Here is a 57,671-nt window from a genome sequence, read left to right as displayed (position 1 = left end):
CGACGTCGTCGTAGGCGACGCGGTGGTCGAAAATGTCGACGGTCTGTCGGACCACAACCTCGTCCACGCCGCAGTCACTGTCTGACCGCGACATCGACCGTGCGCCCGAGGCTCATGACGACTACCGATCCGCCGACTCCAGGCTGTCGGTCAACCACTCGGCGTTCGACGAGGCGTATGGCCACGCTGGCGGCACCGTCAACCAGTTGCTCGCTCGACCCGAGCTCCCGCGACGGCGCGCCCGCATTGCGTTGGAGTTGATCACTGATGATCATGGAAGCAAGCATGGTGAGCTGTAGTCGCGGCCGCGTCGGTGAGCACCGGGACGAGCGGCCCGAGATCGCGATCCGCCGGAACTCCACTGTCGTATGGAGGTAGGGATGACCACGAAGACGCTGGCCGAGATGGTGCCCGGCGACCTGCCCGCCGGTATCGCCGCGCTGCCGCAGGACGTGCAGGCCGAACTGGTGGCGGTGGTGGACCAGGCTCGGCGCAAACAGGGCGAGGATCTCGGCGCCGCGGCGATGTCACTACTGGATTTCATGCCGCGTTTGCTGCGCGCGGCGGTCAAGAAGGCGGCCGGACTGTGAGCGGCACCGATACGACGGTGAACGTCCAGCTGATCAAACTGGCCCGGGTACTCGGTGTCCCCGTCGATCAGCTCACCCCCCTCGCCGACGTGTCCGATTCGGATCTGCGCGACTTCCGATTCCAGCTCGCCGACCTGTTCTTCGAGGGCCAGTCCGAGGGCCTGCGCCGGGTCGTCGCCGCGAGCAAGGTGATCCCCAACCCGATCATCGCGAAACTGGTGACCCGCAACCACAACGCGCTGTTCGCGGCGAAGACATCGGAGGTGCTCGACGTGTCGCACGCCGTGGACGTCGCCAAACGCCTGCCCGCCGATTTCCTGGCCGACGTCGCGGCGCACCTCGACGCTCGCCGATCAGCACCCATGATCGCCGGGCTGGCTGCGGCGACGGTGGTCGCCGTCGCCGAAGTGCTTGCCGCCCGACAGGATTGGATCACTCTGGGCGATCTGGTTGCCACCATCTCCGACGACGCCGCGCGGGCGACCGAAGCGGCTCTCGACGGTGTCGCACTGGTCCGTTCGGCCTACTGGGTCGACGACGCTCGGCACCTGGAACGCTTCGTCGGCCTGGCCTCCGCCGCGAAGCTCACCGAAATGCTCCGTGCCGCCGCCGAACACGACCTGTGGTCGGAGTACCGCCCGACCCTCGACGCGCTGTCGGAATCCGCCGTCGCTGCGGTGCGCACCGCAGCGGCACAACTGCCGTCGGACCTGCGTGACCGGGCGCTGGCCGAGATCGCTGATCGGCGTGCCGTTCCGTAGGCAGCTGCCATCCGGTGACGACCGGTGCCCGTTTCAGCTCGATGATGCCAGTCGATGAGGATTCCGTCCGGCTGCGGGCCTCCCGCTGCGTGGTGGCACGGCTCGACGCGCTCGAGGCAGCGGCCGAAAGCCTTGGCGTTTCATTGCGACAAAAGTCGCTACAATAGCCGTAACCGGACCTGGGCCGTAAATATGTGCTTCCATCGGCGGTTTCGCCGCTGTGCAACCGCATCCAGGTACATCACCCTGAGCGAGGCCAGGGTTATGCGAGGTTCGTGCCCCGGCTCGGCATCATCGCGGACGCGATCACCATGACCAGGGCCATCACCGCGACCGTCACGAACACCAGGTGTACCGCCGCGGACAGCGTGGCGGGGGCGGGGTGGTCGGTATCGCCGACGCGGGCGTTCACGATCGCGCCGAACACCGCGACGCCCACCGCACTCCCGATGGATCGCGCGAACATATTCGTCGAGGTGACGACGCCGCGTTCGGTCCACTCCGCGCTGGTCTGCGCGGCGATCAGGGTGGGGGTGGCGACCAGGCCCATCCCGATGCCGATGACGAAACACGACGCCGCTACCTGGATCAGGGTGGAGTCCTCGTCGATCAGCAGCGTCGACACGGCGCCGAGGGTGGCCAGTGCGCTGCCGATCAATGCGGTGGAGCGGAAGCCGATGCGCAGATACACCTTGCCGGCTTGGGATGCCGCCAGTGGCCAGCCGAGGGTCAGCGCGCCGACCGTCAGACCGGCGACGAGGGCGCCGGTGCCGAGCACGCCCTGGGTGAAAGTCGGCACGTAGGAGGTCAATCCGAGCAGGATGGCGCCGACCAGCATGGACACCAGGCTGCTCGCGACGATTACCCGTCGGGTGAATACCCACAGCGGCAGGATCGGGTTCTCGGCACGCCGCTCGACAAGGACGAACAGCGCCAGCACCAACGCGCCGCCTGCGAAGATGGCGATGCTGATCGGTGCCGACCACGCCCACGCCTGACCGCCCTCGAGGAGTCCGAGGATGAGTGCCCCCGCGCCGACGGTGAGCAGAGCGGCTCCGAGATAGTCGACGCGCTGTTCGCGGCGTGGTGTGCTCTCGGTGAAGCTGCGCAACAGCATCCACGCGGCCAGCGCCGACAGCGGCAGGTTGACCAGGAATATCCAGCGCCAGTCGACGTACTCGGCGAACACCCCGCCGAGCAGCGGGCCCAGGACCGATGACATCGCCCACACACTGGCCAGATAGCCCTGCACCTTGGCCCGCTCGGAGAGCGTGTACAGATCGCCGGCGATGGTCATGGTCATGGGTTGGATGGCGCCCGCACCGATGCCCTGCACGGCACGGAAGACGATCAGACCGAGCATGCTCGTCGCGAGTCCGCACAGCAGCGAGCCGAGTGCGAACACCGCGATCCCGAACAGGATCACCGGTTTCCGCCCGACGGTGTCAGCTAGTTTTCCGTATACGGGGACCGTAACCGCTTGCGCGAGTAGGTAAATCGAGAACAGCCAGGGGAACTGGGTGAAGCCGCCGAGATTGCTCGTGATGGTGAGCACCGCGGTGGCGATGATCGTCGAATCCAGTGCGACCAGTGCTGTCGCCAGCATCAGCGCACCGAGAATCGGGCCCCGCTCGGATCTGAAGCCGACAGATGACTCCACTGTCTCGGTTGCCACCGGGCGGCCCTCTCGTTCGTTCGACTAACCATCTCGGTCGAACGTATCGTGGCCTCAGCTATTCCCGCACGGAAATATTTCCCGCTGTGGCGAACTTGGCAGCGATCTCCTGTGCGGTCACCTTTGCCAGTTCGACGAAGAACGGCACCCGCTCGGGAATCATCAGGGTGGTCGGGCCGCGCAGGCCGAGCGCGAAGCGGCAGCGGCCCGCCGGATCGAGGATCGGCAGTCCGATGGTGCGGAAGCCGGGATCGAGTTCCTCGTCGTTGTAGGCGTGGCCGCGCTCGCGGGTCGCGGTCAGTTCCCTGCGTAGTTCGGCGGGCCCGGAGACCGAGCGCTCGGTGCCCTCTTCGTAGGGGAGCGTGCGCAATTCGTCATCGGTGGTCGCCGACCACGCGAGCAGCGCCTTCCCGAGCGCGCTCGCATGCAGGGGTAGTCGCACGCCCTGCAGCTTGTGTCCGTCGGTCTCGCGCCATCGGCTGGTGCCGAGCAGCACAGCGTGGATGCCGTGCCGGGTCGCCACCGACGCGCTGGCTCCTGTCGTACCGGCCAGCTGCTCCAAGAATGGCTCGGCCAGGTAGATCCGGTGCTGCCGGTAGGCGATCTGGCCATATTCGGCGAGCGCGCCGCCCATTCGGTATCGGCTCGATTCGCTGTCCTTCTCCAGGAAACCCGCCTGCACAAGGGCGGCGAGCAGGCGGTGGGTGGTGCTCACGGCAAGTCCCTGCTGGCGCGCGACCTCCGAGACGCCGCGCTCCTCGCCGCCGCGGAAACAGTCCAGTACCGACAGGGCGCGGGCAACGGTCTGCACTCCGGAGGCTTCCACGCTGCGACGGTAACACAGCGGGGGGAGCTGGCAGCTACTCGTCTTTCCGTTATTCGGAAAGCGCTGTGTCAGTCGACCGAACCCGGCATTCATCGGATCTGTGCATCTCGGCATAGAACGCGTCGAATGGAGGCATTTGGGCTCTGTGGCGACGCCGATATACATCGGAAACGATATGTCAAGCTTTCCAATCCTCGGAAGGCATTACCTCGTGGGTGCCGTCCGGTGTCCTTACTCTGCGAGGACATTGATCGACAATCCCGGAACAGGAGTCTCCACGATGTCCCGCAGGCGGCAAGCTCTCATGCGCATCGCGTTCGCGATCGTCCCCGTCGTCGCACTCGTCGCCGCGTGTGGTTCCAGCTCCGGTGGCGACGGTGGCGGCTCCGCGCAGTCCCTCGTGCTCAAGGTCGTCGACCCCGGCAACTCCGGGCCGATCGCGGTCGGTAAGCGAGACGGCACCTTCGACGCGGCCCTCGCGCCGTTGGGCGCGAAGATCGAGTGGGTCAACACCACGCCGGGCTTCAGCTCCATGCTGAAGCTGTTCAACACCAAGGAACTCGACGTGTCCGGCGCGGCCTTCAGCCCGGTGGTCGGCGCGCTGTCCAAGGACGTCGGCGTGCGGATCGTCGCGGTGCAGGACCCAGCGGGCAAGGACCAGAGCGGCATCATCGCTGCGCCGGACTCCGGCGTGCGCTCGGTCGCCGACCTGGTCGGCAAGCGCGTCGCGGTGAATCCGGCCGCGAAGGGCGAATACATCCTGCTCAAAGCGCTGGCACAGGCGGGTATCCCGGCTGACAAGGTGACCAGGGTTCCTTTGCAGCAGAAGGACGCCGCATCGGCGTTCGCCACCGGAAAGGTCGATGCCTGGGCGTCGTTTCTGGTGCCCTATCAGGAGGGCAAGGCCAACGGCGGCATCGAGATCGCGACCGAGCAGAGCATCGGTTCCAAGGACAACTCGGTGGTGGTGTTCCGCACCGAGGTACTCGATAAGCATCCTGACGTCGCCGCCAAGTACCTCGAAGTGCTGCAAGGGCTCACGGCACGGCAGCGGGCGAATCCCACCGAGTTCGAGAACGTCTTCGAGAAGTCCGGCCCGCGGGCGCTGTCGGGTCAGCGGCTTGCGGACGCCGTGCGCGTCGGCGGCGAGGCCACGGTGCCACGGTTGCCGTCGTCCTCGGATGCGACGGACCTGTCCGACGTGGTCGACCTCTTCTTCGGCAACGGGGTGATCACCCGCAAGATCACCGCCGCCGACATCTTCTACGACCTGCGCTCGAAGCTCACCCAGGAGCAGCTTGCGGCTGTCAAGGCGGGCAACTGATATGACAGTGATCACCGCGGCCGACCCGGTTCTCGCCGCGCCGCGCAGCCGGGTCGAACGGCGCAGGCCCGCATGGCTTTCCATCCCGTTGCGCTTCCTGCTGCCCACACTGATCATCGCGGTGTGGTGGATCGGCTCGGCCACCGGCGCGGTCTCCGAGCAGGTGCTCGCCGGACCGCCCAGGGTGTGGACGGCGTTCACGGAACTGCTCGACAGCGGTCAGCTGGTGGATTTCGCGCTCGCCTCGTTCGTCCGTGCCGCGCTCGGTGTCGCGATCGGCGTGACGGCCGGGCTGGTGCTCGGCCTGCTGGCCGGGTTGTCCGGTCTCGGTGAGGAACTGGTCGATTCGACGATGCAGATCGTGCGTGCGGTGCCGTTCCTTGCGCTGGTGCCGCTGTTCATCGCCTGGTTCGGCATCGACGAGCTGTACAAGGTGCTGCTCATCGCCGTCGCCACCGTCGCGCCCATGTACGCCTACACCTACCTCGGGGTCCGCAATGTCGATCGCAAGATGGTCGAGGCGGCACGCGGTTTCGGGTTGCGCGGGCCGCGGCTCGTGCTCGAGGTGATCCTGCCGTCCGCACTGCCCGGGATTCTGATGGCGCTGCGCGTGTGCCTGTCCATCAGCATCACCGGCCTCATCGCAGCCGAGCAGGTCGGCACCAGAGAAGGAGTCGGGTACTTGGTGACCCTCGCTCAGGAGTACAACCGCACGGATTACATGGTCCTGTGCGTCGTGCTGTATGCGCTGCTCGGCCTGGTGTTCGACGGATTGGTGCGGATCATCGAGAAGTTCGCGATGCCATGGCGCAAGCAAGTGGCGATCCGATGACCGCGGCAACGCTGACCACATCGGCCCGGGACACTGCGGAGCCGATCGCGGTGTCGATCAAGGGCCTGCGAAAGTCATTCGGCGGCAAAACCGTTCTCGACGGTGTCGACCTCACCATTCGCCGCGGTGAGTTCGTGGTGCTGCTCGGTCCGAGCGGCACCGGGAAGACCACCCTGCTGCGGCTGCTCACCGGACTGGAGACACCGGATGCGGGCGATGTACTCGTCCCGGGCAGGCGCACCACCGTCTATCAGGAGCCGCGGCTGATTCCGTCCAAGCGGGTGCTGGCCAATGTGATTGTCGGCCAGCGGCGTTCGAGCCGGAATCGAGAGGCGGGTGTGCGGGCGCTTGCCGAGGTGAATCTCGAGGACAAGGCGCGCCAGTGGCCCGCAACCCTTTCCGGCGGTGAAGCGCAGCGGGCGGCGCTGGCCCGCGCGCTCGTTCGTGAGCCCGAATTGCTGCTGCTGGACGAGCCGTTCGCGGCATTGGACGCGCTCACCCGACTCCAGATGCAGGATCTCGTCGGCGATCTGGTCGCCAGGCACCGTCCGGCGGTTCTGATGGTGACCCATGACGTCGATGAAGCCATTCGGCTGGCCGATCGCGTCCTGATCCTCGACCGCGGCCGCTTTGCGACCGACGCGCACCTCGACCTCGCACGCCCGCGCGATCGCGCCGACCCCGAAATCCTGCGCTACCACACCGAATTCCTCGCTCAGCTCGGCGTCGCCCCGGGGACGACCTCGCCGGACCGCCTGTGATCCGCGACCCCGCGTGACCTGAGCCGCTCGGCCGCCCGTATCCCCCTGCCACGGGACGGTGATGTCCGAGTGCCCGAACCACCCTCGACCGACAACACCTTCGCATCTTCAGGAGTGCTCGATGACCGAAACCCTTTGGTACACCCGCTGCCCCGTACCGACCGCCAGCGGACTCGCGCACAGCCTCGGCTGGCTCGGCGACACCGCCGCCGAGGCCGGGCTGGAATTCGGCGTGCTGCAGGACGCGGGCCCGGAACTGGCGGCGCAGCACTTCTTGCACAACCTGTCGAGCCTGGTCCGCGAGGGCGGCAACGTGCCCGCCATCGCGGCCCGCGCGCAGGGTTCGCCGACCAGGCTGATCGGCCTGACGTGGATCGACGAGGCGCAGGCAATCCTGGTCGGACCGGATTCCCCGGTGTCGACACCCGCCGAGCTGGCGGGTCTGCGCGTGGGCGTTCCGGCGTGGGCGCAGGATCAAGCGCGCAGCTTTCCCCGCGCAATGGCGCTGCACGGCTTCGCGAACGCACTGCGCCTCGGTGGCCGCACCCTCGCCGACGTCACCGCCGTCGAGGTGGGCGTCGAACGGAATCCGCAGGTGCGCACCGCAGCCCGGTCCGAGAATCGCACCACGACCTGGGGCGTCGAGGAACTGCTGCGCGGCCAGGTGGACGCGATCTACGTCAAGGGCGCGCGGGCGCAGGAGGTAGCCAAGGAGCACGGTCTGCGAATCGCGGTCGACCTGGACGCCACCGAGAGCAAGCGGCTGCGCGTGAACAACGGCACCCCGCGCCCGATCACCGTGCACGCCGAGCTGCTGGAGTCGCGTCCCGAGGTGGTCATCGGCTTTCTCGCACAGAGCCTGCGCGCCGCGGACTGGGCAGCGGGCAACCTCGACGGTGTCCGCGAGGTGCTGCAGCGCGAAACCCTGTCCGGTCCCGAAGGAGTCGTCGCCGCCTACGGCGCGGACTTCCACAAGGATTTGCACCCGTCGCTGTCCGACGAGCGGGTAGAACTGATCGGCGTCCAGCAGCAGTTCCTGTACACCCACGGCTTCCTGGCCGCCGAGTTCGATCTCGAATCCTGGGTAGCGCGTGAGCCGTTGGAGCGCGCGCGTGAGCTGGTCGAGTCCGGGAAGGTGCCGGCATGACGGAGTTCCTGTGGCGGCTACCGGCTCGTGGTGACGGCCGACGCGCCGAACCTGGATTGCGCAATCGGGGTGGCTTCGGCGGCCGGTCGGCGGTCACCGCAGCCACCGACGTGCGACCGGGCCGGTTCGGCCCCTTCGACGACCTACACCAAGTCGTGCACGCGGCCGAACTGTCCGGGCTCGATGGGGTGCTCGCACCCTACGATGCCCTCGGCGAGGAATCATGGATCGTGGCAGGCGGTGCGCTGCGCGCAACCAGGCACGCGCGGGTCGTCGTGGAATTCCATCCCGCCTTCGGCACTCCGGTGTACGCGGCGAAGATGTCGACCACCCTGCAGCGCCTGTCGCGCGGCAGGCTGGCGTGGCGCATCGCGGTGGAGACCGATCAGGCCGATGCGCGGGCCCGCGGCGACCGGGTCGTCGGCGACGACCGCTATGTGCGGGCCGCGGAATTCCTGACCGTCGCGCGCGGGGTCTGGAACGAAACCCCGGTTCCGGGAGCGGGATTCGCGGGCACCGGGTTCGACTTCGCGGGTGATCACTACGACGTGATCGACGGCGGTTTCCGCGGCATCCTGTCGGGGCTGCCGTTTCCCGCTGTGTACCTGTCCGGCACCTCGGCGCAGGCTGTCGAGCTTTCGGCTCGGCACGGCGATGTGCACGTGTTCACCGAGACACCCGACGGCATCGCCGCGACGGTGGCCCTGCTAGACGACAGCGCGGCCGCCGCGGGCCGGACGGTCCGCGCCGGCCTCGAACTGCCGATCATCGCCAGGGAAACCGAACAGGAGGCGTGGGCGCGGGCGCACCGGCAGTGGGCCGAGGTGCGCGAGACACCCCCCGCTGCCGCCCTCGATCTCGGCGACGGGCGCTGGGCGGGCTTCGCCGAACTCGGCTACCCGCAGCCGATCGGCCTCGTCGGCAGCTATGAGCAAGTGGCGCAACGCCTCTCGGACTACATCGGCGCCGGAATCGAGACCTTCGTGTTGTCGGGTCACCCCCACATCGAGGAAGTGCACCGCACCGGCGAGCACCTGCTTCATCTCGTCGACCCGGCCGGGCGCACGCTGGCCGCCCAGGAGGCAACGGCATGACCATCGACGTGTATTGGCGCATCGGCATGGAGGGCGACCACGCTTCGCTACGCACTCCGCGCCGCTACAACCGCGGCCACGCCAACGGCTACGGTCCTGGCAATATCGCGCCCGCAATCCGCGACGGTGAACTCGACGGCTACGGCTATATCGACCATATGGCGGCTGTCGCCAAGGCTTCCGAGTCGGCCGGCTTCCTCGGCGGGCTGCTGCCGTCGTTCCCCGTCACCGACGACCCGTGGGCAGTGTCGGCGGCGCTGGCACGAGAGACCACCACCTACCGGTTCATGGTCGCCTTCCAGCCGGGCTTCCTGCACCCATTGCAGGCGGCGCGGATGTCGGCGAGTCTGCAGCGCGCCACCGGAGGCAGGCTGGTCTACAACATCATCAGCGGTGGCGGCGGCCCCGCCCAATTGTGGTGGGGCGACAAGGTTTCCCATGATGACAGATACGCTCGAACCAGCGAGTTCCTCGATGTGCTACGCGGCGTATGGGACGGTGGCCCCTACGACCACGAAGGCCGTTTCTTCACCACCGAGGGCGCCGCATTGCCGCCCGGGCTGGCCGGTCAACCGTTTCCCGAGGTGTATTTCTCCGGCTCGTCTGGTGCCGCCGTGCAGGCCGCGGGCCGCCACGCCGACTACTACCTGTCCTGGCTCGAGCCGTACGCCGACCTGCGCGCGAAGTTCGATGGAGTCCGCGCGCACGCCGAAACCATCGGCCGCACACCGAAGTTCGCGGTCCGTATCGATATTGTCGCGCGGCACACCGAGGAAGCGGCATGGGCGGAGATCGAGAAGGGCTGGGCCTTCGTCGACCGCGATGCCGCCAACCGTGCCGCGCAGGGCGATTCCGTCGGCGCGGCTCGCATCACCGGCTGGGTGCCCGAAACCATCACCGGCTTCCGTGATCTCGAGGTGCAGCCGAACGTGTGGTGCGGCTTCAGCCTCATCCGCGGCGGTCCCGCCTTCGGCCTGGTCGGCAGCTACGAACAGATCGCACAGCGCCTCGACGAGCTGATCGATCTCGGTGTCGACGCCTTCATCCTCGCGGGCAACCCGCATCTCGAGGAGGCCTACCGAGTCGGCGAGGAAGTGCTGCCGCTGCTCGGCCGGTCCCGAATCACCGCACCCGATCCCGCACCATCGCTTTCCCTCGCCCGATAGCACAGGAGAATCCATGACCACCACCGAGTCCCGGCTCTCCGGGGCCGTCACATCCTTCGCCGCCGCCGCGACAAGGGACGCCGAAAAGGCCTTCCGTGTTTTCCGCGAATCCGGCACCGTGACCGGCAATGGCACCGTCAATTTCGTCGAACGCGTGCCTGGTGAAGAGATCGCCGTCGCGCTCAATGAACCCGGTCCGTGGGCCGACGACCGCGTCATCGCGCCGGTCGTCGCGACCTTCGACGGTGAGGTGCTGTCGGGCACCGGATCCGCGGGATTCGTGACCGGCTACGCCAAGGTGTTCCGGGCGCATCCGGAGATCACTTCTGTCGTGCACGTCCACACCCCATGGCTCGGCGGCTGGGCCCAGACCCACCGCACCCTGCCGATCCGCTACGCGGCTTCGCAGCGGCTGACGCTGTCGCGGGAGATTCCACCGCATATCGATCGCACCATCACCGCAGGCGATTTCATCTTGCAGCACCTTGTCGAGGACCCGGATCTCGTCGCCATCTTCGAGGCCAACGGCGGCGCCAACGTGATCGGCCGGGCCGGTCTGCTCGAGCTGGCGAAGTTCGTGGTTCTGCTCGAGGAGGGCGCTCAGTATCAGGCGATCGCCGAAACCCTCGGCGGCTCTGTCGAATTCGATCCGTCCAACCTCGCAGTGCAATGGAGCCGCAGCGGCCTGGCCGATGAGGCCCGCCGCCGCGGACTGATCTGACCATCCCAGTACCGATCTCAGGAGCATTCATGTCCGTCCGTGTCGGCTATTTCCCGCACAACAATTCGCTGTTCGTGCTGCGTCATCGCGGCATCCTGGAACGTCGGCTGCCCGACGTGGAATGGGTCGACCTGCGCTCCCTGCCACCATCGGAGCGTGTCGACCCGAAGACCGGTCTGCCGTCGCTGCATTCGGATTGGCTGTTCACCGACGGCGGCTACGATTTCATCGGCACCGGCTTCACCCCGCCGGTCACCGGCCTGGCCAACGGCCGCGATCTCGTCTATGTCGGCATCTCCGGCCCCCGGGTGGAGAACGGCAGACTGGTGACCGAGGCGAACAGCGATATCCGGACCGTGGCCGACCTGAAGGGCAAACGCGTCGGCATCGCGCACGGCTCTTGGCAGACCACCTTGCTGCTGTTCGCGCTGGAGAAGGCGGGGCTGGGCTGGTCGGACATCGAGCCGATCGACACCGACGTACGCGACGGCGGTGCCGCGCTGCTCAACGGCGATCTCGACGCGTGGGTCGGCGCATACCCGGGGTTGACCACCGTGGAAGCCGCTACCGAACTGCGCACGCTGATCGACACCGAGTCAGTGTTCAGCCACCCGTCACTGTGGTTCACCCGCCGCGATTTCGCCGTGGACAACCGCGCCGCGCTCGAAGTGATCATCGCGGCCCTGCAGGAGTCCGACGCCTGGATCGCGGCGAACCCACGCGAAGCCGCCGCGTACTTCGTCGACGACATCCTCACGCGTGGCGGCACCGCGGACCTCGACGCCTGGGAGGCTGCCCTGCGCGGCAGGCCGTTCGGCGTCAACGCCGTCAGCGAGGAATTCCTCGACGAACAGCAACACGCGGCAGACCTCTTGGCGGCTAATGGATTGCTGCCACGGGCCGTCCAGGTTCGCGCGGCAGTGTTGCCGTGGATCGGCGCGGCAGTCGAGGCGACGAAGACAGGTGCACCCGCCTGAATCCGCGAGCCGCCGCGTGCGCGCGAGTAAGCGTCACGCGGCGGCTCACACTCAGCCACCCGCACTGAGGTCAGGAATCCATCGCCCGGCAATTATGGCCGCCGTTTGTCGGGCAGGGCAGCACTACGCCGTACCGAACGCCCCGCGTGTTCCCGATCCGAGGTCAGCGAGATTTCGAGTAGTCGGTACTCGTGTTCGCTCCGCGTGCGCGCAATAGCTTGGGGATGGCTGATCGGTAGCTCCCTCCGATCCGCGGATGTGGCGAGGAGGCTGCCATGGACCCCGAGGAACTGTTGGCGCAAGTCGCGACTCTGCTGTGGGGGCTGGCGGAGGGGGCGGTGACCCCACTCGCCAGTGCTCTCGACTTGCCGGTGCTCGCCGGGGAGACCGACCCCGCGCTGAGTGGCAAGCTACTCGAGCCGCTGGCGAACCTGCCCGATCAGCACAGCCTGTTAAAGCTGGTGCACGACCTGGTCGGCAATATCAGCGACGCCGGATCACCGCTGCGGGCTCATGGCTGGAAGCGGTCTGACGGGACTCGCGGGCTCGCCTTCGTGCTCACCAAGAACGGCTCTCGTGGAGTGCTCGCGGTATCCCCTGGCCCGGTCATCGATCTGGTCGTCACCCCCAACGCGGTACTCGACCATTCGGTGATCGGTGCGGAGTGGGATCTGACCGTGTCGATCCGGACCGACAACGCGTGGACCGCGACGTTCACCCCCGGCGCCGCCGCGGCGGCGCCCGCGGGCACCGTCTCCCTCACCGTCGGCAAGAGAGCACTTGCTGTGGGAGCGGGTGGACTCGGGATCTCGACGCAGCGCGTCGCGGCAACCCTGGTCGCGTCCCCGGCCACCGCGGCGCACGTCGACATCCATGTCGAAAAGTTCACGGCCAGACTGCTGCCCGCCATCCTGGCCGGGTTGCTGGGCGGCAGCGGCGCGGAGACCTCACCGACCGATCTCACCCTCGCGATGAGCCGGACCGAAGGTCTGCGGTTCGCGGAGGGCCGCGTGCGCGTCGAGCGCAGGATCAACCTTCAGCTGCCCGGCATCTCGGTGCGCAGTTTCGCGGTCGCACTCGCCATGGTTGACGGCAAGTTCGTGCTGCAGCCGAGTGTGTCGGTGTTGGCGAAACCGCCCGCGCTGCCGATGAGCGCGAGCCTCGACGAGGTGGGCATCGGCATTCCGATCCTGCTGCCCGACCGGATCGGCATCGGCACCGACATCGTGGCCGACCTCCCGTCGGGCATGGGCATCGACCTGCTGCTCGGACCGGTATCCGGCGGCGGCTTCTTCAAGAGGCGCGGCGCGAACGCTTACGCGGGTGGACTCGATATCAATCTCGGCGTGCTGCATGTGACCGCGTTCGGACTGCTGCAACTACCGGGAAACAACAACAATCCGCCGCTGTCGCTGCTCGTCCTGCTGGGAGCCGAATTCCCTTATCCCGGTATCCAGTTGGGTTTCGGCTTCGCGATCGACGCGGTCGGGGGACTGGTCGGCATCAACAGGCGTGCCGACGCCGATCATCTGCGCGCACTGGTCAGCGAGGGCAATGCGGATCGGATCCTGTTCCCCGGCAATGCGATTGCCCGAGCGGATGAGATCGTCGGCGCGCTGGAATCCTGCTTCCCGGTTGCCCCCGGGCGATTCGTCGTCGGCCCGATGGTCCGGATCAACTGGGGCGGCCGCATGGTCAGTGTCGCCGTCGCGGTGATTCTCGAACTGCCGGACCCGGTTCGGGTGCTGTTGCTCGGCCGGGCGCTGATCGCGCTGCCGGATCCTGCGGTGCCGCTGATCCGTTTGCAGGCCAGCGTGTACGGCAAGATCGACCCTGGGGTGCCGGTGGTCGAGTTCCTGGTCTCGCTCGCTGGGTCCTGGATCGTCGGGATTCCGGTGACCGGCGAAATCTACCTGCTCTTTCGCGGCGGCGACAACGCGGTATTCGTGTTGTCCGCGGGCGGATTTCACCCCAAGTACACGCGCCCGCCCGGCGTTCCGCAGCTGGCTCGGCTCGCGATGGACATCGGCGGCGGCGTCCTCGGCCTGCGCGCGGAGTCCTACTTGGCCCTGACGTCCAACTCGCTGCAATTCGGCGCGAAACTCCAGCTCGACGCGACGGTCGCCGAGTGTGGGCTCGAGGGTTGGCTCGGACTCGACGCGCTGTTCGTCTGGGAGCCGACCCTGGCGTTCCAAGCGCACGTTTACGCGGGTGTCGCGGTTCTCGCCTTCGGCGAGCGGCTGGCAGGCATCGGATTGGACTTCACGCTGGAGGGTCCCGCGCCGTGGCATGCCTACGGCAAGGGCAGCATCGAGGTGTTGTTCTGGGAGGTCTCCCTGGACTTCGATGTCCGGTGGGGCGATCCGGCGCCGCTCGCGCAATCGACCGAGGATATCTTCGACCATGTCGCCAAGGCGGTCCGGCAACGGGACGCGTGGGCGGTGGAGCGTCCGGGCGCGCAACGCGCGGGCATCAAGTTCACCGAGACGGCCAAGAGGGAGCTCGCGCAAGGCATTGTCGCGCAGCCCGATGCGTCGTTGCGGGTCAGTCAGTCGGTCGTGCCGCTCGACATTGCGATCAATAGATTCCACCGACTCGGTGTGCCCGAACAGACCTGGCGGATCACCTCGGCCCATCTCGATGCCGGGCTAGAGCTGCCACGGACCATTCCCGTTCCTGAGCAATTCGTGCCCGGCGAGTACTTCGCGATGAACGACGACGAACAACTCGGCCGTGGCGCGTTCGAGAAGCGGACCGGCGGATTCGCGCTGTCGAACACCGCTGTCAAGCCCGGACCGGCGCATGTGATGGACGACAGGTACGAGACCGGCTACAAGGTGGAACCCGGTTGGTTCCCCGCCCCGCCCGCCCCACGAATCATCCTGCGCCTGCGCGGCAGCTTCACCGCGGAGACCTTCGCGCGCATGATCACCGCCGCCGAACGGGTGGATCGGTGGCGGCTTGCGCAGCGCCCGTTCGAGAATCTGGTTCCCAAGGTGGTGATGAACCGATGAGTCGTCGTTGGTTCGTATCGTCGGTCGAGATCGGCGCGGCGGCTGTCGCACGGTCGACGAAGAATGCGCGGCCCAGCTTCACTCCGACCGTCGACGTCGGCCGGTCGATCAAGGATCAGCCGCCGGAACAGCCGCGGACGCTGCCGGGCCCCGACCTGCAATTGCTCGGCCCCGGTGACACTGTGGGTTTCGAGCCGTCGATGGTGGTCCGACGTGAGCCGCCGCCCGGTGCGCCCGACGGCGCCGCCGACTATCTCGCGCTGATCGAATTCGCCGACGCGACGCTGCCATGGCTGTTCAGCATTCCGGGACCGGTCAAAAGGCCCTGGCTGGCGCTGCTCGTGCTGGCCGCCGAGGAAGGACGGCCGCAGCAGGGCAGCCCGCTGTGGTTCGTGAACGCGCCCGCGACCGCACTGCCCGATCTCGCCGATGCCGCGTCCTGGGTGCATGTCGAGGCGCGCGTCGAAGGCGACGGACCGCCCAACGACGCCGTCGACCGGGACTATCGAACCGGGCTCGACACCGTCATCTCCCGGCTGATCTGCCCGCGGCGGCTCGAGGCAGGCAAGAATTGGATCGCGTGCGTGGTGCCGACCACGAAAGCCGGTGTCGCCGCGGGGTTGAACAAGCCGATTCCCGCCGATGGTGGGGCAGCTGCTTGGTCGCCGGGGCAGCAGGGCGGGGTCTTGCTTCCGGTCTATGACTGGTGGGAATTCGGCACGGGGGAGGAGGGCACCTTCGAGGACTTGGCCAGAAGGATCGAGCCGGTCGCCGCGGAGACATTGCCCGGCTTCGGGTCCCGCCCGATCGGTGTGCACCAGCCGTGGCCGCACGAGCAGCCACCGGCGGGCGCACCCGCGGAGGTAACCGTGAAGGTGCAAGGCGCGCTGCGTCTTCCGGGTTCGGAGACTCACGACGAGCAGTGGTCCGATCCCGCGAGTAGGGAGCTCTACCGCAAACTCATCAGGGAAAGGGTCGATGCGCCCGCCGGCCGGAGAGTCCAGGTCGGAGTGCCCCCCGACCGTGACGACAAGGCTGTCGCGCCACCTCTGTACGGCAGCCACCACACCGGGGATCAGACATTGCCTCTCACCGGTTGGGTAAGCACGCTGAACACTCAAGTGCAGTTCCGGGTCGCGGCCGCGCTCGGTGCGCGCTACGTCCAGTTGGAACAGGAATTCCTGATGGCACGGGCCTGGGAACAGGTCGGCGCTATCAACGAGGCGAATCGGCTGCTCGCGGCTACCGAGTTGGCCGAGCAGACCGGTACGGGCGCGCAAGACAAACACCTCGCGACGATGGCGCCCGCGCCGTTGACCGGACTTGCCGACATGCTGCGCACAAAAGTCCATGTGGCCGATCAGGGTTCGCTCGAGCAGGTGCTCGCCGATTCAGCGGTTCCCGACGGCTCCGGATCCACCGCGTTCGTCCGGCTCACCCGCCCGCACGGCGCGTTGGCACGCCGGTGCGCACGTGCCGCGGGGTCCTCCGCAGCGGAAATGCCGGCGGGCTCGGTCCTCACCACCGCGGCGGGCGGCACCGAGGTGGTTCCCGCCAAACCGGCGCTGTGGTTCGCCGCCATCTCCGATGCGGTCGGGCCGATGGCGGCGACGAGCGTCGCGCGCGACCCGTCCTCGTTGTTCGCCGCACAGACCTTGGTCGGCCTGGTAGGCGCCCAACGGGAATCGTTCACCGCGCGTGCGGCATTCGGCGGTGCGGACGCCGCGCGGCAACTCGCCGAGGTCGGTGCCTCGATGTCGGAGACGATGGCGGGCGGCGCACTACCGGTGCCGCGCCCGATGCAGTTGCGCGGGCTGCGCCGATCGGTGCTCGCCGAGAGCCTGGCGACGCAGACGCCGACCGAATTCCGGGTGAGTATGGGTATCGAGGCGATCGCGAGCAGTGTGCGGACGGTCATCCGGCCGCTGCCGCTGCAACTCGAGCGGATGAAGGAGATCATCCCGACGGCGTCGGTCGCGGTCCGCGCGGACACCGATCGGAGACCGCTGCGCCAGATCATGGCGCACCCTGAATTCGGATTCCCCATTGCCGCGGAGATTCTCGCTCGCTGGCCCGAGTGGGCGGTCCCGGGTATCACTACCTTCCCCGACAACAGCGCGACCCTGCTGGAAGTCAATTCGGGGTTCGTCGAAGCATTGCTCGTCGGCCTGAACCAGGAGTTCAACCGCGAGCTGCGCTGGCGCGAATTCCCGACCGACGAAGCGGGCACACCGTTTTCCCGCTTCTGGCCCCCCGGCGGCGTGCAACCCCAGTACGGGGAAATCGCGCTGTGGGCCCCCGACGTTCCGCTCGGCGAACACAGCGCCGAAGGTGCGAAGGATCTGCTCGTGCTCCTGGTGCGTGGCGAAGTGCTGTGGCGCTACCCCGGCACGCTGGTGCTTGCCGCGAAATCGGTGGACAAGAAGGTCGAAAGCGATCAGGTGCGATGGCAGGAGCCGAAGTTCGTGCTGCCGGTGGACGAGCGGACGAACCTGTATTGCTTCGACCTCGACGAGCCGACCGTTCGCACCCAGAACTGGATGTTCGTGGTGCGCGAACCGATGCGCGGCGCGCAATTCGGATTCGATCAGTCCTCGACCAACCCCTACGAGCACTGGTACGACCTCGGCTGGCCGGGGGTGCCGCTCACCAATGGCTTTGTGCAGCGGCTCGGCGGCGGGGCGCCACCAACCCCGCAGCTCCCGGATCCCGCGACCTGGCAGAGCGCGGACCCCGCCGACTTCGCCCGGATCATCTTCCAACGGCCGTTCCAGATGGCCTTCTCGCCGAACACAATGCTCGGCCCGGCGTGACACGACAGGAGTAGCCATGGCCAGGACTCACACGGTGGTCGGAGGCGACACACTGTTCCGGTTGGCACAGCAGTTCTACGGCAACGGGGAGCTGTTCCCGGTGATCGCGGCAGCGAACGGAATCATCGATCCGAATCGCATCTCCGTCGGCCGGACGCTGATCATTCCCGATATCGTCAAGACCCACACCGCCGTAGCGGGAGACACGTTGTTCGGGCTGGCGAAACGCTTCTACGGCGATGGTGAGCTGTTTCCGATCATCGCCGCGGCCAACCGGGTCATGGACCCCAACCGCATCGCGGCCGGGCAGGTGATCGTCATCCCCGAACTCACCGGACAGCGCCGCCCACCGATAATTCCCGCCAATCCCAGAACCCATGTCGTGGTGGCGGGTGACGCGCTGTTCGGTTTGGCGCAGCGTTTCTACGGCAAGGGTGAGCTGTTCCCGGTCATTGCCGCTGCCAATGGAATTGCCGATCCCGATCGGATCCCGGTGGGGCGGCGGCTGATCATTCCGCCGATCACGAGGACCTACATTGTCACCCAAGGTGACACGCTGTTCGGTTTGGCGCAGCGTTTCTACGGCAAGGGTGAGCTTTTTCCGATCATCGCGGTCGCCAACGCCATCCCGGACCCCGATCTGATCTTCGTCGGCCAACTGCTGATCATCCCCGACATAGGCACCGGCCCGACCGCTACCGGTGCCAGCCCGTTCATGCTGCGCCGCACTCTGGATATGGTCCGGCTCGAGCACGACAACAAGCTAGCGCTGGCCGATGACAAGGAGTTCGAGCTCGGCCGGGTGCGGGCGTGGGTTGCGAGCAATCCGCCCCGTGAGGAAGTGCCGCACGGCAATACGCCGCAGACTGTTCTCGCGCCGGTGGAGGCTGCGCAGGCAGCCAGGCGTGCGGAACTGGACCAGCTGCGAGCCCGGCTGGACGAGGCCACCGAAAACCTTGCCGCAGTGCTCGATTCGGGTGCACCGCTGTTCGGTGCGCACAGTGCCGAGCCGATCGCGTTGCTTCCCGTGCGGATCGAGACCAAATGGACCGCCGACAAACGCGGCATCAAGGTGCGCGTCTACCCCGACGACATCCACATCGATGGCTTCGACCCCGCACTCACCCCCGGTGAATTCGCCGCGGCGCGCAAGTACTGGCAGGATCCGGGTGACGAAGCCTGGCACACCCTGCTCCAGACCCTCAGCCCGAATCGCGCCGCCTGGGCGACCAGGGTGTCACGTCCCGGTATGCCCGACCCCGCACTGCGTGATCCACGTAAGCGACGTGCCCCCGAAGTGACCACCATGCCCGCGCAGTGGCGCTTCCTGGGCCTGGTCGGCGGCCTGGTGGTGGTCGACAAAGTCGGCGAAGACATCCCCGACCCCTTGCCGCTGGGTTTCCTCACCGCCGACGAAGCCGCACCCGATCGCCGGCATGCCGCCTGGGCCATCGATTTCGACGACGCAGTGCTCGAAGGCATGGCCACCGTGCTGAGGTTGCCCGCCGAGGTGGACCACCTCGACGAACTGTTCGTCATCGGCGTGAGCCAACGCGCGCCCGCCGAGGCCGCTGACCGGTTGCGCACGACATTGCACGGTCACGCGTACACCGGCGGCCTCGCCTTCCTCGCGCCGGGCACACCGACCAACAACACGCCGCAGAGCCGATCCTCGTGGTCGTCACGCCCCGATGGCACACCGCCGGGACCGACGCCCCCACGCGACCCCGACATCGCTGCGCGCACACACCGGGTAGTGGCGAACGACACGTTGTTCAAGCTGGCAAAACGCTTCTACGGCGACGGTGAATTGTTCCCGATCATCGCCGCTGCCAACAAGATCCCCGATCCCGATGTCATCGAGAAGGGCCAGCTGCTGGTGATTCCCGCCAAACCCGGTGAACCCGAACCGAATCCGACCGATGCCGACCGGGTGGCCCGTGCGCTCGGACTCACCGACGCGGGATTCCTCACCGAATGCCAGGGCGCCGAGCATGCCGGTGACGCCGCAGCAGAGACTTTGGCGATCCTGGCCTGGTGGGGTCTCGCGTTCAAGATGGTCGAAGATCAAGGGCTGTTCAGCACGCCGGAAGAGGTGTCGCGACTCGGACTCTGGCTGACCATCAGGGATCACATGGCCGAATTCGTCCGCAGCCGTGGACCTTTGCCGACTTTCCGGGTCGGAAGGCAGCCCTACGGTGTGCTTCCGGTGTCGACGGTCGACGAATGGACGACCGACCGGCCCGACGACGCGGCCTCGCTGATGCTGCCCTGGCTGTTGCGGCTACGGCATCACTGGCGTGCCGCGCTGGTCTCCGGCTGGATACCGCGAGTGACCGACGGCCTGCCCGCCGACCAGGTCGCGGCCGACATCCTGTGCCGTCTCCCGGTGTCGAACGATCTCGTGATCCGCCGCGTACTGTCCCCGAACGGTGGCCGGGAGAAGTTCGACAAACTGAGTCTGCGTTCCCCCGGGCCCGCCGTGGCTGTCGGCGGCATTCTTTCCGGACTGCGCTGGGCGCAGCCCACCGAGGACGTCAGCAATCTGGCATGGGTGTCCGATTCGAAGCCGCCGGATTACGCCAAGGTCGCCGAGCGCCTCGCCCCCAACGCGGCGAAATACCCCCAGCTGTTCGCGAACAGCCGAGACCAACTGCACGACGCTATCGACGTCCTGATCGACCGAATGACCCACGAGCAGTACCTCGAGCGGTGGCCGATGAGCATCGACGGCGTCTCTCCCGATCGGCGTGCGACGATCTTCGGCACGGTCGGGTTCGCCGATGATTCCGGATCGCCGACCGACTTCCTGCCCTGGCTGGTGAGCAGCGGCAACGACGCCCCCTTCGGCCAGGAGGGACCCGATCTCGCGAAGTCGGCACTGTCGATACCTTCGACGGTGGACCGGCTGTTGTCGCAGCTGATCATGGCCCCCCTCACCCCGAAGGCCGAACTCGACGCGATCCGCGAGTTCGGACGCCAGGGCCTGCCTGCCGCAGGCAAACTGCTCGCGGGTTTGGAGGCGCTGTCCCGGGTTGCGCCGCAGGACTTTCTGCCGCTGTTGTTCGAATTGTTCGACGTCACCGCACACCGTCTCGACGCCTGGGTGACCTCGCTGGCTACGCAGCGGCTCAGCCGAACACGTGCCGAGGGGGTGTCCGGGATACGTCTCGGCGGATACGGCTGGGTCGAGAATCTGCGTCCGGGCACGGTGCAGGAGTCCGACGGTTATATCCATGCGCCGTCGCTGCATCACGCGGCGACCGCTGCGGTCCTGCGCTCGGGATTCAAGTCCCACAAGGATGATTCCACGCTCGCGGTCGACCTGTCTTCACGACGGGCGCGCGTTGCCCGTTGGCTGCTCGGCGGTGTGCGGCGCGGCCAGACTCTCGGCGCCCTGCTCGGGTACCGATTCGAGCGGGCGCTGCATGACGCGAACCTCGATTCCCAGAAAGCGCGCTACCGCACGGTGTTTCCGATACCGGTGGTGCCGGAACCCGCGGATGGAAACCCGCAGCCCGATCTGTGGAAGCGCAGTTCCGAGGCCATCGCCGCGGCGAATGTTGTCGACGGTATGCAGTTGGCCCGTGCGCACGCCAGAGGTGCCGTGCCCGCGCTACTGGCCGAGCACGGATTCCTGTTCGAGCATGGGGAGAAGATCACACCCATCCTCGACGATCTCGTCGACGCTCTCGATGCTGTCGGTGACCTGCTGCTCGCCGAGAGCGTGCATCAGCTCGTCGGCGGCAACCCCATGCGCGCCGGGCTCGCCGCCGACACCCTCGGGCGCGGCGAGGACGTGCCCGATCGATTCGACGTGCTGCGCACCCCCCATCGTGGACGCGCGGTGACCCATCGGCTCGTCACGGTGCTGCCGCCCGATCCGCCGCGCGAGCCCGGCTGGGGCACGGACGCTTTCGCCGAGCTGGAGCCACGGGTCGAGGCGTGGGTGGCGGGCCTGCTCGGGCCGGCCGCCGGGTGGAAGCTGTCCGGAAAACTGACCCTGGGAGAGCAGTCGCAGCCGTTCACGGCCACCGCCGACACCCTCGGGCTCAGCGCACTGGGATTCGTGCTCGATGTCGCCGTCAGCGGGCAGCGCCGGATCACCGCGCGGCTTGCCCAGCAGCACGGAATCCCCGGCGCGGTCACCGAATTCGACGGCGCTTTCGCCGAGGCGCGTGCCGTCACCGAGCGGATCAACCGGTTGCTCGGCGGTGCGTCCGCCCTGCTGCCGAGGCATATCGTCGGTGAGCAGGCGAAAGTCAGGGAACCGGATCTGGCGGAGGTACGCGATCGGGTCGCCCGTTTCCTCACCGCCGTCGACACCGTCGAGCAGCGCAGTGCACTCGGCATCGAGGCGCGACTGCCGCAGCGACTCGTCGCATTGTCCAGGGACGCAACCACTCCCGGCTGGCTCACCGCGGTGACCCTCGCGCTCGCCGACTTCCTCGGCACCAACATTCCGCTCACCGCCGAGCTCTCCGGGCTGGCACTGCCCCAGTCCGCGGCAACGGGATCGGCGGTGGCGGACTGGGTTCTGCGGTTCGCCGCGATTCGCCCGACCACCCGCACCTGGCACGAGACCCTGCTACTGGCCGGTGTGCGGGCTGGGCGGCCATGCCCGCTTGCCGCGTCCCAGCTGCCCGGCGACGGCGCCTGGATCGGCGGCACGTTCGACCCGTTGCACCGCCCGACCGCCCGGCAGCACCTGGTCCGGCACACCCCCTTCGATCTGCCTGCCGGGCAGCCGCTGACCGGCATGGTGTTCGACGAATGGGTGGAGGTGCTGCCCGGCTCGGACGCGCTGGCGGCCACCAAGGTCGGCCCCGACGCGGTGCCGGTGGAATCGGAATTGACCGGAGTGTCGTTCCACTTCGACCGGCCGGATGCCAAAGCGCCACAGGCGATCTTGCTGGCGGTACCACCCGACCCGAAACGCGGCTGGACGGCCGACGGTCTGGCTCTCGTCGTTCGCGACACGCTCGAGCTGGCCAAGCTGCGCGCGGTCGACATCGGCGATCTGCCGTTGCTCGACGACATTCTGCCCGCCGTGCGCGTCGACGGACTCGGGCAACTGCACGGATCGATGATCAGCGAATTCTGGCGCACCCTGGCTGAGGAGTGAACGATGCCGCGAAAAATGGTCGATATCCTCGGGAACCCGAAGTTCCGTCTCGACGATCGCTACCGGTTGGAACCGTTGCCGCGCAGCAATGAGGTCGCCTCCGGCCTCACCGCCCGCGTGCACGATCCCGCCTGGGCATTGACGAGGCAATGGCAGTTCGGCGAATTCGCCGGACAGGACGCCGGATCCCCGGTGCTGGTGGAACTGTCCGGGCACAGCACCGTCATCTCCGCGTGGCGGCCCGCGGGCCGTACCGGGGAGCTGGCGGCCGACCACTCCTGGGTGCCCTATGAGCCGAAATCGGGGCCCCTTGACGGGATGGTCGAATCCGAGGACAGCGCGGCCCCGGACGAGCTGGCCAGAATCGAAGGCGGCGCACATTTCCTGCGGATGCTCGATGAGAAGGGTCTACGGGCACGCACGCCGGATGTGCTCGCCGCCTACGGTTTCCAACAGCCGATGCCGACCGGCCCGTCGAACCTGGTGACGCTACTCGCGCCGAAAGTGCCCGACGCCGGACGGCTGGTCGCCGATTTCAGCGACGGCGCGCCGGTCGTCGCGGGGCTCGGTTCCGTTCCCGCGGACTGGCTGACCTGGTGGCGCGGCCTGTTCCCCGCTGAAGCGCCGGACACCTTCGACCCGCACCGTTTCGAACATCGCGTCGATATGTCGTGCGGCGACAAGGTCTTTCACTCCGAGGAGTACCTCGGGGACGGTCTGGACTGGTTCACCGTCGACCTCGATCCGACCGCGACACCCGCGCCGACGACACCGGCCGCAGTGCACATGTTCAGCCGGGAGGCGATCCCGTCGACCGTCCGATACGGCGGCATTCCCGCGGACCGGTTCTGGGAGATGGAAGACGCGCAGATCGATCTCGGCTCGACCGACGTCGACAAGCTCGACACCGGCAGGCTGCTGCTGATCGCGTTCGCGGAGGTGTACGGCAACGACCGGTTCCTGCTTCCGCTGGAGGTGCCCGCGGGCTCGCTCACGGTGCTGGACAAGCTCGTCGTCTCCGATTCGTTCGGCGGCAAACACGAAATCACCCGTGCCGGAAGCGATGAGGAGGGCTGGAATCTCTTCACGGTCACCGGTACCGACAATGGTCTGCTCGTCATGCCGTCCGAACGCGGTGCTGTCGGCGAGCCGTTGGAGACCGTCGCGCTGTTGCGCGACGAACTCGCCAACCTCGGGTGGGCGGTGGAGAAGTCCTTCACCGACCCGCGGGGCGACCGGGTCGACCGACGTGAACGGTGGCTGCGGATCGCGCCGGAGAGCCCGCCGCCGCGCGACATCGGTTCCTACACGGTGCAAACCATCGTCCCGGACTATTGGCTGCCGCTGGTGCCGCACGCCGTGAGCCTCGACCAGATCCGCTTCGCGCTGGTGCCACTACAGCAGCCGGGGTTCACGTCCGAGCCGCACGGCAGGCTGCTGCACACCGATGACTGGGTGCACGAAGAGGAGGTCCCGCGCGACGGCGCACTGGTGACCCGCCGCCCGGTACTGGCTCGCTGGTTCGACGGTTCCTGGCACTCCTGGGTCCGCAGGCAGAAGAACCCCGGTAGCGGTGAAGGCTCCAGCGGGCTGCACTTCGATATCGTCCAGCCGTCGGAGCCGTGGCCGTGAGCCGGCCAACGCTCACAACATTTCCGGGCATCCTCTCGGATTGCTGTTCTTCGGGTCGCTGATATCGATCGCGGCGCCAATTCTCCTTCGTGCCAGTGGCCTTCATTCGACCTCAGGCGTTCGCCGCTATCGCGGTCGGGTTGACCGAGCGCGCCTTCGGCGAGGTCCGCGCCTGCTGCCGACCCGCATCGTCCGCCGATGTTCCAGCCCGAATCGGCGGACCCGGCTACCCAGCACGCGGTGGGGCCCGCAAGACCCGCGGAGGGCGTCCTCCTGTGGTCGGTGCCGAGCTCGACCAGGATTCGGGCCGCAGCGGCGCAGATGGTTGATGCGCGGATAGTTGACACGAGGAACGATGTGAGGTAATTATTTGTTTCGACAATATTCCTCATGTCAACTAAGTGGAGATCTGATGTACGCGATTACTCAAGACCGGTTCGGTGGGCCCGAGGTGCTGTATCGCACCGAGGTCGAGCTGCCGCAGCCCGGTTCCGGCGAGGTGCTGGTCCGGGTGCGGGCGGCGGGGGTGAACCCGGTGGACTCGGCCGTTCGTGCCGGGCATTTCCCGTTGTTTCCCGCACCGCCGTTCGCGCTGGGCTGGGATGTCGCCGGTGTTGTGGAGGCGGTGGGTCCGGGGGTGACGCGGTTCGAGGTTGGCGCGGAGGTTTTCGGGATGCCGCTGTTCCCGAAGGCGGCGGGTGGGTACGCGGAGTACCTGGTCGCGCCCGCTGCCGAGCTGGCGGCCAAGCCCGCGACTCTGTCGATGTCGGAGGCGGGCGCGTTGCCGCTGTCCGGGCTGACCGCGTGGCAGGGTTTGGTCGGGCTTGCCCGGATCGGGGCCGGGCAGCGGGTGCTGATCCATGCCGCGGCCGGTGGGGTCGGGCATCTGGCGGTACAGGTTGCCAAGGCGCGCGGCGCGCACGTCGTCGGCACCGCGCGGGCCGAGAATCACGCCTTTCTGACCGGGCTGGGCGCCGACGAGCTGATCGATTACACCGCAATCGATTTCACCGCCGCGATCGATCCGGTGGATGCGGTGTTCGACCTGGTCGGCGGCGAGTATGCCCCGCGCTCGCTGGGCGTGTTGAAGCCGGGAGGTGCGCTGGTCACCACGGTCGGTCACAATCCTGGGCTGACGTCGGCCGAAGCCGAGCAGCACGGTGTCCGCTTCGAGACCGTGTTCGTCCATCCGTCGGCAGCGGATCTGGCCGGCCTCGCCGGTCTCGCCGAGGCCGGTGCGCTGCGCGTCCACGTCGAGCGGGAGTTCGACCTGGCCGATGCCGCCGCGGCGCACGCGTCGGCCGGAAGTGCGAAGGGCAAAACCGTGCTCGTCCCGTGAGGGTCAGCCGTTCATGTCGACGTCGTCGAAGAGGTCGAGCATGTGGTCGAGAACCCTGAGGCAGGAGGAGATTTCGGCGTCGGTGAGGTTGCCGCCGGTCCGGCGTAGGAGGGCGTGTTCGCGCATGGTTGCGGCAGTGATGGCCGAGGCGCCCGCCGGGGTCAGGGCTATCAACGAGGAGCGCTGATGCAAGGGGTTCGACTGGAATTCGACCAGGTCGGCGGCCGCCGCGTCGTTGACCATGCGCTGGACGAACTGGCGGCTCAGGGACTGGGCGCGGCCCATATCCGGGACGGTCATCGGGCCGTGCTCGCGGAGCAGGTCGAGGATGGCGCGGATGCCGACCGAAAGCCCCTGGGGCGCTGCATCTTGCTCGATCTTCCGGTAGACCCTGCGGTGCAATGTGCCGACGCGGGTGAAGACCTCCATCAGTCGGGAGGCTAGTTCGTCTGGTGGCAGCGGCGGTTCGGTCACCCGGCCATTGTGACACCTTGGTTGTCAAAGTGCGATCAATATGACACCTTGGTTGTCATGATTGAACTCTCACGTACGTTCGACAGCGGCGACGGACTCCTCGCCTACCGTGACGCCGGTGCGGGCCGACCACTGGTGCTGTTGCACGCGAGTTTCGTCGACTCCATGATGTTCAACGCCCAACTGCCGGTCCTCGCTCGGCGCTACCGCGTGATCGCCCCGGACGCTCGCGGGCACGGTGAATCCGCCAACGCGACACGACCTTTCCGGCAGACCGACGATCTGGCTGCGTTGCTGCGGCACCTCGATCTCGGGCCCGCAGTCCTGATCGGCGTTTCGATGGGAGCCATGATCGCGGTCGACACCGCACTGGAACACCCCGATCTGGTGCGCGCCCTGGTCGTGAGCGGTCGTGCCATAGGCGAACCGGAGTATCGCGACCCGTGGTCGAAAGAGCTCGACGCCACCCAGGCCCGTGCCATGGCGCACGGCGACATCGACACGTGGATGACGGCGTTTGTGCAGTGGGCGGCGGGCCCGCGCCGTTCGCTCGACGAGGTCGACGCCACGATGGTGTCGCGAATTCGCGAGATGGCGGCTCGGACGCTCGCCAAACACACTGCGTCCGAACCGGATCATCACATCCCGGTCGCCGCTGTGGCGGCTCGCGCGGCGGCGATCGAGGTACCCGTACTCGCCGCCGACGGCGCGTTCGATTCCCCCGATCTGACGGCGACAGTGGACCGCCTCCTCGCCGCCGTCCCCGGCAGCCGAAGGGAAATCATCACCGGCGCAGGTCATTTCCCCAACATGGAGCAGCCGGATGCCTACAACCGGATCATCGAGGATTTCGTCGGTGGCTTGCGGTAGCTCCGGTGGCATCGAGTCCACTCTGTTCGACGGACGTAGGCCGACTGCGTCTGTCCGGGTCGCGGGAAGCCGGACATCCGGCGCGCGGTGCGGAGCGCGGCAACGTGCCCGGTTCGCAGGCGTCGGATCTCGGCGGTGAGATATGCGACGAGGCAAGGGAATTCATCATTTCGCTGCAAGCAAGCGCCTGCGAAACGGGCTTGTCGCGGGATATTGTGGATGACATGGGTACTTCGGAGACAGACCCGCATCCGCCAGTGGCTGTGTTCCGGGGAGTGCGGGACGGGGCAGCCGCCCCGCACCTGAACGGTCGCGTTCGGGCCGAAGCGCAACGGACCGCGATGACTGTGGCCGAAGTGCCGACTCATGCGGGTCCGGTCGAGCGCACCGCAGCGATACGGCGCGCCGCGGTCGCCGCCGGGGAGCTGGTCGATGCGTTGTCGGAGGAGGCCGGGCCCGTTGTCGGTGCGGACTTGCCCGCGGAGTCGGTGAGCCAGTCGTTCTTTCGGGTCCGCGAGGTGGATCTGTCGGATCAGCAGGCGGCCCTGCATGGTGTGCTGGTCATTTATCGGGGCCTGTGGGATCTGTGCAGGGCGCCGCTTTCGGGTGCGGACCTGGCGGTGGAGGTCGCCGGTATGCGGCAGGCCGTGCTCGACCTCACCGGGGCCGCGGCGTCGGACGCGGCGCCGGTTGGTCCTCTCTCCATTCCGGAGCCATCCGACGGCGTCTCGTTGGAGAGCGAGTGGACGGCGCGATGGCTCGTCGGGCATCAGGTTCACGTCCTGTTCAACATCTGCGCGGCGGTCGCCGTGACCGATGCGGCGCATCATCTGCGCTACGGCGCGACCGCTGCCGCGCTGGAACGACTCGACCATGCCACCACCTACGTGCGCGGCTTCCCCGCGGCGATGATCCATGCCAGCACCATCCCGGTGGACTACTACCTGGCGATGGTGCGCCCCACCATGCAGCCTCCGGAGGTGGCGACGCCGTTGAGCGGACGGCAACACCGCGGCTACAAGACATTCCGCAGCGCGATGAAAGACCTGCTGAAAGTAGTGCCCGACTCCTATGAGCAGCTGGTGGCCCGCGATCCCGAACTCGCCGCCGCCAGGGACGCACTGCTGGAGGCCGACCTCGTGGACAGCGAACGCCATGTCACGCTTGCCTATTCGATGGTGCGGTTGCGCAGGTCCATCGCGCAACTGCCGACCGGCCCGGACAACGCCGTGGGTGAGCTCCGGCTGATGCGGCACCGGCGGGCCGCCCACTATGCTCCGCTGCTCCGGTTCGGAGATCACTACATTGCTGACGCGGTGTCGGCTCTGCGGCACGGCTGAGCAGTCGAGTTCGATTCGCCGCCTCGATATTTCCGAACAGGCGCCCATGATGCCTGTGTGTTCGATCAGGAGGCGTTGATGCACGAAATCGCGGACACCGCAGTCGTCGACGGCACGGACGTGGCATTGGATCCCGCCGACTCGGTCGAGGTCGACCGGCTGGCTCGAACGCTGTGCGGCGATCCTCCCAACCTGGTGGACGACCCGGAATGGGTGGCGCGTGCCCGACACGCCTCGGATGAGCTGCCGGTATCGCTGCGCCGCAGTGTGCGCCGTTTCCGGCGGTCCTCCGGATCATCAGGGGCGCTGGTGATCCACGGTCTGCCGGTCGACGAGGCGATGCTGCCCGCCACGCCCTCGGTGGCGGATTCGGTGCAGCGTGCGGCCACCGTCGCGGCCGGGGTGCTCACCATGGTCGCGTGCGGGCTCGGCGACCCCGTCGCATACCTGGCCGAGAAGTCCGGCGCCCTTGTGCAGGATGTCGTGCCCGTGCCCGGGCGGGAGACCTTCTCGGGCAACGCCGGTTCGGTGTTGCTGACCTTCCACAACGAGAACGCTTTTCACCAGCACGAACCCGACTACGTGCTGCTGTTGTGCCTGCGTGCCGACCATGACCGGGTCGCCGGTCTGCGCACCGCCTGCCTTCGCGAAGTGCTGCCGCTGCTGCCGACAGCGAGCCGGGAAACCTTGTTCGCACCCGAATTCGTCACCGCACCACCGCCTTCCTTCGGCTCGGATAACCGGGCGCGTCCGCCGCAGCCGTTGCTGTTCGGGGCCGCCGACGATCCGGATATCCGGATGGCCACCATCGCGACCACGGCGCTGACGCCGCGGGCGGAAGCGGCGCTGGCCGAATTCGGCCGAGCCTGCGACACCGTCGCGCACACCACCAAGCTCATGCCCGGCGATCTGGTCATCATCGACAACCGGGTGACCGTCCACGGCCGCACCGCCTTTCGGCCCCGGTACGACGGAGCGGACCGCTGGGTGCAGCGAACCTTCGCCATCGCCGACCTGCGCCGCTCGCGCGACCACCGCCCGGACGACGGCTACGTCATCGCGCGATAGTCACGCTCCACAGCGGAACAGCGGATCGGGCTCGATCCGGAACCGAGACGCTCTCCCGGCCGACTACTCGAGTTCGGGGCCGTCGATGGGGCGGCGCGGCTGGGAGGAGAGCGGTAGTGCAGACACACCCGCACGTCCGTACGGACCGGGTGGCGGTGGCATCGGTGACCGGGGTGCTGACCGCGGCTATGGGTTTCTCGATGTTGCAGTTGTTCGTGCTGGGTGCGCTCGGTCCGCGGATCCTTCCGGACCTCGGGATGTCCTCGGCGATGCTGGGATTCACCACGACGGTCGGGTTCGGCACCGCTGCCCTGCTCTCGCCGATCGCCGGTCGAGCGGTGGATCTGCTGGGCCCACGTCGGTGCCTCTGTGCCCTGCTCGGGATGGCCGCGTGCGCGCTCGCGTTGATCGCGTCCGCACCGGGATACGTGGTGCTGTTGGTGGCGGTTGGTCTCGGTGGTGCACCGCAGGCATTGGCGAACCCCGCGACGAACAAAGCGATATTGGCGGCGATACCGGCACCGCGGCGCGCGGGGGTAACGGGTACCAAACAATCGGGTGTCCAGCTCGGCGCGATCGCGGCGGGGCTGCCGCTGACCGCGCTTGCCGCCGTCGCGGGCTGGCGACCTGCCGTGTGGGTGGCCGCCGGCATCGCTGTGCTGACCGCTGTGTGGGTGTGGCGGATCCTGCCGGCCGATGCGCCAAGGAATCAACAGGGCGCCACGGCCTTCGGTGCGGGCTCGGACGACCGGACCGCGGGCGTGGTGCGGTGGCTGGCCGTGTTCTCGGTGTTCCTCGGCGCGGGCATGGCCTCGATCAACACCTATCTCGCCCTGTTCGGGGAGCGACGGCTCGGACTCGGCGCCGCCGCCGCTGGAATGCTGGTGGCGGTGCTCGGCGTGGCCGGTATCGCAGGCCGCATCGGATGGGCGCGGCTGGCGGCCAAGCCGGGCGTTGCGGTGGTGCTGCCTGCGGGGTTGGCAGCCGGATCGGCGGTCGCGGCCGTGCTGCTGGCTGCCGCACCGCAGGTGAACGGTTTGGTGTGGGTCGCGGTGGTAGCGGTCGGTGTGTTCGGAATGGCGGGCAATGCGGTGTCGATGGTGCTCGTCATCCAACGCGCCGCACCCGGCCGCGCCGGACGGGATTCGGCGTTGGTGTCGGCGGGCTTTTTTGCCGGATTCGCGGTGGGGCCACCGCTTTTCGGGCTACTGCTGCCGGTGATCGGATACCGCGGCGGTTGGCTGACCGTGGCCGCGGAATTCGCGGCGGCGGCCGGTGTCGCGGCGGCGTGGGCGTTGCGTGATCGAGGGCAGCGGAGTCGGGCCTCGCCGGATCGAGCGCCGTGGGATCGGACGGCGCAGAATCGGGCGCAGGCATGAGCAATGACGAAGTGAGACGCGAAGGTGTACGGCACACCGAGCCGAGCACCGCCGAGGCGGCCCTCGACGCGCTGCTGGATCGTGTCGTGTCTACGTATTCCACCGTCGGCCAACGTTTCCCGCTGTATGCCGACGGTGGTTCCGGCGCATGGGTCACTACGACCCGGGGTTCCTGGACCGGTGGTTTCTGGGCCGGGCTGCTGTGGTTGCGGGCACTGCGCACCGGCTCCCACACGGACCGGTCAGCGGCGAAGACTGTCACCGCGCAGCTGGAACATTGGATCACCGCCGACACCGCTACTCGTGGATTGATCCTGTGGTACGGAACGGCATTGGCCGCAGGACCCGGTCGTGACAGTGCCGCGGTGCGCCTCCGCGACGAGGCCGCGCGGTCCTGCCTGACCGCTTTCGATCAGGATCTCGGCATCCTGCCGTGGGGTTCGGCATTCGGCGGTTCGAGGTGGCTGGCACGGATCGACGGAGTGCCTGGCACCGTCCCATTACTCGCCACGGCGAATGCGCGCGCGGGCATGGATGCGGCTCGCACGCATCTGGACACGCACGTGGCTCGATGGCGAACCGAGCCGGTCGGCACACCGGCGTGGGCGTGGGCCGCAGGCGAATGGACCGCCTGCGCGCAGCCACGGCCCGGCTGGAGCAGGGGCCGGGCCTGGCTGCTGCTGGCACTCGCCGATGCGGCGTGGTTCATCGATCCCGACTACGTGGCAGTCGCCCAGCAGTTGGTGGACTACGGGGCAACCTCGGTGCCGTCGGCCGAAGCGATCGAGGACGCTCCGCTCGACACCTCGGCAGCGGCCATCGAGGCGGTGGCGTTGCTCAAACTCGCCGCGGCGGCGGCGAGTTCGCACCGGGAGCGCCTACGAGCCAGGGCGGTGGAGATCATTCGACATCTCGTGACGGCGCATGTGAGCGGCCCGGATGGTCCGCGCCCGCCCGGCATGCTGCTCGATGGCTGCTATGACCTCGAGCGAGGACTGGCCACCGAGCACGAACTCATCTGGGGCGACTACTTTCTCGCGCTCGCCCTTGCTGTCTACACCGGAATGGTCGCACCCTTCGATACCTGAGTACGCGTCTCAGCGCAGCACCCTTCTCGCAACCGCCTCGATGTGCCATTCGTCGGGACCGTCGAGCAGGCGCGCCATCCGCCCCATTCGCAGCAGTGACGGGAGTATGGTGTCGGGTCCGAGTCCGGCCGCGCCGTAGACCTGGATTGCCGCGTCGGCGACCTGTTGCAGCGTCCGTGCCGCAGCGACCTTGGCCAATCCGGCTTCCGTGCGGGCGTCGTGACCGGCCTCGATGAGTGCGGCCGCCTTGTGCACCAGCGGGCGAGTGCTGCGAATGGCAAGCAATGACTCGAAAACATGCTGTTGCACCAGTTGTCGATCGGCTAGTGGCCCGCGCGACTGGGTGCGGCTGCGAGCCCGTTCGCACATCAACCCGAATGCGCGCTCTGCCTGACCCAGCCAGCGCAGACAGCGCAGCGTGCGGCCGAGCTGCAGGCGCTGCCCCGCGATACGCAACGCCGCACCGGGTTCGCCGATCAGGTGATCGCCCGGCACCCGAACATCGTCGAAGGTGATCTCCCACTGGCCGCCGATCCCGAAAACCGGGACTTCGCGAACGATTCGGAATCCCGGGCTGTCGGTAGGGACCAGCAGCAGCGACAACCCATCGCGGCTCGGCGCGGCGCCGTCGGTGCGGGCGAGCACCGTGATCAGGTCGGCGTCGCCCGCGCCGCTCACGAACCACTTGCGCCCGGTCAATGTCCATGAGCCGTCCGGTTGGGCGGTCGCACGGGTGGCCGTCAGTGTTGGATCGGTGCCGGGGGTCTCCGGCTCGGTCATCGCGTAGGCGGCGCGCAGCTCGCCGGAGACCAATCGTTTCAGATAGATGTCGCGGACTCGGTCGCAGGAATGTTGGTGCAGCATCCGTACATCCAGCAGCGAGGCCGATCCGAGGGCCGCAGGCCCGTGATCGCTCGCACCTTCGGCTTCGGCCAGTTGCACATAGTCGGCGAAAGGCAGTCCATGCCCGCCCAATTCGATCGGCAACGGCAACGCCCACAGTCCGGCTGCCTTGGCCGCCGCACTCAGCTCGGTCAGTGCCGCCTCCGCGGTCGCGCCGCCCGCGTCGAGCCTGTCTTCCTGAGGCATTACCTGTTCGGTGACGAAGGCGGTGACGCGTTCGCGCAAATCCGCGGGGTCGAGATCGGTGCGGGTGGCAGCGGCGGGTCCCTCGACGGTCGGTGCCGCACCCCGGGATGTGAACGGCTTCATGGTTTCTCCTCCGCGCTGGCCGGAACCCGAGGGCTCGGCGGTCCGACTGCTGTTGTCCGTGGGATTGGTCGGCGGCGACCGCCGCCGAGTTCCCGCGACAGCGTGACCGTTCAAAAGGAGAGCCATGACAGCAGGCACCATGCGGACAGCCAGTACCCACCGGGCCCCACTTCCGTTGCGGGGTATGCGACTATCGACCGGGAGTCTGCCCGGTTCGTTCGCGACGGCGTCCGAACATCTGCGGTTGCTCGGCGCCGAACCGGTTGCAGGGGAGAGTGCGGCACTGACTCTCACCGGCCCGGACGGTGCTACCGCCGCGGCCGAGGTGAGCTGGGGTGGCGCGCACAGTCAGGTGTGTGACGAGGCGACCGCGCAGGCCGCCGCCGGGCTGATGCTCGTGCACGGCCGCCGGGACGGGTCACCGCGTGGCCTCGCCGTCGATTATGCCGCCACCGCCACCGGAATCCTCACTGCTCAGGGGCTGCTCGCCGCACTCATCGGACAGTCCCGCGGCACCGCGGCGACGGCGGTGGGCGTCGCCGCCGACCGAACAGCCCTGCTGACCATCTCGCAATACTTGGCGGCCGCGTGTGCCGACGACGACGAGGCGACTCCGCTCGCACCCGGCGGCCCACCGTTCACCACCGCAGATGGCGTGTATTTCGAGGTCGAGGCACTGGATGTCGCAGTGTGGGCCGATTTCTGGCGCGCCATGGACGCGCCGGCGGACGCTGTGCGAAAAGGATGGCGGCCCTTCCAATTTCGCTACGCGACCGCCTGCGCCCCGATTCCCGAGGAACTCCATCGCACCACCTCGACACGGACCTGGGCGCAGGTGCGCGCGGCGGCCGACGAATCGGGCGCCGACGTATGCCGTCTGCACACGCTGACCGAGCGCGGCGAAGAGATGCGCGCCGAGGGCGGGAACGCTCTTCCGTGGCAGTTCGCGCTATCGGAGCCTGCGGAAAGTCGCAGTATGGTGCGCACTGCTGCCGCCACCGTCGCACGCCCGCTCGCGGGCTTCACCGTGCTCGAAGCGGGGCGGCGCGTGCAGGCGCCGCTCGCGGCACATCTGCTGGGACTGCTCGGCGCCGATGTGGTGCGGATCGAGCCGCCGGGCGGCGATCCACTGCGCGGGATGCCGCCTACATGCTCGGATACCTCGGCTCGGTGGCTGGCGTTGAACCGCGGCAAGGATGCTGTGGAGATCGATATCAAATCGCCTGCCGATCGAAATCGCCTGCGCGAGTTGGTCACCGGAGCCGATGTGTTCCTGCACAACTGGGCGCCGGGCAAGGCCGAACAACTCGAGCTCGGGGCCGAGGACTTGTGGGCCGCCAACCCCGGCTTGGTCTACGCCTACACCAGCGGTTGGGCCGGCCGACTCGAGCACGCGCCGATGGGCACCGATTTCATGGTTCAGGCCCGCACCGGAGTCGGTGCGGCGGCACGACCCGCCGACGAGCCGCCGATGCCGTCGCTGATGACGCTGCTGGACGTGCTCGGCGGAATGTTGGGCGCCGAAGCGATTCTCGCGGGTCTGCTGACCAGGGAGCGGACCGGTCGCGGTGTCCACGTCGAATCGTCGCTGCTCGCCGCCGCGGACCTGCTCACAGCGCCTGCGGCGGCCCGCGCCGTGGCCGGGCTGCCGCCGCGCCGCCCAGCCGGGTTCCGCCGCCCACTGCCGACCGCGGATGGCTGGCTGGCACCCTCCGACGAGCATGCCGCCGCGGCCGCTGTCCACGCCGACCGCCTGCACGGGTTGCGCACCGGTGACGCCGTTGCCTGGTTGCGCGACAACGGCATCCATGCCACCGCCGTCACCACCGATCTGGCCGAGCTGCCGGGCGACCCCCGATTCGCCGCCGCCCTCACCACGGATACGCATGGGGCCGTGGCTGTTTCGTCACCTTGGAGCTTTCGATGACTGTGCTACTACACGATCTGGTCCCGACCCGGCTACGCCGTTCCTGGGCCGCCGAGGGCGCGTGCCCCGACCTCGACCTGTACTCACTATTTCGGGCGCACCGCTGCCTGGACCCGCACCGGACCGCGCTCCTCGACGCCGCAGGCAAGGTCTGCTATACCCGGCTCGACACGCTGGTCCGACGGCTCGCGGCCGGGCTCGTCGCCGAAGGCGTCCACCCCGGAGACGTTGTCGGGGTGCAACTCCCGAACTGCCGGGAAGCCGTCATCGTCGACCTGGCCCTCGCCGCGCTCGGTGCGGTCGCGCTGCCTTTTCCCGCAGGGCGTGGGCTTCGGGAGGCCGAATCGCTGCTGCGCCGGGCCGACGCCGTCGGGGTCATCGCGGCGACCGAATTCCGTGATCACGCCCACGCCGCCGAGCTGTCGGAACTGCTCGACCGGCTGCCCATGCTGCGGTTCGTCGCCGCGGTAGGAAAAACGGAGATCCCGGACCGATGTCTGTCCTTCACCGAACTGATGAAAGCAGACGGTGAGACGTTCGTCCCCGCGCGCCCGGATCCCGACACCGCCGCGCGCATCCTGGTCTCCTCCGGCTCGGAAGCCGAACCGAAAATGGTTGCCTACTCGCACAACGCGCTCGCGGGCGGGCGTGGGAACTTCATGAGCTCGCTGCTGGCCGACGGCGAGCCGCCCCGCAGCCTGTTCCTCGTCCCGTTGGCAACGGCGTTCGGCAGCAACGGCACCGCGGTGACGCTGGCACGGCACGGTGGCACCCTGATTCTGCTGGACCACTTCACACCGCAAGGCGCACTCGACGCGATCGCTCGACATCATCCGACTCATGTCCTCGGCGTCCCGACGATGGTCCGCATGATGCTCGACCATGGAGCGGCCACGGCGGACACGTCCTCGATGACGGCGCTGGTGCTCGGCGGTTCACAGCTGGACAGGGCCACCGCCGAGGAAGCCAAGCGCGGCTTCGGATGCTCGGTGGTCAACCTCTATGGTTCGGCCGATGGCGTGAACTGCCACACCGACCTCGGCGAAACCGACACGACAACAACGGGTCCCGGTGTCCTGGTCGGTCGGCCCGACCCTCGCGTCGCCGAGATACGGATCGCGAACGTCGACACCGGCGAGATCGCTCCACTCGGCGAGACCGGCGAGATCGTGGCCCGCGGCCCGATGACGCCGCTGTGCTACGTCGGCAGCCCCGAACTGGACGCTCGCTACCGCACTGCCGACGGCTGGGTCCGCACGGGCGATCTCGGCGTCCTCGACCCCGAAGGCCGGTTGCACGTTGTCGGCCGGCTCAAGGAGGTCGTCATCCGAGGCGGCGCCAACATCAGTCCCGCCGAAGTGGAACAGCTGCTCGCCACCCACCCCGATGTACGCGACGTGGTGTGTGTCGGTGTGCCGCACCAGGTATTGGGGGAGCGGTTGGCCGCCTGTGTGGTGCCACGGCCGGGGTGCGCGCCCGACCTCGACGCCCTCTGCGCCCACCTGCGTGCGCAGGGCATGGAGCGCGGAAAACATCCGGAAGCGCTGCTGTTGCTCGACGCCCTGCCGCTGACTCCGGCGGGAAAACCGGACCGGGCCGCACTACGTGCACGAGTCGCCGCACCGATGGGCTGACGCGCGACAGTCGAAACCTGGAGCGGGGCAGGCACTTCAGCGCCTGCCCCGCATTCGGTTCTGCCAACGGCAGTCAGGAGCCGGACATCGCCTTCTTCAGCGCGACTTCCGCATTGCGATACACGCCGAGCAGGTCGTAGTCCTGGCCGGGGAAGTTGACGATCGAGACCTGCTTGGCTCCGGAATCCGGCAGCGCGGTCCCGGTGGACATGTGCGCGTTGTCGAGCACCAAGTCCGGCTTCTTCGCGGCGAGCCCGGCGAGCTGACCGGGAGTCACTGCCTCCGGCCCGTAGGTGCCCACCACCTGCGCACCGGCCAACTGGGCCGCCCAGGTCGAAAAGACCTGCGCGACAACGGTCGGCTGCTTGCCGCCCGGCCACGCCGCCCGAACCTCCGTGCCGAGCCTGTCGTATTCGGTGATGAAGGCCGAGGTCCAGGATTCGGCCGCCGATGCGGTGCCGAATTCCTTGCCGAGCGCCCGCACCTGAGCGGTCACCTTGTCGGCGGAGTTGTCGAGGTTTACCTCGATCAGCTTCGCCCGCGAGCCCGCTGCCTCCTTGATCTTCGCCGCGAACGGCTCGAACGGCGCGTACAGCACGAAATCGGCCTCGGCCACGGCGGTCAGGTCGGACGGCTTGGGGTCGTAGTCGGGCGCGTGGTGTACGGAGGCGGGCACGATGACCTGCACATCGTCGATGCCTGCGGCCTTGGCGAATCCGGCCTCCCACGCGGTGGTCGCCACCACGGTCGGATGGTGTTTGTCGTCGTGTTTGTCCTCGGTACCGGAACAGCCACTCAACAGCACAGCTGCGCTGAGCGCGAGAGCGGCGGCCGATCCACGGCCATTGGTCAGTGCACGGAAATGTGCCATGAGGTGTTTCTCCGTTCGGGAATGAGATGAGCCGCAAGGGCGACTGCCCCCGCGGCGAGGACCAGAACCGGTCCTGGCGGCAGGTCGAGAGCCAACGCCGCCAGGAAACCGATCAGGTTGACGGTGACGCCGATGCCGATGGCCCAGCAGATGATCGCGGTGAGCGAATGCCCCAGTCGGCGCGCGGCCAGCGCCGGGAGCAGGGTGAGCGCATCGACCAGCAGTGCTCCGGTGAGCCGAATTCCGCCGGCCACCGCGACCGCGACCAGCACCAGCAACACAAGGGTGAGCCGCCGCACCGGCACACCCGAGACCAGGGCGAGTTCCCGATCGTGCAGCAGCAGCGCCAGATCGCGACGCCGCCACCAGAACAGCGCAGGCACGACCACAGCCAGCGCCGCGAGCACCAGCACGTCCTGCACCCGCACCGCGAGAATGGAACCCCACAGCAGCGAGAACGCCGCCGACGCATTCACCCCGGCAAGGGAGAGCACCAGTAGCGCCGCCGCGATCGCCAGACTCATCAGCAAACCCATCGCGCCGGACAGGCTTTCCGGCGTGCGGGCCAGCGGGCTGATCCCCGCCCCCGCCACCGCACAGGCGACAAGCCCGCACAGCGCCGGATCCAGGCCGGTGAGCATGCCGATCGCGGCGCCGAGCAGCGCGACATGCATCATCGCGAACCGCACCGCGATGATGTCGAGCCCGACGATCACCACCCCGATCACCGGTAAGCCGACCGACCCGACCAGCAACGCGACCCCGGCGCGCTGCACCGACGCCATCCCGAGGAGGTCGGCCAGCTGAGCGGGTCCGTTCACGACACCTCCCGCAGCCGGCCCGCTGCCATTTCGAGCACCCGGTCGCAGCGCCGAGCCAATGCCCTGTCGTGCGTGACGACCACGAGCGTCACCGGAAGTTCGGCAAGGACGTCCGCGGCTTCCTCCTGCCCGGCGAAATCGAGTGCGGCCGTTGGCTCGTCGGCCAGCACGACGCCTGCGCCCGTCGCCACACACCCGACCGCGCGAGACAGGTGCATGCGTTGCAATTGCCCGCCGGAGAGCGTGTCGAGGGGACGGTCGATGAGGGCGCCGACACCGAGGCGGCCCGCCATGGCTTCGGCCGCACCGCGGCTGCCCGAGCTGGCCAGCAATTCGCCTGCCAGTAACGGGAAACGGCCCGCGGCAGGGCGCTGTGGGATCCACGCGCAGGCCCGCCGTCGCCACGTCTGCTCGGTGGCGCTGTGCCCGCCGCGCCCGCCGACCATGATTTCGCCCCGAACCACCGCATGCAGTCCGAGCACGGCACGCAACAGCGTCGTCTTGCCCGAACCGTTGGTGCCCGTCAAGGCAACCCGCTGCCCGGCAGGGACATCGAGATCGATATCGCTGACGACTTCGACACGGCCGTGGCGGCAGGACACACCCTTCAGTCGCAAGTCCAACCCGCCCATCACACCACCTCCGTCAGGATCTCCGCGGCCGGTCCGCGCCGCGATTGCGCTCGCGGCAGTAGTCGGACCTGCGCGCCGATCGGTTCCGCGGCATCGCCGTCGGGGCATGCGGCAGGCTCGTCCACCGCTAGCCACAGGGTGATCAGGGTTTCCCGGGCCCGCGCGACTCTGGAGCGGATCGTGCCCACCGGGCACCCCACCGTCTGCGCCGCCTCCGCGTAGGACAGGCCGAGCACCTGGGTGAGGACGAAAGCCTCGCGCCGCTGCTCGGGCAGCCCGCGCAGCAGATCGGCGATCACCATTTCCTCCGGGAAATCGGGTATTTCGTGATCGCGGCGCTGATCGAGGCCCAATTGCCAGTCGTCGAGTTGCGCATTCTTCGGCCGGGCCGCGGCGCTGCGGAATCGGTCGACGACCACCCGCCTTGCGATGGACAACAGCCAGGTTCGCGCGGTGGATCGGCCCGCGAACCTGGGCAGACTGCCGATGGCGCGCAGGAAGGTTTCCTGAGTGAGGTCGTCTGCGGACTGGATATCGGTGAGGTGCGCGACAAATCGCCACACATCACGTTGGGTCGAGCGGATGAATTCCTCCAAGGCGCGACGATCGCCGTTGCCGGCCGCCAGCGCCAGCGCCGTCAGCTGTTCGTCGGACATGACCGGCTCCCAGATCGGTATATCCGACCGGCGGGGAGGAACAAGGAACTTCGGCTGCATAGCAGCGGTGATGGCATCGAATGCATTTCACAGAATCTCGGTTCGGCGACGCCGCAGCACGCAGCATCGAAAAGACCGGCCGCACACTATGCCTCGGCGCACCGACGGGTGCGCGGGCGAACGACGGCCGCTGAGCGGTAAGGCTCGCCGTGACTACCGCCCGGGTCGGGCGAGGAGAATACGGCGGCTGCGTCCGCCACTGGTGTCCGCGGGACCGATAGTGCGCCGACCGGATCGTCGGCCGCCGGATCCCACGCCACTGCGCCGGAACCATTCCGGCTGCCCGTGACGGACTCTCAGACCAAGACCATCCCGACGGGCGGCCCGCGCCGTGCCATCACATAGCGCAAGAGGAAGCCGCTGCGCGGTGACGTCCGGCGGTCGACGGCGATGGGCACGCCGGAGCCGGTGTCGGCCACGGCCGGATGGACGAGCATCAGCAGTAGCGGCGCGAGCGTCCGCGCGTACAGCGCGGCCAACAGCGCGAACAATGCCTTCTCGCCCAACCACAGCCACACCGCGCAGACCAGCGCGGCGACGCTGTGCGCGGCGAGCATGATCAGCGAATCAGTCTGTGCACCGGCAAGTTCGGAGGCGGCGGCGTGCGATGCGCTGTGACCGCCCGACAGCGCAGGAACCCCGAACCACAGATGCAGCGCCACCTGCATCAGCAGCAGCCCACCACCGATGGCGACGATCCCGCGCTGCCTTTCGGCCGCCGCCCACGCCACCGAACCGGTGGCGGCGAACGCCAGTATCAGCGCGGAAGCCGGCACACCATGCCCCGACGCCTCGGCGTGCCCGGCCGCCGACAGCAGCACGCCGACCGCCGCGAACATCGCGGCACGCGTCGCCCGCGTGATCGGGGATGCGGGCGAATGATTCATAACACCGCCCATATTCCCATCCTCCCGGCGTCTGAGCGCCGGGAGGGCCGCTCCACGCCGTTCGGTGGTCTGTCACAAGTCAGGAATCCAGCTGCCGTGGAGTCCCAGCGGCACTCGGGCCGGCAGGTGGATGCGGGCGACCGGATCGCCGGTGAAGTCTTGCGCGGCAAGGATCACGAGGTCGGAAGCGCCGCGATCGGGGTCATGAACGTAGGCCATGGTGTAGCCGTCGTCCTCGGCACTCGAGTCGGCGGCGGGTACGAAGACGGTCTCGCCGACGGCGCTGTCGCGGCCGAATTCGTGCGCTTCGGTGGTGCCGTCGCGTAGATCGTGTTTGAGCAGCGCGTTGCTGAATCCCTCGTCCGGACGATCGGCATCGATCGCGCTCGGAGTGGCGTAGAGCTCGGTGACCGCGGAATACCCGTACCGATAGGGGAGTCCGGCGCGGCGGCCGTCCATGCGCGGGAAATCTTGCGGACGGTCGTGGAGCAGGTCTTGACGCACTTTCCCGATCGTCAGGTCGATGGTCCAGCGTTCCAGGACCGGTCGGCTGCCGCCGATATCGGTCAGTTCGTATTCGTCGGGATGCACGATCACATCGACGACGATCGTCGTGTCGTCGTCAAAGGCGTTGAGGGTGTGACCGACACTGCCTGGTGCGAGCTCGAACCAGCGGACCGCGCCGCCGGCGCGCCGCAGCACGCCGATCCTGGACCCGATCGCCGGGTTCCAGGCGAAGGGCACGCCGGTGGCGATTGTGTCCATGGTGAAGACAAGGGGTGATTCGTAGATGAGCACGTAGTTCTCGGTAAGCGCGAAGTCGTGCATGTAGGGCATGGACGGGGTCGGAATGTTGGTCACCTGGTTGACCTCACCGCCGTGGCCGATCTCGATGTGCTGCACGAAGTCCGCGCCGTAACGGAACGTCAGTGCGTGCAGCAGTCCGGTGCTCGGCTCGTATTTGCTGTGGGCATTGGCGGCGAAGCCTTCCGGGGTCGCGCCGAGGTCGGAGGGGCCTACGGTGTCGAGCTCGTAGGTGAGTTCATACGGGCGGATGCCGCCCTCGAGGAGGGCGTAGGTGCGGCCGCCGTGGGCGGCGACCTGGACGTTGGGCGCGAAGTCCATGCGGTCGTCGACGGGTGCCCCGCGGCGCGGCTCGCCGAGCCGGTCGGCCACCGAAGTCGAACGTACCCAACGGTTTCGATACCACTCGGCGCGGCCGTCGCGCAGCCGCACCCCGTGCACCATGCCTTCGCCCAGTGTCCAGATGTGGGCTGAGGCATCTTCTAGGCCGAGCGGATTCGGGCCGATGCGGAGGTATCGGCCGTTCAGTTCGGGTGGTATTCGACCGGTCACCGGCAGGTCGTGGACCGAGACTTCTTCGGTCACGGGCGCGAAATTGCCTCGGACATAACGGTTGTCGGCCATGGAACCCCTTTGGTCGGTTGGATCGGTACAGCCCGACCGTACATCCGTTTTATACATTTGTATAGAACGTTTGTTTGTGACGTTTGTATGAAACTGTCGTCATGGGGTGACTGGGATCATGGGGTGGCACGCCCCGAGGACCTACTGGACGGCGCGACGCGCTGCCTCATCGAGCGTGGCGACAGTCGCGCAACTGCCCCGCGATATCGTCGCGACCTCCGGGGCGTGGATGGTCTGTGTGGAGTGGGCGGTCGGGGTGTGGCAGTTGGCCGAATATGGCAGATCTACTGCTTGTCTACGTGACAAATGTCCGTTCGGTGCAGGCATTTTCGCACTGCTGAAACTTCTCAGGTTCTTAATCTACTATTCATCTCAGTAGATAGGTCGCCGTCGGATCGGCGATCGGAGCACATCGGAGCAGAGAGGCAAAGGGGCCATGAAGCGACGTGCAGTGTCCGCGAGACCCGAGGTGACCCATACCGTGCGCGGTGTGTCGAGGGGGAAGGCGGTCGCGATGATCGTCGGCGCTTTCGCCGCGGGGACGGTGGTCGCGTCCGGTGGTGCGGCAGCGGATCCCGGGGCGCGCTCCGATCACGCGGGCAGTGGACGCAATGCCGATGGCGGCGGCAACTCGGTCGGCATGCACAACATCGACCCCTACGGCTACAACCACTTCGACGCCAACCCGTTGCGGCAGAACGAGCATCAGCAGAACCTGCGGGAGTACCACCAACGGCACAACCAGCGGCAGCCGGCCGAGAACGTCACCGGTCCCGATGCGGGATCCCGGAGTTGGACGCCTGTAGCGCGACCCGACGGCAGCGGTTGGACCGTGTGCCCGCCCATGGCGAGCTGGTGCTGACAGCTCGGTGCCTACGCCCTGCCATTCGTGCCTCGTCGGCCGATGCCGGCTCGGCGGATGGGGGAATGAACGACCGAAAAGAGAAGTCGATGAACACAATTAGCGAGGCGCGCCGATCGTCCGTGGTCACCAGAAGAGTGCGGGAGGTGTCGAGAACGAGAGCCCTCACACTGCTCGCGACCGCCGCTGTCACCGCGGGTGGCCTCGAACTCGGCGCTGGGACGGCCGCGGCCGGTACCCGGATGGCCGCGGCCGGGGCGAGCGCCGGCTGCGTCTGGGCGGGTACCTCGCACGAGCAGGGTGCGACCGTCGTCGCGGGCGGCCGCAGCTTCAGCTGCGGGACCGCCGATGGCGCGCCGTACTGGTCCCGTGGTCAGGCTGTGAACCGGCCGAGCACAGTCCCCAATCCCGGTGCCACCACGAATCCCGCCCACTTGTTCAGTGCGGGCGTACACCAACCGGGAACCGACTACAACGACTACTGCGTCGGCAGCCAGCTCATCGACGGTTCCGAGGATGTGTATCAGGTGGTCGTCGACCGCAACGGCGCGCGCTACTGGAAGGTCGCCGGACCGACATCCGAGTGGGCTTTCGACCAGGGGGCGGACCATCCCCTGCCGTCGTGGCGCTCGGCGAGCCTGTGCGACGACGGGAACCTGATCTGACTGCAACCGGCGCGAACACCATTGCATGACTGCGGTGTTCGCGCCGGCCACGGTCTGATCCGCCACTCGTCGAGTCGAGTGGCGGCAATGCATCAGGCCAGGGGTGCTTGCTGTGGGCCTGGGGCTGGTTGCGGATCTACGGCGCCGATGATTGCGCCGACGCCCACGCCGGCGGCTGCGCCGACGGCCGCGCCGATGGCGATGAAGGGCGCCGCTACCATTGCGTAGCCTATCGCCGCACCTATGACCGGCACGACCAAGAGGCCTGCCGGCGCGAACGGCAGCCCGGCGATGGCGCCCGCGAATGCACCGATGATCGCACCGCTGAAGGCGATCGGACTGGCGATCATGGAGCCGGCGCTGGCTCCGACCGCCGTGCCGACCGCGGTGCTCCCGATAACGTGCCCAGCGATTCGATCAGAGCGCGCAGGCTCGATTCCCACCGAAGTGAGGCCTTGCGCCAAGGCGGCTTGCGTGCCCGCGGCCGCATCGTTGATCTGCTGACCTTGCTCGGAATTCAGCCACTCAGGTCGGTCGATCTCGACGTCGCCGATACGGATGCGGTTGTTCAATGCCTCGACCGGTGTGACCGCCTGAGCGGGCGCGGCCCCATCCGGCCCGGGCGCTACCGCGGGATCGACGGTATAGGCCGGGTCGGCAATGGGTTTTGCGACGAGTGCGTTCGTGCTGGGGATGGCAAACGATGCCGCCGTCGACGCGAAGGGATCGCCGATGTTCGCCGGCCCGTACGGCGTCTGCACGATCGCAGCACCGGTGGGTAATTGTTGATCGGCGCCGGCGGGAGCCGTGCCGATCATGGTGAGGGACAGGGGGAGTGCGCTCGCGACTACATAAGTGGCCGCGCGCACGTAGAAGGGAGGTGTTGCTTGCTGACGTGTGTCCATAGATGACCTCATTCCGAAACAACGATAGGTACCTATCGCATTCGTAGCCGCGGGTCGCCCGGATGAGTATCGAATAGAAGGATCATATTCCGGTCGGTCGGTTCTTCGCGGAGGACGTGCCCGCGGCAGGTCGGCTGGAGGGACAGTGCCTCGACGAGCGCGCACGAGTGGCCGGGCCCGTCGCGCCGAAGGCTTGCGCGGTGGCGTCAACGCCCTCCATCACGAGCATGAGCTGGTCGGCCGGCGTCGCGGGCTCGGCGGCGGGGGCCGTCTCCGCGAATTCGCTTGCCAGAAGTCCGAATTGGTCCCGCATCCAGGTCTTCACGGTCACCGTATGCCGGCGGCCGGGGGAGGTCCCGATCAGCCGACTCGGATGTCGTCATCGGGCCTGGTGGCGGATGACCGCTGAGTAGACTGCCGGGCATGTCGATCGCTTCGTCGCCGTCGCGGATGCCAGGGGCGATCAGTGGCTACGACGCACGCTGGGAGCAGCACAATTCCGAGCGGCAGACGCTGATTCTGCAGGCCGCCGTCGCGCTGCTCGAGGAGAGCCCGGCCGGAACCGATGTGCCGGTGCACCTCATCGCGAAGCGGGCCGGCCTGGCCAAATCGGTGGTCTATCGGCAGTTCAGCGGTCGCGAGGAGTTGGAACGCCGAATCCGGTCCTATCTGGTCGATGATTTCGCACGGGTGCTCGACGCCGAGCTGGACGTGTCCAGCGGTTCGATCCGGGAGATTCTCACCCGCACGATTCGTGCCGTCGCGGACTGGATGTCCGATCACCCACGGTTGGTCGAGTTCGCGCGGACCGGTCCCACGCACACCGCAGACCCGGGCATTGATGCCGTGAGCAGCCTGAAACTGCGCATGTCGGAGACCGCGCAGGAGCTCATCGCCTCGATCGGTCGGATCATCGGTGCGGACCCCGCGCCGTTCGCGTCGGTGCCGTTCGCGGTGGTGACGATGGTCGAGGGTGTGCTCGCCACCTGGATTCGGGATCCGCGGCCGAGCCGGTCGCGGGCGGAGATCGTCGCCGATCTGGCCGCATTCGCCTGGTACGTGCTCGATGGTGCGGCGCGGTCGATCGGCCTCGCGGTCGACCCGGACGACGAATTGACCGCGGTGATAGCGGGTTTCGCCGACGCGGGGCCGTCCGCGGTCGGTCTGTGACGCGCTCGCGCGCGCTCAGGCCACCCTGCGCTCCGGCTCGCTGCGATAGCGCGAGGGTGCGCCGTCGATGTGCAGCAGCTTCCACAGGCGTCGGGTCACCGGATTCATCAATCCGAGCTCGTCGGCGAGCGAACGCATGTCACCGAAGTAGCCACTGAGGATCTTGCGCGCCTGCGGACTTCGCCAGAAGGCCTCCTTTATCACCTCGCGTGGGATATCGAACTGGGTCGCGAAAGAACGTGGGGGAGCCATGATTTCGCCCGCGAGCCAGCGCATGGCGAGTGGGAAGGCCAGTGCGCAGACCGCGGTCGACGCCGAGTTCAACTTCTCGATGTGCGCCTTCAGGAACTCGTTGGCGAACGAGATGTGCCGCGCTTCCTCGGCGATGTGGATCTCCATCGTGCGCAGCACCGCGGGCGGGAGATTTCCACCCTGGCGGATCAGCGCCTTTTGATAGTGATCGATCGGCTCCTCGCCGCCGAGAATCCCAATGACCAGGATGACGTGCGCGTAGCCGCCCGCGACACCGATAAATGGTGACAGCGCCCGGAAGAATGGCCGCATCCCCGGCACGTCCACGCCGATGCGATTGACCAGCTCCTGGAACATCTGGATGTGACTGCACTCTTCGGTCATCTCGTGCAGGCAATAGCGGAACTCCGGAGATCCGTTGGGCAGCTTCATGATGTACTGCATCAGGCCGCGGATCAGGATGCTCTCGAAGGCGGCGCCGACCTTGATGGTGTTGGCCACCCGCCACTTCCCGATCTCGATCTGCCTGGCCTGCGGCAGCCGCTGATACCACGCGGTGGCGCCGAGCGGGTCGATCTCCGGCGACAGTATCCACCGTGGGTCCTGCGGGTCGATCGCGAAGTCGGTACCGTCCCAATCGATATCGAGATACGGATCGAAATTCCTGGTCACCGAACCCTCCGACAACGTCTGCAGGACCTCGCGGTAGTCCTGCTTGCGGGGTCCGACCTGCGGCGAAGTTGACAGCGTCATCGGTGCCTCCTCGGTGTGGCGTGCATCTCTCTATGGATAATTTACCGGGACGTGTCGTCCCAGTAAATACTATCGCGATCGGCGCTGTCGCCGGAATGGAAACCGCGTCGGAGCACACGCTGCGCTACACCAAAGAACGAGAAGCATTCGGCCGCAATATCTTCGGCGTCCAGAACAGCAAGTTCACACTGGCCGAGGTCGCCACCGAAGCCAAGTGGCCCGCGTCTTCACCGACGACTCCATCGCCAAACACATTCGGACAACTCGACATCCCCACCGTCGCGATGGCGAAGTGGTGGACCACCGACCGCGCGATGTCGGTCGCCCACGAATGCCTCCAACTGCACGGCGGATACGGCTACATGCAGGAATACCCGATCTCCCGCATGTGGGTCGACAACCGTGTGCGGATGATCTGTGCGGGCACCAACGAGATTATGAAGGAAATCATCGCCCGAGCGCTGTGAGGTGGCTGCGCGCCGGTCGGTCGTGCTGCCGGCCACCGCGCGACTGTGCGTCGGGCGCGTCCTGTACGACGATCCGGAGAGCCCGGCGGTCGAGTCTTCATTCGACCAGCCCCCGGCGCACCAGCAGCGGCTCGATTTCGGGCGCACGGCCGCGGAACGACTCGAATGCCTCCATCGGGTCCACCGACCCGCCCCGGGACAGCAGTTCGCGCCGGAACGTCTCGCCTTTCTCGCGGAGGGGCGCGGCGCCGTCGTTGAACCAGTCCACGGTGTCCGCGTCCAGCACCTCGCTCCAGATGTAGGAGTAGTAGCCCGCCGCGTAGCCGCCCGAGAAGATGTGGGCGAAGTATCCCGTCCGGTAGCGCGGCGGAATCGCGTCTATTGCGAGGCCCGCTTTGCGCAGCGCCTCCTCTTCGAACGTCTCGGCGTCGACGTCGGCCAGTGCCTCGGGGTCGGGCGCGCGGTGCCATGCCCAGTCCAGCAGGGCTGCGCCGAGGTACTCGACGGTGCGGAAGCCTTCGCCGAAACGTTCGGCGGCGGCCATACGCTCGACCAGGTCGACGGGCATGGGGGTGCCGGTCTCGAAGTGTTTGGCGTAGTTGGCCAGTACTTGTGGATGGGCCATCCACATCTCGTTCACCTGTGAGGGGAACTCCACGAAGTCGCGCGGTACCTCGGTGCCGGAGAAGAACGGGTAGTGCACGTTCGAGAACAGTCCGTGCAGTGCGTGGCCGAATTCGTGGAAGAGCGTCCGGACGTTGTCCCAGGTGAGCAGGGCGGGCTCGCCAGTAGGCGGTGTGGCGATGTTGAGGTTGTTGACCACCACCGGCTTGGCGCCGAGCAGTCGGGATTGGCTGACCAGTGCGTTCATCCAGGCGCCGCCGCGTTTGGACGGGCGGGTGAAGAAGTCGCCGAGGAACAGGCCGAGGGCGGTGCCGTCGGCGTCGAACACCTCGAAGACTCGGACCTCCGGGTGGTAGCCGACCAGGTCCTCGCGCTCGCGGAGGGTAATTCCGTAGACCTGCTCGGCGGCGAAGAACACTCCGTCGCGCAACACCCGATCGAGCTCGAAGTAGGGGCGCAGGGCTTCGGCGTCGACCGAGAACCGTTCGGCCCGAACCTTTTCCGACCAATACTGCCAGTCCCAGGAGCGGAGTTCGGGGTCTGCCGCCGCAGCGGTCGTCTGCATCGCGGTCGCCAGTTCGGCCGCCTCTCGCTCCGCGTTGGCCACCGCGGGCGCGACCAGCCGACCGAGCATCGCTTCGACCGCTTCCGCGGTCTTCGCGGTCTGATCCTCTACCGCGTATGCCGCGTGGTCCGGGTAGCCGAGCAGCGCCGCCCGCTCGGCCCGCAAGGCGGCGATGTGGACGGCGACGTGGCCGTTTCGACCGTCCTCGCCCACGCCGCGCCCCAGCGAAGCCGCCATCACCCTGCGCCGCACATCCCGGTCGGCCAACTCGGCCAGCACGGGCTGGTTGGAAAAGTTCTGGAGGCGCAACGCCCACGCCCCCTCGTGCCCGAGCGACCCGGCATTCTCCGCCGCGGCGGCCACCGCCGCGGGGCTCAGCCCGGCCAATTCGTCCACCGTTTCCACGATCAGCGCCGCAGCGTTCGTCGCGGCCAGATTGTTCTGGCCGAATTCTGTTGCCGCGGCGGCGATCTCCGCGTTGAGTTCACGTAACCGGTGTTGACCCGCGGCGTCGAGTCGAGCGCCTGCCCGAACGAACCGGATGTGGTACTGCTCCAGCAGCCGCCGTTCCTCGGCCTCCAGGCCCAGCTCGTCGCGTCGTTGATAGAGCGATTCGACCCGGGCGAACAGCTCGGGGTCGAGATAGACGGCGTCCCGGTGTGTGGCCAGCTTCGGGGAGATATCGGCCTCGATCGCATCGGTGCCCGCACTGGAGTCCGAGGAGGTTATGTTGAAGAAGACATTGGCAACCCGGGTCAGCAAATCCCCCGAACGCTCCAGTGCCACAATGGTATTGGTGAACGTGGGCGCATCGTCGCCGGAGGTGATCGCGGCGATCTCGGCCAGTTGCTCGACCATGCCGCACTCGAACGCGGGCAGGTAGTGCTCCTCGCCGATCTCGGCGAACGGAGGCAGCTGGTAAGGAAGCTCGCTGGGCTCGAAGAACGGGTTGGTCGTCATGGGTGAAACCCTATGCCGGACGCGCAAGACCCCGGCGGTGGTTCCGCCAGACACGGTCCCAGGGGCTATTGAACAGCGGTCAGTAAGTGCATAGTGTCGGATCATGGACTTCGCAGCATCGCCGCGCGCGGCCGAATATCACGGCAAAGTGGCCGACTTCATCGCCGAGGAGATCGAGCCGGTCGAGGAGCGGTATCTGCGGACGTTGCGGGAACTGGACAACCCGTGGGTGGTCCTTCCTGTCATCGAGGAGCTGAAGACCAAGGCGCGTGAACGGGGTCTCTGGAACTTTTTCCTGCCGAAGGCGTATTCCGAGGCGACCGGACGGGGCGCGGGGCTCAGCAACGTGGAGTACGCGCCGCTGGCCGAGTTGATGGGTCGCCATGTCATCGCCTCGGAGGTCTTCAACTGCAATGCGCCCGACACCGGCAACGCCGAGGTGCTGGTGCACTACGGCAGCGAGGCCCAGCAGCGTGAGTGGCTGGATCCGCTGCTGGCGGGGGAGATCAGGTCCGCGTTCTGTATGACCGAACCGGAGGTGGCCTCCTCCGATGCCACCAACATGGCCGCCACCGCGGTCCCGGACGGCGACGACGTCATCATCAACGGCCACAAGTGGTTCTCCACCGGCATCGGCCATCCGAACTGTACGTTCGTGATCTTCATGGGCCTGACCGATCCCGAGGCGCACCGGCATGCCAGGCACTCCATGGTGATCGTGCCCGTCGGCGCACCGGGCATGAAGGTCGAGCGGATGCTCGAGGTGTTCGGCTACCACGACGAGCCCTACGGGCACGGCGAGGTCAGCTTCGATAATGTCCGCGTGCCGCGTGCGAACGTGATCGCCGGTCTCGGAAAGGGTTTCGAGATCGCGCAGGGCCGCCTCGGCCCCGGGCGCATCCACCACTGCATGCGCACCATCGGGCTCGCCGAACGGGCACTGGAGATCGGCATCCGGCGCGCGATGGAGCGCACCGCGTTCGGCAAGCCCCTGGTCAACCTCGGCGGAAATCGGGAACGGATCGCCCGCGCGCGGATCGCGATCAATCAGGCGCGACTGCAGGTCCTGCATACCGCCTGGCTGCTGGACACCGCAGGCGCTTTCGGTGCGCTTTCGGAGCTTTCGCAGATCAAGGCATCGGTGCCGAGCATGGCCTACGAGGTGATCGACATGGCGATCCAATTGCACGGCGCCGGCGGCCTGACCAACGACTTCCCGCTGGCCGGAGCACTCGCGGGCGCGCGGTCGCTGCGGTTGGCGGATGGGCCGGACGAGGTGCACCTTGGGGTCGTCTCGCGGATCGAGCTCGCGAAGTACAAGACGGTCGACCGATGAAAGAAGAGCTCATCGACACACCGGGTGCGATCCGCGACGAGGACGCCTTCGATGCCGCGGCCGTGCACGACTGGCTCTCGAAGCACGCGGACGGGTTGGTCGGAACTCCGACCGTGCGCCAATTCCCCGGTGGCGCATCGAATTTGACCTACCAACTGTCCTACCCTGACCGAGAGCTGATCCTGCGCAGGCCGCCGGGTGGGCATCGCGCGGCGTCGGCGCACGACATGCGCCGCGAGTTCCGCGTGCAGCGCGGTCTGAAGCCGGTGTTCCCGTACGTTCCGACCATGGTGGCGTTCTGCGCCGACGAATCGGTGATCGGCTCGGACTTCTATGTGATGGAAAAGCTCGAGGGCCTCATCCTGCGCCGCGACATCCCCGCCGAACTCGAACTCGGACCGGACGCGTTGCGCGGCTTGTGTATCGACATGATCGACAAACTGATCGAGCTGCACCAGGTGGACGTCGAGGCGGTCGGGCTGACCGACCTCGGCAAGGGCAACGGGTATGTGCGCAGGCAGATCGAGGGCTGGTCGGACCGCTACCGCAAGGCGCGCACCGAGAACGTGCCCGACTACGAAGCGGTCATGGCTTGGCTATCGGCCAATCAGCCCGACGACGTAGGAACCTGCCTGATCCACAACGACTACCGGTTCGACAACATCGTCTTCGATGACGATCTGGATGTGCTCGGCATCCTGGATTGGGAAATGGCCACCCTCGGCGACCCACTGATGGAGCTGGGCGCCACGCTGACCTACTGGGTGCAGGCCGATGACGACGACATCATCCAGCAACTCCGACGCCAGCCGACCCATGTGCCCGGCATGCTGACCCGAGCCGAGATCATCGACTACTACTCGCGCACAACCGGTCTGCCGGTACACAATTGGACCTTCTACGAGGTGTACGGCATCTTCCGGCTCGCGGGCATCATCCAACAGCTGTACCGGCGCTTCCACGACGGCGGCACCCACAACCCGGTGTTCGAGGACTACTGGATGTTCGTCGGTTACCTGGAGTGGCGCTGCAAAGAGGTTATGGGTGCGTGACTTCGAGGCGCACCTACCGCGGGCTCGGACCGCAGGATTCCGGCGGCGGCGGCGGCGATGAGGCAGAACGCCACCGGTAGGAAGAAAGCGAGTCCGAGCGGCATGAAATGCGTCAGGGGACCGATGATGGCGGGCCCTGCCAGCACGCCGAGGTAGCCGAGGCCCGCTACCCGGGCGACGTTGGCGCCTGCGGCATTTCGGTCGGCATGGCCTGCCGCGCTGAAGAGTTGGGGGATGCAGCCGGACAGTCCGGCGCCGAACACGGTCCATCCTGCCAGGGTCAGCGCAATCCACGGGGACAGTGCCACCGCGGCGAGGCCGAGCGCGGCCACGGATGCGCCGCCCCGGAGGACGGTCGTCGGTCCGAAGCGCGCGGCGACGCGGTCGGCGAACAGCCTGCCGGCGGTCATGGCGGTCGCGAACGCGCCGTAGGCGAGGGCCGCGGTGGCGGCGGGTGCGGCCAGGGCATCTCGGAGATGCAGCGCGCTCCAGTCGTTGGCCACGCCTTCGCACAGCATGAGTATGAGGGCGAGCGCGGCGAGCAGCCAAATGCGCCGAGGCGTGCCGCGGGGGATATCCGTCACGAAAGCCTCAGGGGTGTACCGGATTTCGGGTCGCAATAGCGCGGGAGCCGCCAGTGCGGCGACCACCATGCCGACCAGCGCCGCCGTCGCGAGGGTTGCCGCCGGGTGCCGGTCCCAGCTGAGTGCGCGCGCGCCGATCAGCGCGGCGACGACGCCACCGAGTGAGTAGGTGGCATGGAATGCGGACATGACCGGACGTCGATAGCCGTGCTCGACCTGGACGGCGTGGGCGTTCATGGCGACATCGAGACAGCCGTTGCCGAAGCCGAGCGCCAGCAGCGCCGCTCCCAAGGTCCAGACATTCGTGGCCGGCCCCGGCAGGACCAGGGTGGCACTGCACAGTGCCGCGCTGACCGGCACAACGACGCGGGCGCCGAAGCGGTCGGCGAGTGGACCCGCGACCTGCATGCCCGCGAAAGCGCCCGCGCCGAGCAGCAGTAGGAGCCAGCCGAGGACGGCATGCGTGATGCCGACTCGGTGCTCGATGGCGGGGATGTGGACGACCCACATTCCGATGATGAACCCGTTCAACGCGAAGTACGCGAAGGTGGCCATCCGCCCGGCCTGTAGCGATCTTTGCACTATTCGAACATATCGCACAGAATCTCTGTTCGAAATATTGACTTTCAAACAAAGAATCTGTTCAATCACGTGTGTGTCCAGCACTGATCGACTGCAACGGATCACCGACGCCGTGCGCGAAGCGGGTCGGCTCGGGGTGGTGGAGTTGGCCGAACTCACCGGCGCCTCCGAAATGACCATCCGGCGTGACCTGGAGACTTTGGCGGGCCAAGGTGTCCTGGAGCGTTATCGCGGCGGGGCCCGAAGTCTATTGCTGCGGGGTGATGAGCCGCCTTTCGCATTGCGCGCGCAGGAGGGCCTGGCGATAAAGCGGCGCATTGCCGCCGAAGTCGCCGAGCTGATCGCCGATGGTGAGTCCGTCGTGATCGACAGCGGCACCACATGTCTCGAGGTGGCCCGAGTGCTCGAACACCGGCGGCTGACAGTGCTGCCGCTGTCCCTGCATGCGGTGAACGCACTGACTGCGGCACCGCTGTTGACCCTGTTGGTGCCCGGAGGCACGCCGCGACCGGGAGAGCTGGCGATGACCGGCCCGCTGGCGCTCGCGTCGCTGGCGGCGTTGCGTTTCGACACCGCCGTTCTCGGCTGCTGCGGCCTGACCGCCGCCGACGGCCTGACCGCCTACGACCTCGACGACGCGGCTGTGAAGCGCGCCGCCATCGCTTCGTCGCGCCGCGTCATTGCCGTCGCCGAATCCACCAAACTCTCCCGAACCGCCCTCGCTTTCGTCGCCCCGGCCGCCGCTCTGCACGCGGTGATCACCGATGAGTCGGCAGACGCCGCCGAGGCCGAGGCGCTGACCGCCGCGGGCGTCATTGTCCGAACGGTGTGAGCGTCGTACCGCGTATTCGCGGTAATGCTCGGTGCCTTATCCACCCATCGATCTGAAACCGGGCGCGGCTGGATGGAGGGACTCCCGGCATGGTGTTGTGTCGGCCTTCGCTCAGACTTCCGGCGCCGGGGGTGGACTCTGCTCGGTGGTGCCGGTCAGGCGGCTGTCTCGCCTCCGTGCGGTCTGATCTGGGCGTTGAACAGGCCCTGTCGAGACTACGTCCCACTAGGGTGAACGGCATGGTCGAATCCACGAGAATCGTGCTTGCGTCCCGTCCGGTGGGTGCACCGACCCCGGCGAACTTTCGTACCGAGACGGTGGAACTGCCCGCTCCGCGCGCGGGCGAGGTGCTGTTGCGGACACTGTACTTGTCGCTCGATCCGTATATGCGCGGGCGGATGAGCGCGGCGAAGTCCTACGCGCCGCCGGTCGAGGTGGGCGGGGTGATGGTGGGCGGCACGGTCGCCGAGGTCGTCGAGTCGCGCGATCCCGCGCTCGCGAAAGGCGATGTGGTGCTGGCCTATTCGGGTTGGCAGTCCCATGATGTCGCACCGGCGGGTAGCGTACGCAAGCTGGATCCGGACGCAGCGCCGGTCTCGACAGCGCTGGGTGTGCTGGGGATGCCGGGATTCACGGCGTATTCGGGGTTGTTGAAGATCGGTCAGCCGCGGCCGGGGGAGACCGTGGTGGTCGCCGCCGCGAGTGGGCCGGTCGGGTCGGCGGTCGGGCAGATCGCCCGGATCAGGGGCGCGCGAGCGGTGGGGATCGCCGGTGGGCCGGAGAAGTGTGCGTATGTGCGGGACGAACTCGGCTTCGATGCCGCCATCGACCACCGGGCGCCGGACTTCGAGGAGCAATTGCGGGCCGCTGTGCCGGAGGGTATCGACGTCTACTTCGAGAATGTCGGCGGTGCAGTGGCCGATGCGGTCTATCCCCTGCTGAATACCTATGCGCGCGTGCCGGTGTGCGGTCTCATCGCCAACTACAACGCGTCCGGCGTGCCGGAAGGGCCGGATCGGCTGCCCGGCTTCTACGGCCGGATACTGACCAGGAGCCTCACCGTTCGCGGATTCATCCAGAGCGAGTTCGTGAAGGAGATGTTCAAGGATTTTCTTCGTGACATGTCCGGCTGGATCGCCGACGGCCGGGTCCGCTATCGCGAGGACGTGGTCGACGGCCTCGAGCATGCTCCTGAAGCGTTCATCGGCATGCTCGAGGGCCGCAACTTCGGCAAGGTCGTGGTGCGAGTCGGGTAGCGGCTACACCGGCGCGGGCGACAGCGCGATCTTCGCGCTCCGTCCAGGTGTTTCGCTGGCCGCTGCCGCGTCGGCCGCGGCTTCCAGCGGATACACGGCCTCGACGTCCAGGCGCAAAGCGCCGCCCGCCGCCATCCCGACCAACTCGCCGATCAGCCGGCGCATATCGTCCGCGCTGGTGTTCTCGGCCCGCTTGGAACCCCAAAAGCCTTTGACCACAGCCTGTTTGAAGATCATCGCGCCGGGGTTGATGATCAGCGGCTGCCCGGACAGCGCACCGAAGGAGATCAGCTCACCGTTCGGCGCGAGCAGCGACAACAGTGCGTCGGCCGCGCGTCCGCCGACCTGGTCCACCGCACGGACAATCGGTGCGCCCGACGTGGATTCGGCGGCGCGCTCGGCCCAGTCATCGGTCTCGGTGTCCACCACCGGATCGAAACCCAACTCCTGCAACGCACGCACCGACGCGGGCCCGCGCACCAGATTGAGCACGTGGATGCCACGTTGCTGCGCAAGCACATTCACCAGACGGCCGACCGCGCCGTTGGCGGCGTTGACAGCAATCCAGTCGCCGGGCGATACCCGCAGGTCTTCCAGCAGCATCAACGCGCTGAGCGGCATCGCAAGCAGCTGTGCGGCGGTTTCGTCGGAGACGGCATCGGGTAGCGGGACCACCTGTGTCGCCCTGGCGACGAAGTACTCGGCCCATGCCGCGTGAATGCCGGAAACGCTGACGCGCTGGCCGATTTCGAGACCGGTCACGCCTGCCCCGAGCGCATCGATCCGTCCAACGGCTTCGGTGCCCGGAATCGCGGGCAGCGTCGGCTTGTAGCCGTACACCCCGCGCACGATGGCCAGGTCGTGATTGTGAATCGGCGCGAGGATCAGCTCGAGCCGCACTTCACCCGCGCCGGGTTCCGGTGTCGGCCGCTGCGCGGCGGTCAGTACATCCTTCGGTTCGCCGAACTGCTCGATGACTACAGCGCGCATGATCAGTCCTCCGAGACGACGACGGCAACGGCGATATTGCCCCGGGTCGCATTGGAGTACGGGCACACCTGGTGGGCCTTGTCGGCCAGCGACTGCGCCTCGTCGGTGGTCAGGTGCGGCAGCGAGATCTCGAGGGTGACCGCGAGTTCGAAGCCACCCGCCTCGTTCGGGCCGATGCTCACCTTCGCGCCGACCGCGGAGTCGTCGACATTCGCGTTGGCCTGTTTGGCGACAAGGCGAAGTGCCGAGTGGAAGCAGGCCGCATAGCCCGCCGCGAACAGCTGTTCGGGATTGGTGCCCTCGCCGTTGCCACCCATTTCCTTGGGGATCGACAGGTTCACATCGATCTTGCCGTCGGTGCTGCGGGCGTGCCCGTCGCGCCCGTCGCCGGTAGCCAGTGCCTCAGCGGTGTAGAGGGTCTTCATGCCTGTTCTCCTTCGATCGGAATGGGACAGCTCAGAGATGTGCGAGCAGTGAATCGGTCATGCGCCGCAGGATTTCGCGCAGTGTCGCGAGTTCGTCCATCGACAGGCCTGCGGCTTCGGCCATGCCTGCCGGGATCTCGACGGCCTCGGCTCGCAACGCGCGGCCGCGCTCGGTCAGCTGGACATCGACGCGACGTTCGTCCACGGCGGACCGCCGCCGTGCCACCAACCCCGCTGCCTCCAGCCGTTTGAGCAGCGGTGACAGGGTTCCGGAGTCGAGGGCGAGCGCATCGCAGAGATCGCCGACGCTGCGGTCGTCGCGCTCCCACAGTGCCAGCATCACGAGGTACTGCGGGTAGGTCAAGCCCAGGCGTTCGAGCCGTGGGCGGTAGACCGCCGTCATCGCCCGTGACGCCGCGTACAGCGGAAAGCAGATCTGCTCGTCGAGGGTGAGATGCTCGGTCATGACGATAACGGTAGTGGGCAATTATGTTGTGCACAACTTATTGCATAGTGCTTTGGGTCACAACCCGCTACTCGCCGTCGGCACCTAAGGAAAGGCGGTCATTGCGCCGCCTCCCCGGTCGGACTCGTCAGCCCGCGACCCGAATCGAGGGTGTCAGCCGGTGACGCGTGCGATCCATTCGACGAGATCTGCCTCGACCTCGTCGCGGTTGAGTTCGTTGAGGATCTCGTGCCGGGCGCCGGGATAGATGCGGTAGGTGAGGTCGGTCAGCCCAGCATCCCGATAGCGTTGCACCGCAAGGTCGCTCAGCTTCAGGCGGGCGTTGAGCGCATCGCGGTCGCCGACCATGATGTAGACCGGCAGGTCGGGGGGAATATTCGTCGGATGGGCCAGGCGTCGCACCGCGATCGAGGCCAGGCTCGCCATGGCGGTGTCGTCGACGGCGAAACCACACCATGGATCGGCGACATACGCGTCGACCTGGGCCTCGTCGCGGCTGATCCAGTCGGCGTCGGTGCGGATCGGCTGGAACTCGGCGTTGAACAGGCCGAGCAGATCGCCGCCCGCGGCCGCGATATTCGCAAACAGGCCGTCCACCGCGGTGGCTCCGGAAAGGGCTACGCCGTCGAGCAATTCGGCGTCGTCGAGCAAGTACTGCTGAGCGGCCATGGCGCCGAGGCTGTGGGCGACGAGCACCAGCGGCGCCGCCGGATGCCGCGTGCGCAGAATCTTCGTGAGGTGCGCCATGTCGGCGACGAACATATTCCAGCCGTCCGGCCCG

Annotated in this window: 49 protein-coding genes (2 of these 49 only partly in view); 31 read left to right on the top strand and 18 right to left on the bottom strand. The window is 67.5% G+C overall.

From position 1 onward, the window contains the following. The 3 genes from ACFU4Z_RS07715 to ACFU4Z_RS07705 form a co-directional block, all read left to right on the top strand. A protein-coding gene (locus ACFU4Z_RS07715) for an endonuclease/exonuclease/phosphatase family protein (RefSeq protein ID WP_379060591.1) crosses the window boundary here: on the top strand, positions 1-85 show its final stretch. It extends 629 nt beyond the left edge of the window; the window shows 85 of its 714 coding nt (coding positions 630-714); the start codon falls outside the window, past its left edge; the stop codon is at positions 83-85. Between the two features lie 295 nt (positions 86-380). Continuing rightward, positions 381-590 (top strand): hypothetical protein, encoded by a 210-nt coding sequence (locus tag ACFU4Z_RS07710; protein ID WP_379060590.1) that lies wholly within the window; start codon positions 381-383, stop codon positions 588-590. Next, the gene (locus ACFU4Z_RS07705; RefSeq protein WP_379060589.1) at positions 587-1,351 is read left to right on the top strand and encodes a hypothetical protein; all 765 of its coding nucleotides are present in this window, start codon (positions 587-589) and stop codon (positions 1,349-1,351) included. Before ACFU4Z_RS07710 ends, ACFU4Z_RS07705 begins: the two co-directional genes overlap by 4 nt. A 262-nt stretch (positions 1,352-1,613) precedes the next feature. On the opposite strand, the gene ACFU4Z_RS07700 is transcribed toward ACFU4Z_RS07705, so the two are convergent. Both ACFU4Z_RS07700 and ACFU4Z_RS07695 read right to left on the bottom strand, forming a co-directional pair. After that, complete coding sequence (locus tag ACFU4Z_RS07700) at positions 1,614-3,026, bottom strand: MDR family MFS transporter (RefSeq protein ID WP_379060588.1); 1,413 nt, start codon at positions 3,024-3,026, stop codon at positions 1,614-1,616. A 58-nt stretch (positions 3,027-3,084) separates the two neighbouring features. After that, the gene (locus tag ACFU4Z_RS07695) at positions 3,085-3,852 is read right to left on the bottom strand and encodes an IclR family transcriptional regulator (protein ID WP_379060587.1); all 768 of its coding nucleotides are present in this window, start codon (positions 3,850-3,852) and stop codon (positions 3,085-3,087) included. Positions 3,853-4,132: 280 nt separating this feature from the next. Between ACFU4Z_RS07695 and ACFU4Z_RS07690 the strand changes: the two genes are divergently transcribed. From ACFU4Z_RS07690 to ACFU4Z_RS07630, 13 genes are all read left to right on the top strand, one after another. Further along, the gene (locus ACFU4Z_RS07690; protein WP_379060586.1) at positions 4,133-5,176 is read left to right on the top strand and encodes an NrtA/SsuA/CpmA family ABC transporter substrate-binding protein; all 1,044 of its coding nucleotides are present in this window, start codon (positions 4,133-4,135) and stop codon (positions 5,174-5,176) included. 1 nt (position 5,177) lies between these two features. Next, complete coding sequence (locus tag ACFU4Z_RS07685; protein ID WP_379060585.1) at positions 5,178-6,008, top strand: ABC transporter permease; 831 nt, start codon at positions 5,178-5,180, stop codon at positions 6,006-6,008. Further along, positions 5,981-6,769, top strand: coding sequence for an ABC transporter ATP-binding protein (locus ACFU4Z_RS07680; protein WP_379060584.1), 789 nt, complete (start codon positions 5,981-5,983; stop codon positions 6,767-6,769). Before ACFU4Z_RS07685 ends, ACFU4Z_RS07680 begins: the two co-directional genes overlap by 28 nt. A 121-nt stretch (positions 6,770-6,890) precedes the next feature. Then, positions 6,891-7,916 carry an ABC transporter substrate-binding protein gene (locus ACFU4Z_RS07675; RefSeq protein ID WP_379060583.1) on the top strand — a complete coding sequence of 342 codons (1,026 nt, stop codon included), beginning with the start codon at positions 6,891-6,893 and terminating at the stop codon, positions 7,914-7,916. After that, a complete protein-coding gene (locus ACFU4Z_RS07670; RefSeq protein ID WP_379060582.1) occupies positions 7,913-9,010 on the top strand; it encodes an LLM class flavin-dependent oxidoreductase in 1,098 nt (365 codons plus the stop codon). Before ACFU4Z_RS07675 ends, ACFU4Z_RS07670 begins: the two co-directional genes overlap by 4 nt. Continuing rightward, entirely contained in the window at positions 9,007-10,176 is a 1,170-nt protein-coding gene (locus ACFU4Z_RS07665) for an LLM class flavin-dependent oxidoreductase (RefSeq protein WP_379060581.1), read from the top strand. The genes ACFU4Z_RS07670 and ACFU4Z_RS07665 overlap by 4 nt, the downstream gene beginning before the upstream one ends. Positions 10,177-10,189: 13 nt before the next feature. Next, entirely contained in the window at positions 10,190-10,897 is a 708-nt protein-coding gene (locus tag ACFU4Z_RS07660) for a class II aldolase/adducin family protein (protein ID WP_379060580.1), read from the top strand. A 29-nt stretch (positions 10,898-10,926) separates the two neighbouring features. Then, positions 10,927-11,874, top strand: coding sequence for an ABC transporter substrate-binding protein (locus ACFU4Z_RS07655; protein ID WP_379060579.1), 948 nt, complete (start codon positions 10,927-10,929; stop codon positions 11,872-11,874). A gap of 275 nt (positions 11,875-12,149) precedes the next feature. Beyond that, positions 12,150-14,888: a DUF6603 domain-containing protein gene (locus ACFU4Z_RS07650; protein ID WP_379060578.1), complete on the top strand. Its 2,739-nt coding sequence runs from the start codon at positions 12,150-12,152 to the stop codon at positions 14,886-14,888. After that, positions 14,885-17,701: a hypothetical protein gene (locus ACFU4Z_RS07645; RefSeq protein WP_379060577.1), complete on the top strand. Its 2,817-nt coding sequence runs from the start codon at positions 14,885-14,887 to the stop codon at positions 17,699-17,701. Before ACFU4Z_RS07650 ends, ACFU4Z_RS07645 begins: the two co-directional genes overlap by 4 nt. Positions 17,702-17,717: 16 nt before the next feature. Continuing rightward, positions 17,718-22,826 (top strand): LysM peptidoglycan-binding domain-containing protein, encoded by a 5,109-nt coding sequence (locus ACFU4Z_RS07640; protein WP_379060576.1) that lies wholly within the window; start codon positions 17,718-17,720, stop codon positions 22,824-22,826. 3 nt (positions 22,827-22,829) lie between these two features. Further along, positions 22,830-24,458, top strand: a complete 1,629-nt coding sequence (locus tag ACFU4Z_RS07635) for a hypothetical protein (protein WP_379060575.1) — start codon at positions 22,830-22,832, stop codon at positions 24,456-24,458. A 412-nt stretch (positions 24,459-24,870) separates the two neighbouring features. Beyond that, a complete protein-coding gene (locus ACFU4Z_RS07630; RefSeq protein WP_379060574.1) occupies positions 24,871-25,797 on the top strand; it encodes an NADP-dependent oxidoreductase in 927 nt (308 codons plus the stop codon). A 3-nt stretch (positions 25,798-25,800) separates the two neighbouring features. Here the strand turns inward: ACFU4Z_RS07630 and ACFU4Z_RS07625 are convergent, their stop codons facing one another. After that, entirely contained in the window at positions 25,801-26,271 is a 471-nt protein-coding gene (locus ACFU4Z_RS07625) for a MarR family winged helix-turn-helix transcriptional regulator (RefSeq protein WP_379060573.1), read from the bottom strand. A gap of 57 nt (positions 26,272-26,328) precedes the next feature. On the opposite strand from ACFU4Z_RS07625, the gene ACFU4Z_RS07620 reads away from it, so the two are divergent. From ACFU4Z_RS07620 to ACFU4Z_RS07600, 5 genes are all read left to right on the top strand, one after another. Further along, positions 26,329-27,141: an alpha/beta fold hydrolase gene (locus tag ACFU4Z_RS07620; RefSeq protein WP_379060572.1), complete on the top strand. Its 813-nt coding sequence runs from the start codon at positions 26,329-26,331 to the stop codon at positions 27,139-27,141. Positions 27,142-27,482: 341 nt separating this feature from the next. After that, the gene (locus tag ACFU4Z_RS07615; RefSeq protein WP_379060571.1) at positions 27,483-28,481 is read left to right on the top strand and encodes a hypothetical protein; all 999 of its coding nucleotides are present in this window, start codon (positions 27,483-27,485) and stop codon (positions 28,479-28,481) included. 57 nt (positions 28,482-28,538) lie between these two features. Then, complete coding sequence (locus ACFU4Z_RS07610; RefSeq protein WP_379060570.1) at positions 28,539-29,549, top strand: TauD/TfdA family dioxygenase; 1,011 nt, start codon at positions 28,539-28,541, stop codon at positions 29,547-29,549. 116 nt (positions 29,550-29,665) lie between these two features. Beyond that, positions 29,666-30,928 carry an MFS transporter gene (locus ACFU4Z_RS07605; protein ID WP_379060569.1) on the top strand — a complete coding sequence of 421 codons (1,263 nt, stop codon included), beginning with the start codon at positions 29,666-29,668 and terminating at the stop codon, positions 30,926-30,928. Then, entirely contained in the window at positions 30,925-32,016 is a 1,092-nt protein-coding gene (locus ACFU4Z_RS07600; protein WP_379060568.1) for a hypothetical protein, read from the top strand. The genes ACFU4Z_RS07605 and ACFU4Z_RS07600 overlap by 4 nt, the downstream gene beginning before the upstream one ends. A 9-nt stretch (positions 32,017-32,025) precedes the next feature. On the opposite strand, the gene ACFU4Z_RS07595 is transcribed toward ACFU4Z_RS07600, so the two are convergent. Further along, positions 32,026-33,228: an acyl-CoA dehydrogenase family protein gene (locus ACFU4Z_RS07595; protein ID WP_379060567.1), complete on the bottom strand. Its 1,203-nt coding sequence runs from the start codon at positions 33,226-33,228 to the stop codon at positions 32,026-32,028. A 124-nt stretch (positions 33,229-33,352) separates the two neighbouring features. On the opposite strand from ACFU4Z_RS07595, the gene ACFU4Z_RS07590 reads away from it, so the two are divergent. Together ACFU4Z_RS07590 and ACFU4Z_RS07585 are read left to right on the top strand one after the other, a co-directional pair. Beyond that, positions 33,353-35,155 (top strand): CoA transferase, encoded by a 1,803-nt coding sequence (locus tag ACFU4Z_RS07590; protein WP_379060566.1) that lies wholly within the window; start codon positions 33,353-33,355, stop codon positions 35,153-35,155. Then, positions 35,152-36,789 carry a class I adenylate-forming enzyme family protein gene (locus ACFU4Z_RS07585; RefSeq protein WP_379060565.1) on the top strand — a complete coding sequence of 546 codons (1,638 nt, stop codon included), beginning with the start codon at positions 35,152-35,154 and terminating at the stop codon, positions 36,787-36,789. Before ACFU4Z_RS07590 ends, ACFU4Z_RS07585 begins: the two co-directional genes overlap by 4 nt. 73 nt (positions 36,790-36,862) lie before the next feature. On the opposite strand, the gene ACFU4Z_RS07580 is transcribed toward ACFU4Z_RS07585, so the two are convergent. The 6 genes from ACFU4Z_RS07580 to ACFU4Z_RS07555 all read right to left on the bottom strand — a co-directional run bounded on the left by ACFU4Z_RS07580 (position 36,863) and on the right by ACFU4Z_RS07555 (position 42,144). Continuing rightward, entirely contained in the window at positions 36,863-37,660 is a 798-nt protein-coding gene (locus tag ACFU4Z_RS07580; protein ID WP_379060564.1) for an ABC transporter substrate-binding protein, read from the bottom strand. Then, a complete protein-coding gene (locus ACFU4Z_RS07575; protein WP_379060563.1) occupies positions 37,639-38,481 on the bottom strand; it encodes a metal ABC transporter permease in 843 nt (280 codons plus the stop codon). The genes ACFU4Z_RS07580 and ACFU4Z_RS07575 overlap by 22 nt, the downstream gene beginning before the upstream one ends. Further along, positions 38,478-39,113 carry a metal ABC transporter ATP-binding protein gene (locus tag ACFU4Z_RS07570; protein WP_379060562.1) on the bottom strand — a complete coding sequence of 212 codons (636 nt, stop codon included), beginning with the start codon at positions 39,111-39,113 and terminating at the stop codon, positions 38,478-38,480. Before ACFU4Z_RS07570 ends, ACFU4Z_RS07575 begins: the two co-directional genes overlap by 4 nt. Beyond that, positions 39,113-39,769 (bottom strand): sigma-70 family RNA polymerase sigma factor, encoded by a 657-nt coding sequence (locus tag ACFU4Z_RS07565; protein ID WP_379060561.1) that lies wholly within the window; start codon positions 39,767-39,769, stop codon positions 39,113-39,115. Before ACFU4Z_RS07565 ends, ACFU4Z_RS07570 begins: the two co-directional genes overlap by 1 nt. Before the next feature lie 356 nt (positions 39,770-40,125). Then, entirely contained in the window at positions 40,126-40,728 is a 603-nt protein-coding gene (locus ACFU4Z_RS07560) for a hypothetical protein (RefSeq protein WP_379060560.1), read from the bottom strand. Positions 40,729-40,788: 60 nt separating this feature from the next. Then, positions 40,789-42,144, bottom strand: coding sequence for a carotenoid oxygenase family protein (locus ACFU4Z_RS07555; protein ID WP_379060559.1), 1,356 nt, complete (start codon positions 42,142-42,144; stop codon positions 40,789-40,791). 490 nt (positions 42,145-42,634) lie between these two features. Here ACFU4Z_RS07555 and ACFU4Z_RS07550 point away from each other — a divergent pair, with 490 nt between their 5' ends. Together ACFU4Z_RS07550 and ACFU4Z_RS07545 are read left to right on the top strand one after the other, a co-directional pair. Continuing rightward, positions 42,635-43,006: a hypothetical protein gene (locus ACFU4Z_RS07550; RefSeq protein ID WP_379060558.1), complete on the top strand. Its 372-nt coding sequence runs from the start codon at positions 42,635-42,637 to the stop codon at positions 43,004-43,006. A gap of 146 nt (positions 43,007-43,152) precedes the next feature. Next, the gene (locus ACFU4Z_RS07545) at positions 43,153-43,671 is read left to right on the top strand and encodes a hypothetical protein (protein WP_379060557.1); all 519 of its coding nucleotides are present in this window, start codon (positions 43,153-43,155) and stop codon (positions 43,669-43,671) included. A 92-nt stretch (positions 43,672-43,763) separates the two neighbouring features. Here ACFU4Z_RS07545 and ACFU4Z_RS07540 read toward each other — a convergent pair whose 3' ends face one another. After that, positions 43,764-44,576: a hypothetical protein gene (locus tag ACFU4Z_RS07540; protein WP_379060556.1), complete on the bottom strand. Its 813-nt coding sequence runs from the start codon at positions 44,574-44,576 to the stop codon at positions 43,764-43,766. Positions 44,577-44,999: 423 nt separating this feature from the next. On the opposite strand from ACFU4Z_RS07540, the gene ACFU4Z_RS07535 reads away from it, so the two are divergent. Further along, positions 45,000-45,746, top strand: coding sequence for a TetR/AcrR family transcriptional regulator (locus ACFU4Z_RS07535; RefSeq protein WP_379060555.1), 747 nt, complete (start codon positions 45,000-45,002; stop codon positions 45,744-45,746). Positions 45,747-45,761: 15 nt separating this feature from the next. Here the strand turns inward: ACFU4Z_RS07535 and ACFU4Z_RS07530 are convergent, their stop codons facing one another. Continuing rightward, entirely contained in the window at positions 45,762-46,751 is a 990-nt protein-coding gene (locus tag ACFU4Z_RS07530) for a diiron oxygenase (RefSeq protein WP_379060554.1), read from the bottom strand. 32 nt (positions 46,752-46,783) lie between these two features. Between ACFU4Z_RS07530 and ACFU4Z_RS07525 the strand changes: the two genes are divergently transcribed. Continuing rightward, on the top strand, positions 46,784-47,218 hold the full coding sequence (locus ACFU4Z_RS07525; protein WP_379060553.1) for an acyl-CoA dehydrogenase family protein: 435 nt from the start codon (positions 46,784-46,786) through the stop codon (positions 47,216-47,218). A gap of 97 nt (positions 47,219-47,315) precedes the next feature. Here ACFU4Z_RS07525 and ACFU4Z_RS07520 read toward each other — a convergent pair whose 3' ends face one another. After that, entirely contained in the window at positions 47,316-49,367 is a 2,052-nt protein-coding gene (locus ACFU4Z_RS07520) for a M3 family metallopeptidase (protein WP_379060552.1), read from the bottom strand. 103 nt (positions 49,368-49,470) lie between these two features. On the opposite strand from ACFU4Z_RS07520, the gene ACFU4Z_RS07515 reads away from it, so the two are divergent. Together ACFU4Z_RS07515 and ACFU4Z_RS07510 are read left to right on the top strand one after the other, a co-directional pair. Next, complete coding sequence (locus tag ACFU4Z_RS07515; protein ID WP_379060551.1) at positions 49,471-50,703, top strand: acyl-CoA dehydrogenase family protein; 1,233 nt, start codon at positions 49,471-49,473, stop codon at positions 50,701-50,703. Next, a complete protein-coding gene (locus ACFU4Z_RS07510) occupies positions 50,700-51,755 on the top strand; it encodes a phosphotransferase family protein (protein ID WP_379060550.1) in 1,056 nt (351 codons plus the stop codon). The genes ACFU4Z_RS07515 and ACFU4Z_RS07510 overlap by 4 nt, the downstream gene beginning before the upstream one ends. Here ACFU4Z_RS07510 and ACFU4Z_RS07505 read toward each other — a convergent pair. Further along, positions 51,716-52,921, bottom strand: a complete 1,206-nt coding sequence (locus ACFU4Z_RS07505; RefSeq protein WP_379060549.1) for an MFS transporter — start codon at positions 52,919-52,921, stop codon at positions 51,716-51,718. The genes ACFU4Z_RS07510 and ACFU4Z_RS07505 overlap by 40 nt on opposite strands. Before the next feature lie 73 nt (positions 52,922-52,994). Between ACFU4Z_RS07505 and ACFU4Z_RS07500 the strand changes: the two genes are divergently transcribed. Next, positions 52,995-53,753, top strand: a complete 759-nt coding sequence (locus tag ACFU4Z_RS07500) for a DeoR/GlpR family DNA-binding transcription regulator (protein WP_379060548.1) — start codon at positions 52,995-52,997, stop codon at positions 53,751-53,753. Positions 53,754-53,992: 239 nt separating this feature from the next. Beyond that, positions 53,993-55,009 carry an NADP-dependent oxidoreductase gene (locus tag ACFU4Z_RS07495; protein ID WP_379060547.1) on the top strand — a complete coding sequence of 339 codons (1,017 nt, stop codon included), beginning with the start codon at positions 53,993-53,995 and terminating at the stop codon, positions 55,007-55,009. 3 nt (positions 55,010-55,012) lie between these two features. Here ACFU4Z_RS07495 and ACFU4Z_RS07490 read toward each other — a convergent pair whose 3' ends face one another. The 4 genes from ACFU4Z_RS07490 to ACFU4Z_RS07475 all read right to left on the bottom strand — a co-directional run. Then, positions 55,013-55,999, bottom strand: coding sequence for a zinc-binding dehydrogenase (locus ACFU4Z_RS07490; RefSeq protein WP_379060546.1), 987 nt, complete (start codon positions 55,997-55,999; stop codon positions 55,013-55,015). 2 nt (positions 56,000-56,001) lie between these two features. Continuing rightward, on the bottom strand, positions 56,002-56,424 hold the full coding sequence (locus tag ACFU4Z_RS07485) for an organic hydroperoxide resistance protein (protein ID WP_379060545.1): 423 nt from the start codon (positions 56,422-56,424) through the stop codon (positions 56,002-56,004). A 31-nt stretch (positions 56,425-56,455) separates the two neighbouring features. Further along, positions 56,456-56,890 (bottom strand): MarR family winged helix-turn-helix transcriptional regulator, encoded by a 435-nt coding sequence (locus tag ACFU4Z_RS07480; RefSeq protein ID WP_379060544.1) that lies wholly within the window; start codon positions 56,888-56,890, stop codon positions 56,456-56,458. Between the two features lie 153 nt (positions 56,891-57,043). Then, positions 57,044-57,671: the 3' portion of an alpha/beta fold hydrolase gene (locus ACFU4Z_RS07475; RefSeq protein ID WP_379060543.1), read on the bottom strand. It continues 221 nt past the right edge of the window; only the last 628 of its 849 coding nucleotides appear in the window; the start codon falls outside the window, past its right edge; the stop codon is at positions 57,044-57,046.

The organism is Nocardia sp. NPDC057440 (assembly GCF_042802915.1).
Taxonomy (GTDB): domain Bacteria; phylum Actinomycetota; class Actinomycetes; order Mycobacteriales; family Mycobacteriaceae; genus Nocardia.
Note: the sequence above shows the minus strand (reverse complement) of the source record. Positions and strands in the feature narration are given on the sequence as shown.

Excerpts from the sequence above, each read along its gene's own strand:
- ACFU4Z_RS07710 (WP_379060590.1), top strand. The coding sequence starts at position 381 with ATGACCACGAAGACGCTGGCCGAGATGGTGCCCGGCGACCTGCCCGCC.
- ACFU4Z_RS07690 (WP_379060586.1), top strand. The coding sequence starts at position 4,133 with ATGTCCCGCAGGCGGCAAGCTCTCATGCGCATCGCGTTCGCGATCGTC.
- ACFU4Z_RS07685 (WP_379060585.1), top strand. The coding sequence starts at position 5,178 with ATGACAGTGATCACCGCGGCCGACCCGGTTCTCGCCGCGCCGCGCAGC.
- ACFU4Z_RS07680 (WP_379060584.1), top strand. The coding sequence starts at position 5,981 with ATGGCGCAAGCAAGTGGCGATCCGATGACCGCGGCAACGCTGACCACA.
- ACFU4Z_RS07675 (WP_379060583.1), top strand. The coding sequence starts at position 6,891 with ATGACCGAAACCCTTTGGTACACCCGCTGCCCCGTACCGACCGCCAGC.
- ACFU4Z_RS07670 (WP_379060582.1), top strand. The coding sequence starts at position 7,913 with ATGACGGAGTTCCTGTGGCGGCTACCGGCTCGTGGTGACGGCCGACGC.
- ACFU4Z_RS07665 (WP_379060581.1), top strand. The coding sequence starts at position 9,007 with ATGACCATCGACGTGTATTGGCGCATCGGCATGGAGGGCGACCACGCT.
- ACFU4Z_RS07660 (WP_379060580.1), top strand. The coding sequence starts at position 10,190 with ATGACCACCACCGAGTCCCGGCTCTCCGGGGCCGTCACATCCTTCGCC.
- ACFU4Z_RS07655 (WP_379060579.1), top strand. The coding sequence starts at position 10,927 with ATGTCCGTCCGTGTCGGCTATTTCCCGCACAACAATTCGCTGTTCGTG.
- ACFU4Z_RS07650 (WP_379060578.1), top strand. The coding sequence starts at position 12,150 with ATGGACCCCGAGGAACTGTTGGCGCAAGTCGCGACTCTGCTGTGGGGG.
- ACFU4Z_RS07645 (WP_379060577.1), top strand. The coding sequence starts at position 14,885 with ATGAGTCGTCGTTGGTTCGTATCGTCGGTCGAGATCGGCGCGGCGGCT.
- ACFU4Z_RS07640 (WP_379060576.1), top strand. The coding sequence starts at position 17,718 with ATGGCCAGGACTCACACGGTGGTCGGAGGCGACACACTGTTCCGGTTG.
- ACFU4Z_RS07635 (WP_379060575.1), top strand. The coding sequence starts at position 22,830 with ATGCCGCGAAAAATGGTCGATATCCTCGGGAACCCGAAGTTCCGTCTC.
- ACFU4Z_RS07630 (WP_379060574.1), top strand. The coding sequence starts at position 24,871 with ATGTACGCGATTACTCAAGACCGGTTCGGTGGGCCCGAGGTGCTGTAT.
- ACFU4Z_RS07620 (WP_379060572.1), top strand. The coding sequence starts at position 26,329 with ATGATTGAACTCTCACGTACGTTCGACAGCGGCGACGGACTCCTCGCC.
- ACFU4Z_RS07615 (WP_379060571.1), top strand. The coding sequence starts at position 27,483 with ATGACTGTGGCCGAAGTGCCGACTCATGCGGGTCCGGTCGAGCGCACC.
- ACFU4Z_RS07600 (WP_379060568.1), top strand. The coding sequence starts at position 30,925 with ATGAGCAATGACGAAGTGAGACGCGAAGGTGTACGGCACACCGAGCCG.
- ACFU4Z_RS07595 (WP_379060567.1), bottom strand. The coding sequence starts at position 33,228 with ATGAAGCCGTTCACATCCCGGGGTGCGGCACCGACCGTCGAGGGACCC.
- ACFU4Z_RS07590 (WP_379060566.1), top strand. The coding sequence starts at position 33,353 with ATGACAGCAGGCACCATGCGGACAGCCAGTACCCACCGGGCCCCACTT.
- ACFU4Z_RS07585 (WP_379060565.1), top strand. The coding sequence starts at position 35,152 with ATGACTGTGCTACTACACGATCTGGTCCCGACCCGGCTACGCCGTTCC.
- ACFU4Z_RS07580 (WP_379060564.1), bottom strand. The coding sequence starts at position 37,660 with ATGGCACATTTCCGTGCACTGACCAATGGCCGTGGATCGGCCGCCGCT.
- ACFU4Z_RS07570 (WP_379060562.1), bottom strand. The coding sequence starts at position 39,113 with ATGGGCGGGTTGGACTTGCGACTGAAGGGTGTGTCCTGCCGCCACGGC.
- ACFU4Z_RS07565 (WP_379060561.1), bottom strand. The coding sequence starts at position 39,769 with ATGTCCGACGAACAGCTGACGGCGCTGGCGCTGGCGGCCGGCAACGGC.
- ACFU4Z_RS07560 (WP_379060560.1), bottom strand. The coding sequence starts at position 40,728 with ATGGGCGGTGTTATGAATCATTCGCCCGCATCCCCGATCACGCGGGCG.
- ACFU4Z_RS07555 (WP_379060559.1), bottom strand. The coding sequence starts at position 42,144 with ATGGCCGACAACCGTTATGTCCGAGGCAATTTCGCGCCCGTGACCGAA.
- ACFU4Z_RS07540 (WP_379060556.1), bottom strand. The coding sequence starts at position 44,576 with ATGGACACACGTCAGCAAGCAACACCTCCCTTCTACGTGCGCGCGGCC.
- ACFU4Z_RS07535 (WP_379060555.1), top strand. The coding sequence starts at position 45,000 with ATGTCGATCGCTTCGTCGCCGTCGCGGATGCCAGGGGCGATCAGTGGC.
- ACFU4Z_RS07530 (WP_379060554.1), bottom strand. The coding sequence starts at position 46,751 with ATGACGCTGTCAACTTCGCCGCAGGTCGGACCCCGCAAGCAGGACTAC.
- ACFU4Z_RS07525 (WP_379060553.1), top strand. The coding sequence starts at position 46,784 with ATGGATAATTTACCGGGACGTGTCGTCCCAGTAAATACTATCGCGATC.
- ACFU4Z_RS07520 (WP_379060552.1), bottom strand. The coding sequence starts at position 49,367 with ATGACGACCAACCCGTTCTTCGAGCCCAGCGAGCTTCCTTACCAGCTG.
- ACFU4Z_RS07515 (WP_379060551.1), top strand. The coding sequence starts at position 49,471 with ATGGACTTCGCAGCATCGCCGCGCGCGGCCGAATATCACGGCAAAGTG.
- ACFU4Z_RS07510 (WP_379060550.1), top strand. The coding sequence starts at position 50,700 with ATGAAAGAAGAGCTCATCGACACACCGGGTGCGATCCGCGACGAGGAC.
- ACFU4Z_RS07495 (WP_379060547.1), top strand. The coding sequence starts at position 53,993 with ATGGTCGAATCCACGAGAATCGTGCTTGCGTCCCGTCCGGTGGGTGCA.
- ACFU4Z_RS07490 (WP_379060546.1), bottom strand. The coding sequence starts at position 55,999 with ATGCGCGCTGTAGTCATCGAGCAGTTCGGCGAACCGAAGGATGTACTG.
- ACFU4Z_RS07485 (WP_379060545.1), bottom strand. The coding sequence starts at position 56,424 with ATGAAGACCCTCTACACCGCTGAGGCACTGGCTACCGGCGACGGGCGC.
- ACFU4Z_RS07480 (WP_379060544.1), bottom strand. The coding sequence starts at position 56,890 with ATGACCGAGCATCTCACCCTCGACGAGCAGATCTGCTTTCCGCTGTAC.